Below are 40,631 nucleotides of genomic sequence, written 5' to 3' on the forward strand. Positions count from 1 at the left end.
TGTGGGCAATCTCGTGCTCATAGGGGTCGCGTTGGCGATCGTGATCGCGGGCGGCATCGCTTTCGCGTCCCTCGGGTGGGACCCGCGTGAGCCCCCGGCCGACGCAGGCCAGCCCAGGGGATCGGCGTCGTCGTCCGCTGGCGCCGCGACCGGTAGCCCGGGCTCTCCGCTGGCGCCCCCGCCCGGGGAACAAGAGCCGCCGGAGGGCGCGCCGTCGACCGCACCGCTGGGCGCCGTGCCGCCGGGAGGCGCGTCGTCGAACGGCGTGCCGCCGGAAGGCGCGTTGCCGGGCGCCGTGCCGCCGGCCCCACCGGTCGAGGAGCTTTGGCCCGCCACCATGGTGCTGACTGCTTCCCCCGCACCACCTCGAGCCCCCGGGACCGTTGCGTCCGCGAGCCCGACGGCGGCGCCCACGGCGAGCCCGACCGCGAGCCCGTCCGCGAGCCCGTCCGCGACGGCGGCGCCCACCGCGAGCCCGACGGCGACCTTCCCCTACACGCTCGCGGGGACGTTGTCCCGCGCGTCGGGACTCCCGAGCACAGACACGGTCCAGCTCAGGGCGAATCCTGCAAGGAAGCCGTCCCAGCCCACGGAAGCGGTCGTGACGCTCCGCTACAGTTCACTCGTCCAGCCCGCCTGGTCGACCCCGTGGACGTGCGCGCCAGTCCTTGACTCGGCCGTCCCGTCCACGACGCTCACCTGTACGACCCCGTTCGCCGGCGGACCGCAGATCCCGCCGCTGACCCTGGACTGGGGAACGGCGACCCCACCGAGCCTGAGCGGTGACGCCGTTCTCGAGCAGCTCCTGACCACCACGGTGGTCTCGAACGTCCAGGCGTTCTAGGGGCCGGGCAGGCTCATCTTCCGCATGATGAGACGATTTGATCGTCCCATGGAGTGGACTCCTAAGGTTAACGGGTTGTTCTGGCCGGTCGGGCTCATGGTCCCGCGGCTGCCACCACCCGAGCCTCAGGAAGATGATGCAGATCCTTCGCACCAAGCCCATCGAGCAGACGCTCGCCGATTCCAACGAGCCCGGCAGGCGGCTCAAGCGGTCCCTGAGCACGTGGGACCTCATGATCATGGGCATCGCGGTTGCTGTCGGCGCCGGCATCTTCTCGGTCGGGGCGAAGGCAGCAGCCAGCTTCGCCGGGCCGGCCGTGACGGTCTCCTTCGCGATCGCCGCCGTCGCGTGCGCGCTCGCGATCATGTGCTACGCCGAATTCGCGACCGCCATCCCCGTGGCCGGCTCCGCCTACGTCTTCACCTACGCCACGATGGGCGAGCTCCTCGCCTGGATCATCGGCTGGAACCTCATCCTCGAGCTCTTCACCGCAGGCGCCGTCGTGGCCAAATACTGGGGCCTCTACCTGAGCAAGGTGTTCGCACTCGTGGGCCTCGACGTCCCGGCGAGCATCCAGCTCGGCCCGGTCGAGCTCGTGTGGGGGCCGTTCCTCATCGTCGCCATCTTCACCGCCCTGCTCGTGCTCGGCACGAAGCTCTCCGCACGGGTGGCGAACTTCTTCACGATCGTGAAGATCGCCGTCGTCCTCTTCGTCATCGTCGTCGGTTTCATGTACGTCAAGGCGCAGAACTACACCCCCTTCGTCCCCGCGGCGGTGCCCTCGCACGCCTCCGGCAGTACCGCGGTCCTCCAGCAGTCCCTCTTCGCGTTCGCGACCGGCTCGGCCCCGGCCCAGTACGGCCTCTTCGGTGTGTTCGGGGGCGCGGCCCTCGTGTTCTTCGCGTTCATCGGGTTCGACGTGGTGGCGACGAGCGCCGAAGAGGTCAAGGATCCGCAGAAGACGCTGCCGCGGGGGATCTTCGCGGGCCTCGGTGCCGTGACGCTGCTGTACATCCTGGTCTCGCTCGCCCTGACGGGCATGGTCCCCTACACGACCCTCGCGGCCGCAGACCAGCCCACCCTCACGACGGCGTTCGAGGCGGTCGGCAACACCGCCGCCGCCAAGGTCATTGCGTTCGGCTCGCTCGTGGGTCTCACCACGGTCATCATGGTGCTGCTCATGGGCTTCGCCCGCGTTGTCCTCGCGATGAGCCGCGACGGCCTCCTGCCCCGCGCGCTCTCGGTCACCTCGGAGAAGCGGTCGACGCCGGCGCGCCTCCAGATCCTGTGCGGCGCCCTCGTCGCGCTGGTTGCGGGCCTCACCCAGGTCGACGTCCTGGAAGAGATGATCAACATCGGCACGCTCTCGGCGTTCGTCGTCGTGAGCCTCGGCATCATCGTCCTGCGCCGGCGCCGTCCCGACCTCAAGCCGTCGTTCCGGGTTCCGTTCGGCAAGGTCATCCCGATCGTCTCGGCCGTGCTGTGCCTCTACCTCATGACGAACCTCGCGGTGGAGACCTGGGTCTACTGGGCGGGCTGGCTCGTGGTGGGGCTCGTCATCTACTTCTCCTACGGCCAGCGCCATTCGCGGCTCAACGCACGGTTCGCGGCGGCGCGCGAGGCCGTGGTGCCTGCTGTCGCCGAACGTGTCCCGAGCCGGGAATCCTGAGAAGGCCGCTGTAGGATCGTCGGGAGGGGACACACAGTCGGCAGATCCGATCACACGTTTGTGACCGGTAGCAAGGAATGGTTTATGGCAAGACCGCCGCGTCCAGAGCGGAAGACGGAGCTGCTTGAGCAGATTCTCGAATTCCTGCTGGACAAGACGCTTGCGGACCTGACCTTCCGGAGTCTCGCGGACGGACTCGGCATCAGCAGCTACGTGCTCGTCTACCACTTCGGCAACCGCGAGCAGCTCGTCTCCGAGATCATCCGGGGCATCGAGTCCCGCTTCGACCGGCAGCACCCGGGAGCGGAGCACCTCGGCCTCACCGAGCTCGTCCTCTGGGCCCGGGCAACGTTCGCCGAATCGCTCGAGTACCGCGGGCGGCAGCTCCAGCGGCTGGAGTTCGAGGCCGCCGTCCAGGACGTGGTGGCCGAGCACGCTCGGGGGAACTCCGTTGCGGGATACAGGCGATGGTGCGACTTCCTCGCGTCCTGGCTCGAGGGTGAGGGCTTCTCGCCCGCGGAGGCCGCCGTTCGCGGGCGCACCTTCGTCGCCTCGGTCATGGGCATCCTGTACGACTACGTCATCTGCGGCGACCGCGAGGCGGTCAGCGCCTCGTTCGAGATGCTCGTCGACGCGTTCGTCCGTCAGCTCGAGGCCACGCGCCCGTCCCTCGAGGGACGCGCCTAACCCCCCCGCCTAACCCCCCCGCCTAACCCCCTCGCCTAACCCCCTTGCGCCGTCACCTCCGCACGGGCCAACGGGTTGCGCCGTCCCCTCCGCAGGGTCGGACCCTGCGGAGGTGACGGCGCAACGAGGGCTTGGCTACTTGCCGAGCTCCGCCCGGAGCTTCGCGCCGAGCTCTGCATCGACGTTCGTCCAGTACTGGATCGCGCGCTCCTTGATGTCGGCGCGCTTCACGCCGCCCACCGCGCCAGCGATCGTCTCGAGGAAGCGGGCGCGCTCAGCGTCGTTGAACACCTCGCGGTAGAGGATGCCCGGCTGTACGAAATCCCCGTCCTCGGCGTGGAGGGAATGCGCGGCGAGGGTCAGCTCGCCGTCGTTCTCCCACCCGCCGCCCGGGTTGGCGGGCTCGACGGCGGCGGGGCCACCGAGCGAGTTCGGCGCGTACACCGGGGTTTCGGGCGAGTTGTAGTAGTAGCGCGCGGCGCCGTCCGTGCTGTAGTTGCGCACCTCGCTCTTCGGCGCGTTGACCGGCAGCTGGGCGTGGTTGGTGCCCACGCGGTAGCGGTGCGCGTCCGCGTACGAGAAGATGCGCGCCTGCAGCATCTTGTCCGGCGAAGCCGCGATGCCCGGCACGAAGTTCGACGGCGCGAAGGCGGCCTGCTCGATCTGGGCGAAGTAGTTCTCCGGGTTGCGGTTCAGCGTCATCGTGCCCACCTTGACGAGGGGGTAGTCCTTCTTGGACCACGTCTTCGTCAGGTCGAACGGGTTGTACCGGTAGGTCTTGGCCTCCTCGTACGGCATGACCTGCACGAAGAGGTCCCAGCTCGGGAAGTTGCCCTCTTCGATGTTCTCGTAGAGGTCCTGGATGTAGTAGTCCGCGTTCTCGCCGGCAAGGCGCTCGGCCTCTTCCCCGGTGAGGCTCTCGACGCCCTGATGGGAGTGGAAGTGGTACTTGACCCAGAACCGCTCGCCCTCGGCGTTGATCCACTGGTACGTGTGCGAGCCGTAGCCCTGCATGTGGCGCCACGTCTTCGGGAGGCCGCGGTCGCCCATGAGCCAGGTGACCTGGTGGGCGGACTCGGGGGAGAGGGTCCAGAAGTCCCACTGCATGTCAGCGTCGCGGAGGTGGCTGCCCGGGAGGCGCTTCTGGGAGTGGATGAAGTCGGGGAACTTGATCCCGTCGCGGATGAAGAAGACGGGGGTGTTGTTGCCGACGAGGTCGTAGTTGCCCTCGCTCGTGTAGAACTTGACGGCGAAGCCGCGCGGGTCGCGCCACGTGTCGGGCGAGCCGCTCTCGCCGGCGACCGAGGAGAAGCGAATGAGCATCTCGGTCTCGACGCCCGGCTGGAAGAGCGCGGCCTTCGTGTACTGGGAGACGTCCTCCGTGGTCTTGAAGACGCCGAACGCGCCGCCGCCCTTCGCGTGGACGACGCGCTCCGGGACGCGCTCGCGGTTGAACTGGGCGAGCTTCTCGACCAGGTAGTGATCCGTGAGGATGATCGCGCCATCGGGGCCAAGCGACTGTGCATGGGCGTCCGAGGTGACCGGCGCGCCGGACTGGGTCGTCGAGTAGTTGACCGTCATGACTCTCCTTCTGTTTTCTGCGCTTGCGCGCAGCTTGGGTTTACGTGGAGGGGAGGGTTTGTGGGGGCCCGGACGGGACGTGCTGCTTCGCAGCGCAGTCCGAGCAGATGCCGACGTAGGTGACGTCGGCGATCATGATCGTCATTCCATGGGTGTCGCTCGGCGTGAGGCACGGCGCGTGGCCGACTGCGCACTCGACGTCCTCGACGCGTCCGCAGACGGAGCAGATGGCGTGGTGGTGGTTGTCGCCGACGCGGGTCTCGTAGAGCGCGGGGGAGTGCGGGGGCTCGAAGCGGCGCAGCATGCCGAGGTCCGTGAGGTCCCCGAGGACGACGTAGACGGACTGCGGCGTGAGCTCGGGAAGCTCCTCGCGGGCCATCGCGAGGATCGCGTCGGCCGACGAATGCGGGTGGCGCTCGACGGCGTCGAGCACCGCGAGGCGCTGACGCGTGACGCGCCGACCGTGCTGCCGGAGGGCCGACGACCAGGCTGGCGCAGAGGGTCGACGCCCCGTGCCACGCGTGCTTTCCATGGACCCATTGAACCACTTATTTTGAGGAAGTCACAATAAGGTGAGCCTCACCTGAGCTTGACAGGAGGCGGCCCGAGTGTGACAGCTTCTGCACAGGAGCCGTGGTTACGCTGGCGGCAATGGGACCTCGAGTTCCCTCCGTGGAAGGAGCATCCGTGGACACAGCGATGGGCACGACGGCGGCGCCCCGTGAAGCGCTCGCCGTCGCGGGCGGCGTCGTGCTCGACTGGGGCTACGCGCTCTGGCGGCAGGTCGCCTCCTTCGCCCAGGGGCGCGTCACGACGACGACCGTCCACCCGCCCGAGGGAACGCCCGGCGGCGCGTCTGCGCGGAAGGACAAGGCCGAGGTCGTCCTGATCCCCGGGATCTACGAGCCTGCGGGCTTCATGGACCCCCTCCGCCGCAGGCTTCAGGAACGCGGTCACCGCGTCGTCGTGCTTCCGGAGCTCGGTTACAACCGCCGGACCATTCCGGAGACTGCCGACGTCGCTGCTGCTCGGCTCCGGGAGCTCAGGGTGAAGGATGCCGTCGTGATCGCCCACAGCAAGGGCGGCCTCGTGGGGAAGCTGCTCATGACGGCCTATGCACAGGACGGCCTCGTGGTCAGGATGCTCGCCGTTGGCACGCCGTTCGAGGGGGCGCGCTATTCGAGGTATGCGCCGACCCGGCCTCTCCGCTCGTTCTACCCGGGCCACCCGGTGCTGGGCTCGCTCGCGAAGAACCTCGAGGTAAACGCCCGCATCGTCTCGGTCGGGGCGCGCGTAGACCCCCTCGTCGGCCGCTCGACGCGGCTGGAGGGCGGCAGCAACATCGTGCTACCGGTCACCGGCCACTTCCGGATCCTCGCGAGCCGCGAGCTCATGGCCGTGGTCGACGACTTTCTCCGGAACGAAGTTGGCGGTTCCGGGGAGCAAGCGGGCGGAGTCATTCGTTGAAGGTGCAGGAGGTTACTGTGCACAACCATCACAACGGGCTCAAGACTGCCGTCCTGTTCGGCGTCCTGTGGGCCGTGCTTCTCGGTATCGGGGGGCTCATCGGTGCAGGCACCCGCAGTGCCGCGCCGATTTGGCTGTTCGCGGCGATTGGCGTCGCCGCGACCGCATACAGCTACTGGAACAGCGACAAGATCGCGCTCCGCTCGATGCAGGCCTATCCGGTCAGCGAAGCCGAGGCTCCGGGGCTGTACCAGATTGTCCGCGAGCTCTCGCAGCGGGCCAGTCAGCCCATGCCGCGGATCTACATCTCACCCACGCCGGCGCCCAACGCCTTCGCGACCGGACGCAATCCCCAGCACGCGGCCGTCTGCTGCACGGAGGGCATCCTCCAGATGCTCGACGCGCGCGAGCTGCGCGGCGTGCTCGGCCACGAGCTCATGCACGTCTACAACCGAGACATCCTCACGTCGTCGGTGGCAGCCGCAGTGGCCGGCGTCATCACCTCGATCGCGCAGTTTGCGATGTTCTTCGGCGGCGGCGACAGCCGGAACCGCAACGCGAACCCGTTCGCCCTCCTCGCTCTGGCGCTCCTCGCGCCGTTCGCGGCCACGATGATCCAGCTTGCGATCTCGCGCACGCGCGAGTACGACGCCGACGAGGACGGCTCGCGCCTCACGGGCGATCCGCTCGGGCTCGCGTCCGCACTCAACAAGATCGAGGGCGGCGTGCGGCAGTACCCGCTTCCGCAGGACCAGTCCCTCGTCAACACGTCCCACCTCATGATCGCGAACCCGTTCAAGCGCAGCGGCGGCGTGGCCAACATGTTCTCGACCCACCCCCCGATGAAGGACCGCATCAACCGCCTCGAGGTCATGGCGGGCCGGCTCGAGCGCTGACTCCCGCTTGCGCCGTCAGCTCCGCAGGGTGCCCACCCTGCGGAGCTGACGGCGCAACGCTTTTGGGCGGTTAGGCTGTCCCGGTGGGAAGTCTGCTGGCCGATGTGACACCTCTGAGGGAGAGTCTCGACTTCCGCCGCATGTGGACCGGTCAGCTCCTGAGCATCCTCGGAAGCCAGCTGACCCTCACGGCGGTCAGCCTTCAGGTCTACGACCTCACGCGATCGAGTTTCGACGTCGGCGTGCTCGGGCTTGTCGCGCTCGTTCCGCTCATCGCCGCGGGACTCTACGGCGGCTCGATCGTGGACGCCCACGATCGGCGCATCGTTGCGATCGCCTCCTCCGCGCTCCTCTGGGGCACCAGTGCCCTCATTGCCCTGCAGGCATGGCTCCACGTCGGGAGCGTCGCACTCATCTACGTGCTCGTCGCGCTCCAGGCCCTCGGCTCCGGCATCAACATGCCCGCGAGGAGCAGCATCATCGCGCGGCTCATCCGGCCCGAGCTGCTCGTCGCGGCCAACTCCCTCAACATGATCACGTTCGGCCTCGGCGGGGCCATCGGGCCGCTCCTCGCCGGCGCGCTCGTCGCGAGCGTAGGGTACGGCTGGACCTACACGCTCGACGTGCTGAGCTTCACCGTGGCCATGTGGGCTCTGTTCAGACTCCCGTCGCTTCCGCCGGAGGGCGAGGTCCGACGGGCCGGTCTGAGGTCCGTGGCCGAGGGCTTCCAGTATCTCGGGACGCGGCCGAACATCCGCATGACCTTCGTGATCGACCTGTGCGCGATGGTCTTCGCGATGCCGCGCTCGCTCCTCCCCGCCGTAGCCGCCGTCTCCATCGGCGGCGGCGCGCCGACGGCCGGAGCCCTGCTCGGCGGCATCGCGGCAGGGACGTTCCTGGGCGGCCTGTTCTCCGGTCCCGTCGGGCGGCTGCGGTGGCAGGGGCGCGGCGTCCAGCTGGCCGTGGCCGGATGGGGAGCGAGCATCCTCGCTTTCGGCCTCGTGATTCTCGGTGCCGGACGCAGCTCGCCGGGCGGGCCCACCTGGTGGCTCGTGCCCGCGCTCCTGTGCATGGTGGCGGCCGGGGCCGCCGATTCGGTGAGCGCCTCCCTGCGATCGACCATCCTGCAGGCCGCCACTCCGGATTCCATGCGGGGGCGGCTCCAGGGCGTCTTCACCGTCGTCGTCGCCGGCGGCCCCCGCCTGGGCGACGTGTTCGCTGGCGGGATGGCGAGCTGGCTCGGGGAGGGGCTCGCCGTCGTCGTCGGGGCGCTCGTGTGCATCGCGCTCGTCGCGGGACTCCGCCTCGCCCAGCCGCGGTTCGCGCACTACGACGCCCTGGACCCGACGCCCTAGCCCGCCGGCAGCTGGGCTGTGAAGTCGACGACGGCGGCGGCGAGGACGTCGGGCGACGCGTCGTGAGTCTGGCCCTCGAGAGAGTCGAAGACCGAACCTGGAATTGCGTCTGCCGTCGCTCGCGCACCGTGCTGCAGCATATCGGGGCTCGCGCCGCCGGACAGGACGAGCGTCGGGACGCTGATCGACCCGAAGACGCCCGTAGGGATCGGGCCGCCGAGGGCGGCGTCGTCGTAGGCCAGCGTGGGAGCGAGACGCGCACCCTGGGGCCAGTAGGGAGATTGCCGCATTCCGGCGATTGCCTCGGCGGGCAGGCCGACCCGTTCCAGGAAGAGGGCGAACGCGCCGTCGTGGTCGTCCGCCTCGAGGCGCTCCCTGAGCGCGTCCGTGTAGGCCGCGGCTGCGGCGAGGCCCTGCTCGTCGGTCGGATAGGGCGGTTCCCACATGACGAGTGCGCGGACGGGCAGCTCCGCGGCGGCGCGCGCGGCGAGCGCCGCGCCCGACGAAAGGCCCAGGAGGATCGGGGCATGCTCGCCGACGTCGAGCAGCGCCGCGATGTCCTCGATTTCACGTTCGACGGCGAACGGCGGCGTGTCGGTGCTGTCGCCGCGGCCCCGGCGGTCGTAGTTGACGACGTCGAAGCGCTCGGCGAGCGCGTTGGCGAGGGCGGCGTCCGCCTGGCGGTCGCAGGACGCGCCCGCGACGAGGATGAGCGGTTCGCCGTCTCCGAGCCGATCGAAGGCGATGACAGTTCCGTCCTGCGAAGTCACGGTTTCCATGGGCTTCACGGTAGGACGCATCCCTGGGTTGAGGAAATGCTTGCGCGGGACGGTTCTCGATGAAAAGCTGCATCCGTTGTGTGGATTATTGCCGCTGGCAATGAACTTTGGGGGAACCATGCGGGTCAAGGGTGCTTCGTATTTGCTCGGTGTCGCTGCGGTGGGATTCGCGGTCGCGGTGACGGGGTGCGGTGGGACGGCGGCGTCGGGCGCCGGCGGAGTCACGTCACTCGACCCTTCGTCGGGCGTGACGTCGGCAGCGGCCTCGCCGAGCAGTTTCCCGTCCGTCGCCGTAACCGTCGCCGCGACGGTGACACCCACGACGCCGGAGGCTCCGCCGTCGTCCGCCCTGCCTTACGCCGGGGCCGCGCTGGGCGGGACCGAGGCGCCCGTAGGCGGGAGCGGCGGAATCCTCCCGGACCGCGCGGTGACTCCCGGCGGAACCAACCCCTCCGTCTCGCAGGGTGACATCGCCAGCACGATCTGCGTGACAGGCTGGACGACGACGGTGAGGCCGCCGTCGTCGTACACCTCTCAGCTCAAGCTGGACCAGCTGCGGGCGGGGTACGCGTACAACGGTGACCTCAATCCCGGCGACTACGAAGAAGACCACCTCATCCCGCTCGAACTCGGTGGCGCCCCCTCGGACGTGCACAACCTGTGGCCCGAGCCCTCGACGACGGCGACTGGCGGGTCGAAAGCCAAGGATGAGCTCGAGAACAGGCTGCACACGCTCGTCTGCTCGGGGCAGCTCGCGCTGGTCACCGCACAGCAGGCCATCGCGTCCAACTGGTGGGATGCCTACGAGACCTACATCGGCGCGCCGGCTCCGGCTCCCGTGGCGCCCGCTCCGGCTCCCGTCGCCCCCGCTCCGGCTCCCGTCGAACCGGCTCCCGTGGCTCCCGCGCCGGCTCCCGTCCCTCCAGCCGGGGCGACCGCCAAATGCAATGACGGCACCCTCTCGTACTCGGCCACCCACAGTGGGACCTGCTCGCATCACGGCGGCGTCGCGATCTGGTACAAATAGACCGCCCCGCCCCATGGACAGAACGGTCTGTCTACCTGTAGCGTCCCGTCCATGGTTGAGGTGCTGTCGGCTGACACCGTGCCCGGGCCGCTCCTCTCGGAAGCGGACAGGGAGACGCTGGGCGAGCAGGTGGTCGGAATCCTCCGGGACCTGCTGGAGGGTCCGGGGCTCTGCGAAGCCGCCAAGGCTCGGCTGCGGCGCCTTCTCGTGAAGCACCGAGGCCGGCCAGAGCGGGCACTCCTCGAACATCTGCGGGAGATGGGCGTCGAGCCGCCGGCTCTGTGAATCCTGATCGCCGGGCCTGCCCTGCTCCGACCAGGCCCGGCCGGCCGGACACTCCGGGGCAGCAACAACGCACGAGGCCCCGGACCGAAGTCCAGGGCCTCACCCATGCGAAGGGCAAATGCGGTGGTGCCCCCGGCACAGGGCCCCCGGTCCTGAGGCCCTCGCACCGTGCCGGGTGCACCACCTAGACGAGACACGGATTCCTGCGATCCGCGCACCTCAACAAGCTATCCAGCCAGACTGTGCTGGAGCTATGCCGCGGCAGTGAAGCGGCCCTCAGAATCGCCGCTGAACTGCTGCTCGAGTGGTCAGCGGAAGTTGACGAACTGCAGGTCCGCGTCCTCGAATCCCTTGAGAAGGGCGATCGTCGCCTGGAGGTCGTCGCGCGACTTGGACGAGACGCGCAGCTCGTCGCCCTGGATCTGCGCCTTGACGCTCTTCGGTGCCTCGTCGCGGATGAGCTTCGAGATCTTCTTCGCGTGCTCCTGTGAGATGCCCTCCTTGATGGAGGCCTCGATGCGGTATTCCTTGCCCGAAGCGAAGGGTTCGCCGGCGTCGAGGGACTTGAGGGAGATGCCGCGCTTGATGAGCTTCGACTCGAAGACGTCGAGGACTGCCTTGACACGCTCCTCCGAGTTCGCCTTCATGAGGATCTTCTCGCCGCTGTGGTCGATCTCCGCGCCGACGCCCTTGAAGTCGTACCGCTGCGCGATCTCCTTCTGCGACTGGTTGAGCGCGTTGGCGACCTCCTGCTTGTCGACCTTGCTCACGACGTCGAATGTCGAATCAGCCATTGCTGCCTCCTGCACGTGGCTCGCCGCCTTTCGGCGGTTGTGGGGTTGTCTGCGCCCAGCCTAGTTGCTCCCTGTGCGAGGGCGCTCGCCGTCACAGTTCACTCTTAGCCGAAGTCCAGCAGGAGCCGATGTTTTCACGAGAACGTTGAGTGGACGTAAGACCCGGAAGGGAGCAATCGTGGCACGCAAGTCCAATTCGGAGCCCGGGGCGAAGCGCTCGGCCGTCCGCGTCGTCGCGGACGGCGTGGCAGCCGCTGCAGGCGGCGTCGTCGTGGCAACGGTCGCGGCCGGGATCGTGATGTCGCCCGCTCAGGCGCCTCAGGCTCGGCTCGGCGGTATCCATGAGGATCTCCAGCGGGCCGTTGCACTTCATCAGATCACGCCCGAACAGGCGGCTCTCTTCGAGGTGAAGCTCCAGCGGGAGATCCTTGGCGGCACGTCCGACGACGATTCGACCGCGTAGCGCTCGGGCTCGACGGAGTCGATTCGACTGGCGCCCGGATGTTCTGTAAGGTTGTCTTGCTCGCTCAGCGGAACATGGCTTTGGCCAGTTCTGACGCGTGCTCGGCAGATTACCCGAGCGGCCAAAGGGGGCTGACTGTAAATCAGCTGGCATTGCCTACGGGGGTTCGAATCCCTCATCTGCCACCCACAGAAACCCCGGTCTAGGACCGGGGTTTCGTCGTATCCGGGACGGTCCCGAAGCGGTGTCCATAGACCCGCCGTCGGTGGCCTCAGTTCCGCCGGTTGGCCTGAAACCCGCCGCGCGCCACCCCCGCCCCTCCGGCTGACCCCCTTCCCGGATCCGCGCGGCGAGGTCCTGCGCATGCGGGTGTGCCCTGCGCGTCACGGTCCTTCGTGAACTCCGTCTCATCCCTTTGAATTCAGCCCTCCACCCCTTGAATTTAGGTTACCTAACTTTTAGGCTTCCTAACTATGGATGAAAACGAGCTCGCGGACCTCGCCGAACGCTTCCGCAGCATGCTGCGCCTCGCCGTCTTCGTGTCGCGCCGCCTCGACGGCGACCTCGAGCTCTCCACGACCCAGCTCAGCATCCTCACCATGTGCGGAGAAGGGGGCCTGCGGATGGGGGTCATTGCCGAGAACCTCGGTGTGCGCGTCCCCTCTGCAACGGAACAGGTCAGCCGCCTGGAGCGGGCGGGCCTTCTCGAAAGGCGCGCCGATCCAAAGGATGCCCGCGCCGTCGTCGTGAGCCGAACCCCTGCCGGGGACCAAGCCGCCGCCGAGGCCAACCGCCGCCGGACCGGCCGCATGGTCGACGTCCTCGAGACCCTGGAGCCGGCCGAACTCGAGGCCCTCCGCACCGCGCTGCCCGTCATGGACAGGATCAACGAGCGTCTGCACACCATCTCGAACCGCAAGGAGCGCATCGCATGACTGCCGAGTCAGCAGTCCACAGTTCAGAAGCACACCAGACCCTGCAGGCCGAAAAGGCCTCGTTCTTCCGCCAGCCGAAGGCTGTCTGGGCGACGGCCATCGCGGCCGTGTTCGCCTTCATGGGCATCGGCTTGGTCGACCCGATCCTGCCGTCCATCGCGGTCAACCTCAAGGCGACCCCGAGCGAGGTTTCGCTCCTGTTCACGAGCTACTTCCTCGTCACGGCCGTGGCAATGCTTGTGACTGGCTTCGTCTCTTCGCGGATCGGGGGCAAGAAGACGCTCCTCATCGGGCTCGCTCTCATCGTCGTCTTCGCCTCGCTCTCGGGGACGAGCGGCTCGGTGTGGCAGCTCGTCGGCTTCCGCGCCGGCTGGGGGCTCGGCAACGCACTGTTCGTCGCGACCGCGCTCGCGGTGATCGTCGGGGTCGCCACCGGCGGCACCTCGACGGCGATCATCCTGTATGAGGCCGCCCTCGGCCTCGGCATCTCGCTGGGCCCGCTCGTGGGCGCCCTCCTGGGCGGCTGGAAGTGGCGCGCACCGTTCTTCGGCACCGCGACGCTCATGGCCATCGCCTTCATCGCCCTCATGGTGATGCTGCCCAAGACTCCCGCCCCCGCGCAGAAGACGCGGCTCAGCGCCCCGATCCGCGCGCTCGGCCACGCGGGCCTGCGGACGACGGCGGGCAGCGCCTTCTTCTACAACTTCGGCTTCTTCACCGTGCTCGCCTTCGTCCCGTTCATCCTCGGCATGAACGCCTACGGAATCGGTGCCGTGTTCTTCGGCTGGGGCGTGGCCCTCGCGCTGTGCTCGGTGCTCGTCGCGCCGCAGCTCCAGACGCGCTTCGGCGACGTCAAGGTCCTCACCGGGACCCTCGCGTGCCTGGCCCTCGACCTCGTCGGGATCGGGCTTTCCGCGGCAGCGCACTCAGTTCCGGCCGTTGTGGTGTTCGTGATCATCGCGGGCGCCCTGCTCGGGGTCAACAACACCGTCTACACCGAGCTCGCGATGGGCGTCTCAGATTCCCCGCGTCCGGTCGCGAGCGCGGGCTACAACTTCGTCCGGTGGATGGGTGGGGCGCTTGCCCCCTATGTGGCGACGAAGCTCGGCGAAACGTTCGGTGCGCCAATCCCCTTCTTCGTGGCCGCGGTTGCCCTCGTGGTGGCCATCGGAATCGCCCTCGCCGGACGCGCCTACCTTTCCGAGCACGAGCCGGCGGCCGTTTGAGGCTCGGAGCTGCGGGAATGTTCCTCCGGAACAGGTCGTTGATGCACTAGACGACCGCAATCGTGAGGAGAGCGTCAATGGCCACCAAGAACATCACCGGCGAGGAATTCGCCGACACCATCGAGAAGAACGACATCGTGCTCGTGGACTTCTGGGCTTCGTGGTGCGGCCCCTGCCGTCAGTTCGCCCCGACGTACGAGGAGGCCTCCGAGAAGCATCAGGATGTCGTGTTCGCGAAGGTGGACACCGAAGCCGAGCAGGTTCTGGCCGCCCAGGCCAACATCACCTCGATTCCGACACTCATGGCCTTCCGCGAGAAGGTGCTTGTCTTCTCGCAGCCCGGTGCGCTTCCACCCGAGGCGCTCGAGCAGGTGATCACCGCGGTCAAGGGCCTCGACATGGAGGACGTGCACCGCAAGGTCGCCGAGGCTCAAGCAGCCCGGGGCGAGAACTGAATCAACCCGACGCCACGGCGCCGTTCCCTTCCGAGGGAGCGGCGCCGTCGTCGTTCTCGGGCCCAGCCATTCCCGCCCGGGCACGCGCTTGCTAGCCTGCTGGCAGCCGCAGCGGGCGGCTCACGCGATCGAGGAGGATCAGGAGCCATGCTGTCGTCCACCACGGGAGAGACCGACGTCCCGCTGCTCGAGGAGACCATCGGGGCGAACTTCGCCAGAATTGTCGAGCGCTTCGGGGACCGGGAGGCACTTGTCGAGGCGGCGCCCGACGGCGACGCTGCCGGGGCTCGCCGGTGGACCTTCCGGGAGCTGAACGACGACGTCGACCGGATGGCGCGCGGGCTCCTCGCCGTGGGCGTCGCGGTGGGCGACCGAATCGGGATCTGGAGCCCGAACTGCGCCGAATGGACGATCCTGCAGTACGCGACCGCCAAGATCGGCGCGATTCTCGTCAACGTGAATCCGGCTTATCGGACCCATGAGCTCGTCTTCGTCGTGAAGCAGAACGGCATGCGGATGCTCGTGGTGGCACCGTCCGACCGCACGAGCGACTACGTCGGGATGGCCCGCGAGGCGCTTGCCCAGTGCCCCGAGCTGCGGGAGCTCGTCTTCCTGCCGGCGCCCAGCAACGCTGGCGGCGCCACCTTTGCGGCGGGGAAGCCCGAGTCAGGCGACGAATCGACGTGGGAGGAACTTGCCTGGCGAGCGGAGGGAGTCCCATCATCGCTCGCCGAACGCGCCGCGACCCTCACGCCCGACGACCCCATCAACATCCAGTACACGTCGGGCACCACGGGCTTCCCCAAGGGCGCAACGCTCACCCACCGGAACATCCTCAACAATGGATTCTCCATCGGCGAGCTGCTGGGGTACTCCGAGGCGGACCGGGTCGTCGTCCCGGTTCCCTTCTACCACTGCTTCGGCATGGTCATCGGGAACCTCAACGCGTACTCGCACGGCTGTGCCACCATCCTGCCCGGACGCAGCTTCAACCCAGCGGCCACCCTCAAGTCCGTGCAGGATTTCGGTGGAACCTCGCTCTACGGCGTTCCCACGATGTTCATCGCCGAGCTCGCGCTGCCGGATTTCGAGGCGTACCGCCTGGACACCCTCCGGACCGGAGTCATGGCCGGCTCGACATGCCCTGTCGAAGTGATGAAGCGGGTCATCTCAGACATGCATATGGAGGACGTGGCCATCTGCTATGGCATGACGGAGACTTCGCCGGTCTCTACCATGACCCGGCTCGGGGACTCGATCGCGCACCGCACCGAGACCGTCGGCCGCACCATGCCTCACCTCGAGAGCAAGATCATCGGTCCCGACGGGGATGTCGTGGTGCGGGGGGAGATCGGGGAGCTCTGCACGAGAGGCTACGCCGTGATGGCCGGCTACTGGGACCAGCCGGACAAGACGGCAGAGGCCATTGATCCCGACGGTTGGATGCACACCGGGGACCTCGCGAGCATGGATGACGACGGCTACATCATGATTGAGGGCCGCATCAAGGATCTGGTGATCCGCGGCGGCGAGAACATCTATCCCCGCGAGATCGAGGAATTCCTCTACGAGCACCCCAGCATCCAGGACGTCCAGGTGATTGGGGTTCCCGACGAGAGGTACGGCGAGGAGCTCATGGCGTGCATCATCCTCAAGCCCGGGGCAGAGCCGCTCGACGTGGAGGCCGTCGCGGAGTTCTGCCGAGGCCGACTCGCGCACTACAAGATCCCCAAGTATGTTGAGCTCCGCGAGAGCTTCCCGATGACCGTTTCCGGCAAGGTGCGCAAGGTCGAGATGCGCGAGGAAGCCGTCGAGAGGCTCGGCCTCGCTCGCTGACCCGCTTCTTGCGGCGACGCGAACCCGTGGGTGTTGGCTCAGGGGTGTGGGCTGTGCGGCGGCGGGGGCGGGGGTGGTCCCGGCTGTGGTGGCCTCGGGTGCGAAGGTTCCGGGTGGGACGGTTCCGGGTGGGACGGTCGCGGGCGCGGGGGTGGCGCCGCAGGGTGCGCGAGCGGTTCCGGATGGTCTGCCGCCAGCGGAGACCCCTGCGGGGCGGCCTGCCCGGTCTGACCTGCCGTGAATTCGCCCGCGCCCTTGGCGGCGGGCTCGCTGCGCGAACCTGAGCCATCGCCCGAGCCGGTCGCGTCCGCCGACTCGAGCCCGTAGTGCGTGCGGACCTCGCGCGCCTGATCGGCGCTCAGGCCGCCTCGGTCGGAGGCGACGCGGGGCGCGGAACGGACGGCGTCGGCGTCGAACGCGACCGTGAGGGTGGACCCGGCCAGCGTCGCGCCGTCGAGGGGGACGAACCGCTGGGAGATCCCGAAGAAGCCTGCGCGGACGGCCACGAAGACCGGGACCGTCCCGGAGCCGTCCAGTACGAGCTGGTCCACGGAACCGAGCTGCGTGCCGTCGGCGGCCACTATCGTGCCCCCACTGACGAGGAGCCCTTCGAGCTCGTCCCGGCTGATCATGGGTCGATTCTCGCATCGACCGACCGCCGGCCTGTGGGCCGCCCCGACCGCCGCCCCGACCGCCGGTCCACGCGCCGGCACGCCTGCGGCCTATCCGAGCGAGGCGAGCAGGGCGGCGGGCACGATCATGACCGGGACGAGGACGAGCCCGGCAGCCGCGTAGCCCCACCACGAGATCCCGACGCCGAGCCGCCGCAGCTGCTCGTGCCAGATGAGGGTCGCGAGGGACGCCCACGGTGTGACGAGCGGCCCGGCGTTGACGCCGACCAGCAGCGCCGCGATCCTGGCCGGGCTCCCTGCCGCCTGCTCGAAGGCGAGGTACGCCGGTAGGTTGTCGACCAGATTGGCCCCCACCGCGCCCGCGGCCGACACCCGAACGAGGTCGAGGGGCCCGCTGCCGGAGCCGAGGAGCGCGGCCGCGAACTCCCGCGCGCCGACATGCTGCAGTGCCTCCATGACCACGAAGAGCCCCGCGGCGAAGAGGACGAGCTGCCACGGCACGAGCGCCCACCGGAGCGCCGCGCGATGCCGGACGGCGAATGCGACGACGAGAATCGCACCGGCCGCCGCGGCCGGGATCCACACCGCGATGCCGGAGACGAGGGCCGGAAGCAGGGCAGCAAGCACGGCGGCCCCGATGCCGAGCAGCACCGGATCGGGCGGGGCCCCGGCGTCGTCGTCGGTCCGGATGCGGGTGAGCCGCACGGTGTAGTAGCGGCCGCTGAGCTCCCTGCGGAAGAGGATCGCGACGGCGGCGACGGGCACGAGGGCGCACCACACGGCCGGCAGAGCCATGCGGGCGGCGAAGAACGCCGGCGGCACGTCGCCGAGCGTGTGGAGGGCGAGGAGGTTGGTGAGGTTCGAGACGGGCAGGAGGAGCGAGCCGGTGTTGGCCAGCCACACGGTGGTGAGGGCGAACGGCAGCGGCGGGAGCCCGCAGCGCCGCGCGAGGACGACGACGATCGGCGTGAGCAGCACGGCCGTCGTGTCCAATGAGAGGAACACGGTCGCCGCGAGCGAGAGGCAGGCGACGAGGATCCACAGGACCATGGCGCGGCCGCGACCCCAACGGCGGAAGCGCGACGCGATCCACTCGAACAGCCCCGACGCGTTGAGCAGCTCCGTCACGACCGTGATGGCGGTGACGAAGGCGAGGATCGGGAGGACGCGCTCCGCGAGCGCGCCCACGGCAGCCCACGGCAGGAGTCCGGTGGCCACTGCGGCGGCGCCGAGAACGAGCAGCACGGCTCCCGTGATGGCCAGAGGCATGGCGTCAGTCTAGGGTCCGGGGTCAGTGCATTCGGTGATCTTGGACAGTCATCCGTGGGCCGAAGCGCGGCGCGCGGACCCCAGCGACGCCGAGGAGCCGCACGACGCGCTGCCGGTGCCCGCGCCACGGCTCGAGCAGCCGGAGCATCCCGGCGTCGTCCGTGCGCTCGCCCGTGAGCGCGTAGCCGACGAATTTGGCGAGGTGGAAGTCGCCGACCGAAACCGAGTCCGGGTCGGCGTGCGTCCGCTGGGTCACCTCGGCCGCCGTCCACACCCCGATGCCGGGGATGGACTGCAGCCCGGCGGCGGCCTCGGCTGCGGTCTTCGCCGCGAGCCGTTCGAGGCCCGACGCCGAGCGCAGGGCCCGCATGACCGTCGCCGAGCGCTGAGGTCCCACCCCGGCCCGGTGCCATTCCCATGACGGCACCCGCAGCCACTCGGCGGCCGTGGGCGCGACCACGAGGCCGCTGGGGGCGATCCCGCCTGCCCCCGGGGCCGGGGAGCCGAACCGTCGCAGGAGGTAGCGGTACGCGCGCCGGGCCTCGAGCGTCGTGACCTTCTGCTCGAGGACCGTCGGCACGAGGGCGTCGACCACGCGCCCGGTGGCGGGAAGGCGCAGACCGCGGTTCCGCCGTCGTGCTTCACGCACGAGGCGCGGAAGGGAAGCCAGGAAGGGCTCGGCGTCGAACGCCGCCCAGGAGTCTGTCAGGCCGAGCAGGCCCGGGGCGGACTCGACGGCCGACGGCGCCCCCGCGCCCCACGCCCGCGCGCGGAGTTCGCCCCCGGCGTGCGTCAGCAGGACCGACGCCGGCCCTTCGGGGGTGCGGAAGGCCGTCCACAGTCCTCCGGGATGCGGGGCGAAGGTGGGGTCGCCGTCCCCGCGCTGCAGCGGGAAGCACGTGGTCGCAAGGGAGTAGCCCTCGGGTGCCTCCCAGACGCCCTCCGCATCGGCGGTGCCGGCGATTCGGGCGAGCGGGGGAGCGAGCGTCACCGGAGCATCATGTCACGGGCCACCGACAGCCGGACCCTCACCGCGCCGCTCCGACCGTTGACGCGGCGGGAATTGCGCCACGACAATCGCCGTGGGTGGCGAGAGTCACCCATAGGTGGGCTCTGGCGGGCTCAGGCGGAAGGCGGCACCATGTCCGGAAAAGTCGTGCACTTCGAGATCCCCACGGACGACGCCGCCCGTGCCAAATCGTTCTATACGGGGGCCTTCGGGTGGAATCTGGTCCCGGTCCCTGGCATGGACTACACGATGGTGGGAACGACGCCGTCGAACGAGATGGGCGCCCCCCTCGAGGCCGGCAGCATCAACGGCGGCATGTATATGCGCAACGAGCAGTTCCCGAAGTCGCCCGTCATCACCGTGGACGTGGAGGACATCGACACAGCCCTCGCCAAGGTCGAGTCGCTCGGCGGGCGGACGGTCGTCCCCAGGATGCCGGTCGGCGAGATGGGCTTCGCGGCCTACTTCGAGGACACCGAGGGCAACGTGCTCGGTCTCTGGCAGAATGCGCCGCAGGGCGCGGCCCAATAGGGAGTGCCGAGAGACCGGCCACGCGGGGAGGCCGAGTCACCGGCCCTGTCCAGTCGGGCGCCGGCCGTCAGCGGAAGTTCCGGGACGCCGTCTTGGCGGAGAGGCTGAGGGGCTCGAGACGGTCGGCGACGAGGTTGGTCACGCCCTCCTTCGACCGCTCGAGCATTCCGCGTACGACCATGGCCGTGGCCCCCTGAGCGACGCGCCGATACCTCGTCCACACTCCCCGGCTGCAGACCACGTTGAGGATCCCCGTCTCGTCCTCGAGATTCATGAACGTGATGCCCTGGGCCGTCCCCGGCCGCTGGCGGTGCGTCACGACGCCAGCCGCCTCGACGCGGCTCCCCGGCTCCGCGAGCCGGAGCTGGTCGATCTTCAGGACCCCCCGCGCGTCGAGCTCGGCGCGCGCGTGCCGCACCGGATGGTCGTCCGGGGCGACGCCGGTGGCCCAGAGGTCGTTCGCGACGGCCTCCTCCGCGCTGAGCTCGGGCAGGAGCGGCGGCTGCACGAAAGGCTGGCTGCCTGGCAGCTGCCCCGGCCGCTCGAGTGCCGCCGCGCCCGCACGCCACAGGGCCTCCCGCCGCGTGAGGCCGAGGACCTCGAACGCCCCGGCCGAAGCGAGGGCTTCGAGCTGCTCGGACGAGACGCCCACGCGGCGGGAGAGCTCGGCGAGGTCCGTGTACGGGCCGTTGGCCCCGCGCTCGGTGACGATCCGCTGGGCGAGCTCCTTCCCGATTCCGGTGACGCTCGAGAGGCCCATGCGCACGGCCCGGGCGGCGTCCCGGCGGTGCTCCGGGCTGCGGTCGGGCGCGGCGGGATCGAAAGGGCCGGGCTCAGGCTGGTTGAACTCAAGACACGAGTCCATGCCCCCTTGACGGGACGAGCCACTCCGCGGATCGGGCTCCCCGAGTGGCTCGAGGCAGGCTTCAGCCTCCGAGCGGAGGATGCACGGCCGCAGAACCGTCACCCCGTGCCGCCGCGCATCGGCGACGAGGGTCTGCGGGGAGTAGAAGCCCATGGGCTGGGCCCGCAGGAGTGCCGCGAGGAATGCACCCGGATAATGCAGTTTGAGCCATGAGCTCGCATAGACGAGCACCGCGAAGCTGATGGAGTGCGATTCGGCGAAGCCGAAGTCGGCGAACGCTGCGATCTGGGTGTAGATGGCCTTCGCCTCCTCGGGCGAGAGACCGTTGGCTGCCATGCCCGCAAACAGCTTGTCGTGGAGGCTGCCGATCCGTTCGACGCCGCGCTTGGAACCCATCGCGCGGCGCAGCAGGTCAGCATCCTCCGCTGTGCAGCCGCCGATCGCCATGGCCATCTGCATGAGCTGCTCCTGGAACAGGGGTACGCCGAGGGTCCGCTCGAGCACAGGCTCGAGCAGGGGGTGCGGGTACGTGACCTCTTCCTCGCCAGCCCGCCGTCGGATGTACGGGTGAACGGCGCCGCCTTGGATGGGACCGGGCCGGATGAGCGCGATCTCGACCACGAGGTCGTAGAAGCGCCGCGGCCGGAGCCGGGGAAGCGTGCTCATCTGGGCCCTCGACTCGACCTGGAACACGCCCACGGAGTCAGCGCGGCACAGCATGTCGTAGACCGCAGGCTCTTCCTTCGGGATGTCCTCGATCCTCCACCGCTCGCCGAAGTGCTCATCGACCAGGTCGAAGCAGTACTGCAGCGCGGCGAGCATCCCCAGCCCGAGCAGGTCGAACTTGACGAGGCCCATCCATTCGCAGTCGTCCTTGTCCCACTGCAGGACCGTCCGGCCCTCCATCCGGGCGTGCTCGATCGGGACGACTTCGCCCACGGGCCGCTCGGTGAGCACCATGCCGCCCGAGTGGATGCCCAAGTGGCGCGGGGCGCCCAGGAGCTGCTCGGCGAGGCTCAGGACGCGCGGTGGGATCCCGTCGTCGTCCGAACTGTGCTCGCCCCGCGCGCCGTCGGAGCGCTGAGCGGCAGAGAGCGCGTCCCAGCGCTCGAGGCGCTTGGACCAGGCATCCTGCTGCCCCTGGCTGTACCCGAGCGCCTTCGCGACGTCCCGGACAGCATTCTTGGGCCGATAGCTCACGACGTTCGCGACCTGCGCCGCGTTCGCCCGCCCGTACTTCTCGTAGGCGTGCTGGATCACCTCCTCGCGTCGGTCGGAATCGAAGTCGACGTCGATGTCCGGCTCCTCCTCGCGCAGGCTTGAGAGGAACCGCTCGAACGGGAGGCGGTAGCGGATGCTGTCGACCGCGGTGATGCCGAGCAGATAGCACACTGCCGAGTTGGCTGCCGAGCCCCGGCCTTGGCACAGGATGCCCCGGCTCCGCGCGAACTGGACGAGCTCGTGCACGATGAGGAAGTAGCCGGGGAAGTCCTTCCGCTCAATCACGTCGAGCTCCTGCTCGATGCGCCGCCGGACCTCCTCCACCGAGGCCGGGCCCCGCCAGTCGAGCCCCGGAGTGCCGTAGCGGTCGACGAGTCCGCGTTCCACGAGCACGCGCAGATAGGTCATGGGCGTGTGCCCTTCCGGGACCTCCTGCTTGGGGAGCCTCGGGCGGGCCGAGCGCAGCGGGAACGCGAGTTCGTCTGCGAACCGCACCGTGTTCGCAACGGCGCCGGGATAGCGGGCGAACCTCCGCGCCATCTCGGCTCCGCTCCGCAGGTGAGCGCCGTCGCTCGCTGGCAGCCAGCCGTCCGCCTCGTCGAGGCTGCGGCGCGCGCGGACGGCTGCGACGGCGGTCGCGAGGGGATGGCACGCGGGGTCGGCGTAGTGGACAGCGTTGGTTGCGACGAGCGGGAGCCCGAGCCGGGCCGCGATGGCCGCGAGGGCCTCGTTGTTCGCACAGTCGAGGGGACTGCCGTGGTCGAACAGCTCAACGGCGACCCCGTCCTCACCGAAGAGGCGCACAAGCCGCCGGGCTTCGCGTTCGGCGGCCAGCTCGCCGTCGTTCGCCAGCGCTCGCCGGACCGCCCCCTTGCGGCAGCCGGTCAAGACGAGAACGTGGCCGCGCAGGGCGTCGGCGACGCGGTCGAGGCGGTACACGGGCCGACCCTTCTCGGCTCCGTCCGCCAGCTGGGCTTCTGTGATGGCCCCGGCGATGCGGTGGTAGCCCTCCTCGCCGCGTGCAAGGACCAGCAGGTGTTCGCCCTCGGGGTCGGGAACCCCGTTCTGCGGCGCGGACAGCCCGAGCGAGAGCTCCGCGCCGAACACGGTCTTGAGCCCATACGCCTCGGCTGCCTCGGCGAGCCGGACCACGCCGTAGAAGCCGTCGTGGTCCGTGATGGCGAGGGCGTGCAGGCCCAGGCGGACAGCCTCCTCGACGAGTTCCTCCGGCGAGGAGGCGCCGTCGAGGAAGCTGTAGTGCGAGTGGGCGTGCAGCTCGGCGTAGGGGAGGGCATGAGTGTTCTCGAGTTGCGGAAGCGGAATGTACGGACCGCGCTTCCGCGTCCAGGCGGGGCTGTCGCCGCCGTCGTGCTGCTCGGGTGCTCGGCCGGCTACGGTCCGGCCGAGATGCACCTCCTTGCCGACGAGGATGTCGTGCAGGTCCTGCCAAGGGATGGCTGGATTGTTCCAGCCCATAGCCCCTCCTCCTCTCGGTTCTTGGCCTCTTTTTCTCGCTGGCCGTCCCTGAACGGCATAACCGTCGCTTCTGCGGGACGGTTATGCCTTCTTCCGACGGTCCTGCCTCTTACAGACGGTCACGTCTCCCACACGGTTGCAGGGCCTTGGCCGGCGGCCCTAGTCATAGCGGGCCTCGGCCCACCACTGGCCGTCGGCGCCGATGAGGAGCCAAGCCTCGCCGTCGCCGTCGACGATCTGGAAGCGCTCCACGCGCTGGCTTTCGGCGGGGTCCCACCATCGCTGTCGGAGGGGCCACGGCCCCGCCCAGCTCCGGATCGAGCGCCGCTCTGCCCCCGGTTTGGGTCGGAACCACACGGGAGGCGCCGCGGCGCCTCGCTCGTCCACGGTGAGGGGCTGTCCGTTCCCGTCGAGGAGCTCGACGGGAACGGGCTCGGCGAACACCGTTGCGGGAAGGGGCGCAGGGACCGCTCCGGGCCACGGGCGCTGGGCCACGGCGGAGGTTCCGGACGGAACGTCCTCGCCCCACGGAACCATGAGGCACCGTTCGGCGAGGAGGCGACCTCCTGCGCTCACTGGATGCACCACCGAGCCGTGGCCGAGCATGCTCTGCAGTCGCCTCAGGCCGTGATCGAGCCGCTCGTCGACGCCGCCGAACAACGCCTGACCACGCAGCCCCAGCTGGTCGGTCCGTTCGGGCAGCAGGCGGACCTCCACGACGGGAGCGGCGAGCGCCTCGCCCGTCGAGCGCCACGCGTTCCCGGGGTGGCCTGCCCTGGAGCCGTCGGCGTGAGGAGCCTCCCCGGACTGCAGCTGCCAGCGAACCCGGTCGAGGACGTCCGCGGCGCCGAACTGCCCCGGGTGTCCCCAGCAGCGCTCGGACCGCCGGCCGGCGTCGTCCGTGATCTGGATGCGCAGCTCGGTGCACGCGAGGCCCGCGCGCCGCAAGCCCTCCACAAAGTCCTCTCCGACGGGCCGCAGCGCGAAGGCGATTTGGTCGATGCGGTCGAGGCCCGGCTCGAAGTCCACCGTGCGCTCGAGCGCTGCGGGCGGGACGCGGGGCACGATGGGCTGGGGGTCGAGTCCGGCGGCACGTGCGTGGGCGAGGGCTCCCTCGGGCCCGAAGCGCGCACGGACCTCGGCCTCCGGCAGTGCGGCAAATGCCCCCAGCGTCCGGATGCCGAGCCGCACGAGGAGCGACGCCAGCTTCGGGTCGCCGAGAGCCGCGATCGGAAGGGGTTCGAGGAAGTCTCGCGAGCCTCCCGCAGGGACGACGAGGAGCGCCCTGAGCTCGCTCGCGCACCGGGCAGCCTGCTCCGCGGCGAAGACCGAGTCGGCCACGCCCACGCGCCCCTCGAGCCCCAGGCGGGCCACTGCTTCGAGCGCGGCGCCGCCGGCCTCCTCCTCGCTTCCGTAGAACCGGGTGGCGCCGCGGGCACGTACGGCGCACAGGCCCGGCCGCAGCACGTGGACGCCCGGGAGATCGCGTTCGACGGCGGCGAGGACGTCTTCGAATTCCCGTGCGTCGCGCGCGGAGTCGGCGGGAATCGCCGCGAGGTCAGGGCATCGCGACTGCGCTTCCCGAAGCCGCAGGCCACGGACGACGCCGGCGGCCCGAGCCTCGGAGGAGCACACGGCCACGAGGCCCTTCTCCATGACGGCGGCGGCCACCTGTTCGGGCAGCTCACCCCCGAGCTGTGCGGCGACGAGCGGCCAGTCGGGGAACCAGAGGACGAGCGCACGGGGCGGGGCGGAGGCTGGACTCACGGCCGTCCTCCCGCAAGCCGAGGCTCGCCCCAGAGCGTCGGGTCGGCGTGCAGCGCGGCGAGGTCGACGCTCGTCGTCCGCCGCGCCCCGCGCTGCGACCACACGAGGTCCACCGTATGGCTGCGCAGGTGTCCGTACCCGTCGCCGAGTCCCTCCCATCGCGAACCCTCGACGCTCAGGACCCCCTCTGCCTGCGCCCACCGTCCCAGGACGAGGAGGGTGCAACCTCGCTCCCGGAGCCTCGATGACAGCCGGGAGGCGTCGCCGGCGCTCGCGCTGGCGGGAATCCTGACGAGGAGCAAGGGGAGGACGTCGGCGAGGGCCGAGACCGTCACGATCCAGCGGTCGCCGGGCTCGGGGACGAGGACGGTCCGCTCGAGCGAGATGCCGAAGCCGGCGGCCGCCTCGGCTCCGAAGTCGGGGACGCCGGCGACGCCGCACCAGTGGCCCTGGGCGGAGGGACCCGCGAGGAGTGCCATGGCGACGGAGAGGGGTGCCTGGACGGAATAGACGGCTCCGGCGCGGAGGCCGTAGGGGAGCAGGTGCGAGAAGGCCGGGAGGAGGGGGTACGTCCCCTCCCGGTTCCGGCGCCCCTGCAGCAGATGGATCCGCTCCTGGAGCTCGCGCAGCTGCTCCGCCGCAGAGGCGGCGGACGTGGAGCTGAGCGGAAGGGACATACACTCCATTTTCGAAACTGTGTTCGATTAAGTCAATCGCGGGCGTGTCGCATTCGGAACTCGAGGTGGCCGCTCCCTCGCGTCAAGCGGGTACATGCAATCGCTGGGCTGTCGGGGCCAACGGCTAGAGTTGGGGGCGTGAAATACGCCAACTCCGTCGTCGAGCTCATCGGCCATACACCCCTGGTCAAGCTCCAGAAGGTCACCGAGGGGATCAAGGCAACCGTCCTGGTCAAGCTCGAGTACCTCAACCCGGGCGGCTCCATCAAGGACCGCATCGCCCTCAAGATGATCGAGGAGGCGGAGCGCAGCGGCAGGCTCCAGCCGGGCGGGACCATTGTCGAGCCGACGAGCGGCAACACAGGCGTCGGTCTGGCGCTCGTAGGGCAGCAGAAGGGCTACAAGTGCATCTTCGTGGTGCCGGACAAGGTCGGGCAGGAGAAGCGCTCGGTCCTCGAGGCCTATGGCGCCGAGGTCGTCGTGACGCCGACTGCCGTTCCGCCGGACTCCCCGCAGTCGTACTACGGGGTCTCCGACCGACTCGTCCGTGAGATCCCCGGGGCCTTCAAGCCGGACCAGTTCTCCAATCCCGGCGCTCCCGCGAGCCACTACGAGACCACAGGCCCAGAGATCTGGGCCGATACGGATGGCAAGGTCACCCACGTCGTCATCGGGGCCGGCACGGGCGGCACCATCTCGGGCACCGGCCGGTTCCTCAAGGACGTCTCGAAGGACCGCCCCGAGTCGGAGGGCGGCCAGGTCAGGGTGATCGGCGCGGATCCCGAAGGCTCCGTGTACTCGGGCGGCACCGGGCGCCCGTACTTCGTCGAGGGCGTGGGCGAGGACATGTGGCCCGCCAACTACGACAGGGCCGTCCCGGACGACGTGCTGGCCGTGAACGATGCGGAGTCGTTCGCCATGACCCGCCGGCTCGCGCGGGAAGAGGGCCTGCTCGTGGGAGGCTCGTCGGGCATGGCCGTCGTGGCCGCCCTGCGCGTGGCGCGGGACCTGCCCGAGTCGGCCGTCGTCGTCGTCATCCTTCCGGACAGCGGCCGCGGCTATCTCGCCAAGATCTTCAACGACGACTGGATGCGCTCCTTCGGCTTCCTCCCGGGAACGTCAGAAGCAACGGTGGGCGATGTGCTCAAGGGCAAGGACGGCAAGCTCCCGGACCTCGTCCACACACATCCGAACGAGACAGTCCGCGAGGTCATCGACATCATGACGGAGTACGGCGTGAGCCACCTCCCCGTCCTCTCGAACGAGCCGCCCGTGGTCATGGGCGAGGTGCTCGGCGCGGTCGACGAGCGCGCGCTCTCGGCGAAGCTGTTCAAGGGCGAGGCGAAGCTCACTGACAAGATCTCGGAGCACATGGGCGCGCGCCTGCCAGTGATCGGCTCGCTCGAGAGCCAGGCCACGGCGCGCGAGATGCTCACCGAGGCGGATGCACTCATGGTGACGTTCGTCGGAGCGCCGATCGGCATCGTCACGCGGCACGACCTGCTCTCGAACCTCAACAAGTAAGGAGACTCCTGTGAGCGAGACCAACCACGGCTTCAATACGCGTGCCGTCCACGCTGGCCAGGAATTCGAGCCGCGCACGGGCGCGGTCGTCCCGCCGCTGCATTTCAGCTCGACCTACGCCCAGGACGGCATCGGCGGCCTGCGTTCCGGCTACGAGTACGGCCGGGGCGGCAACCCGACGCGTGACGCGCTGCAGGAGCAGCTTGCCGCCCTCGAAGGCGGCAAGCACGCCTTCTCGTTCGGTTCCGGCCTCGCCGCAGAGGACGGCCTCATCCGTGCGCTGTGCACGCCGGGGGACCGGATCGTGCTCGGCAACGACGCCTACGGCGGGACCTACCGCCTCATCAGCCGCGTGCTCGGCGGCTGGGGCATCCGGAACCAGCCCGTCGACATGGCCTCGCTCGACGACGTGCGCGCGGCGGTCGCCGCGGGCGCGAGGCTCGTGTGGGTGGAGACGCCCTCGAACCCGCTCATGAAGGTCACCGACATCTCGGCCGTCGCCGAGATCGCGCACGACGGCGGTGCCCTCCTCGTCGTCGACAACACGTTCGCGTCGCCCTACCTCCAGAACCCGCTGGCCCTCGGCGCCGACATCGTGGTCCACTCGACGACCAAGTACATCGGCGGCCACTCGGACGTCGTCGGGGGCGCCGTCGTCGTGAACGACGCCGAGCTCGCCGAGAAGATCGGCTTCGTCCAGTTCGCGGTCGGCGCCGTCTCAGGACCGATGGACGCCTTCCTCACGACCCGCGGCCTCAAGACCCTCGGGGTGCGCATGGAGCGCCACTCGGAGAACGCGCAGAGGATCGCCGAGTGGCTCGTGGGCCGGCCCGGCGTCGAGAAGGTCCTCTACCCGGGGCTGCCGGAGCATCCCGGGCACGAGCTCGCGGCGCGGCAGATGCGGCGCTTCGGCGGCATGATCTCGGTCCAGTTCACGGGCGGCGAAGCGGCGGCACGCAAGGTCGCCGAGTCGACCCGGCTCTTCACGCTCGCCGAGTCGCTCGGCGGCATCGAGTCGCTCATGAACTACCCGTCCGAGATGACCCACGCCTCCGTCAAGGGCACCGAACTGGCCGTCCCCGAAAACCTCATCCGGCTCTCCGTCGGCATCGAGGACGCGGACGATCTCATCGCGGACCTCGACGAAGCGATGAGCCACCTCTGACCCGACTCACCTGATCGAGAGGACCACCCCACGATGCCGACGTCACCGTCGACCGCTCGCGCCTGGACCAAGGCGCCCTGGTTCAAGCCCACCGTGATCGCCGTCGGCGCGGTCGTCGTCTTGGGGATCATCGTCCTGCTCGCGAAGTGGCTCCGCAGCACGGAGGCCGTCTCGTCGTTCATCGCGACGTACCCGGGCTACGCGTCCCAGCCCGCAGGGACTCCCGTCGGGCTGCCAGTCTGGCTCAACTGGAGCCACTTCCTGAACATGTTCTTCATCGTCCTGATCGTGCGCTCCGGCCTCCAGGTCCGGTACACGACGCGGCCGCAGGGCTACTGGAAGCGGAACAACAAGGGCCTTGTCAAGACGAAGGGCCAACCCAAGAAGATCAGCCTCGACCTGTGGTTCCACCTGACACTCGACGCGCTGTGGGTGCTCAACGGTCTCATCTACTGGATCCTGCTCTTCTCCACGGGTCAGTGGAAGCGAGTCGTCCCGACGAGCTGGGACGTCTTCCCGCACGCCGTCTCGGTCGCGATCCAATACGCGTCGCTCAACTGGCCGCTCGAGAACGGGTGGACGAACTACAACGCCCTCCAGCTTCTCTTCTACTTCATCACGAGCTTCATCGCGGCGCCGCTCGCGATCCTCACGGGGTTGCGCATGTCCGGGGCGTGGCCTGCGAAGGCTCCCCGCCTCAACAGGGCGTATCCGATCGAGCTCGCCCGGCGCGTGCACTTCCCGGTGGCGATCTACTTCATCGCGTTCGTGATCGTGCACGTGACCCTTGTGCTCACCACCGGGGTCCTCCGGAACCTCAACCACATGTTCGCCTCGAACGACGGCGAGAGCTGGCTCGGATTCGGATTCTTCGCGGCCGCGGTGGTCGTCGTCGTCGCGGCGTGGTTCCTCGCGCGGCCGCTGTTCCTGCGGCCGATCGCCTCGCTCATGGGCTCCGTGACGCGCAACTGAGCGTGTCCAGTGCGGCATGTGACAGCATGGTCACATGCCGCAGCGCGTTCCCCTCTTGCCCGCCCGTGAGCATCGCCTCGGGCTGGCCGAGCTGGGAGTGCTGGACCGCACTCGGACGCTGTGGGGGCTCGCGCTAGCCGTCGCTCTGCCCATCGGCGTCGAGGCGGCGGTCGTCGCGGCCGGCTACCACAACATGGCGATGACCATGCTCCTGCAGCTCGCCGCCGCGGTCGCCGTCGCCGTCGTCGGGGGCCTCTGGCCGGCCGCCGTTGCCGCGGTCGCAGGGTCCCTCCTGCTCAACTGGTTCTCGGTCGCGCCGGTCGGGAGCTTCGCGATCGCGGATCCCCAGGTCGTGGGGGAGCTCCTCATCTTCCTGGCCATCGCGTGTGCCGTGGGACTTGCGGTGGGTGCTGCGACGAGGCGATTCGAGCAGGCCGCCCGGGCACAGGCCGATGCCCGCGCGATGGCCGAACTCGCGCGCGGGATCCTCGGCTCGGGCGGCCGGGTCCGCGACTTCCTCGAACGGGTCCGGGCCGCGCTCGGGCTGAGGGCCGTGACGCTCTTGGAGCGGCGCGAGCCCGGGACGCCGCGCGCTGTGCGGCCCGGGTGGGAGGTCGTGGCGAGCGCGGGCGAGACGCCTCCCGTGACCCCTGCGGCCGCGGACGACCTCGTCGTCGCCGACGAGCACTACACGCTCCTTGCGGGTGGGCGAGCGCTCGAGCCGGCCGAACGGCGCATGATGGAGGCCTTCGGCGCGTATCTCGTCGCCATCCGGCAGGGGCGACAGCTGGCGTCGAGCCGTGAGGCCAATCGGCGCCTCGAGGAGGGCAACACGATCCGGACCTCGATCCTGCGCGCCGTCTCGCACGATCTCCGGACGCCGCTCTCAGGGATCAAGCTGAGCGTGAGCAGCCTCCGGCAGCCGGGGGTCGACTTCACCCGCGAGGAGCAGGCGGAGCTGCTCGAGACGATCGAGGACTACACGGACAGGCTCTCTGTGCTCGTGGGGAACCTCCTCGACATGTCTCGCATCTCGGCCGACAGCGTGACCCCGCTCCTGCGTCCCGTCAGTTGGCGCGAGGTGCTTCCCCCTTGGCCGAAGGACGCCGTCGTCGAGGACCGCGTCTCACCCGGTTGCCCGCCCGTCGAGGCGGACCCGGTGCTGCTCGAGCGCGTCGTGGCGAACCTCGTCGAGAACGCCCTCAAGTACGCCCCCGGCCTGCCGCTCGAGCTCGAAGCCGGCCCGGGGGAGGCCGATCCCTCGGGGCGGGCGATGGGGGAGCTGCGCGTCGTCGACCACGGCGGGGGAATTCCGCCTGAGCAGCTCATGGCCGTGTTCAACCCGTTCCAGCGCGTGGGCGACGCAAGCCGGCACGGAGCCGGGATCGGTCTCGGGCTCGCCGTGGCCAAGGGCTTCGTCGAGTCCATGGGCGGCCGGATCTCGGCCGGGCAGACGCCGGGCGGCGGCCTCACGATGCGGATCGTCCTTCCGCTGGCCGCGGGGGGCACGGAGTGACGCGCGTCCTCGTCGTCGAGGACGAGCCGCAGATCGCGCGCGCCCTCCAGATCAACCTCCGGGTCCACGGCTACGAGGCCGTCACGGCTCAGTCGGGCGAGGCCGCCCTCGAGGCCGCGGCATCGACACCGGTGGATATCGTGGTCCTCGACCTGGGCCTTCCCGGCATGGACGGTGTCGACGTCATCCGCCGGCTGCGGGAGTGGACGAGTGTGCCGATCATCGTGCTCTCGGCCCGGCACGCGGCCGAGGACAAGGTCGAGGCGCTCGACGCCGGAGCGGACGACTACGTCACGAAGCCGTTCGGCCTCGAAGAGCTCCTCGCCCGGCTCCGAGCCGCCGCGCGGCGGGGCTCCGTCCGGCCGGAGGTGCCGCGGGTCCAGACCGCCGACTTCAGCGTCGATCTCGCCGCCCGCCGTGTGGTCCGCGAGGGGCAGGACGTCCGGCTCACTCCCACGGAGTGGAGCATCCTCGCGCTGCTCGTGCGGCAGCCGGGCACGCTCGTGACGCAGCGCGAGCTCCTCACCCAGGTCTGGGGCCCCGCGTACGCGAAGGAAGCGCAGTACCTGCGGGTCTACATGGCGCAGCTCCGCCGCAAGCTCGAGCGGGATCCCTCGAACCCGCGTCACCTCAAGACGGAGGCCGGGATCGGATACCGCTTCGATCCATGACGACTCGGCTCCGCGGCGGCTCATCTCGGCTACGCTGTGGGCCATGAAGTCCGCGCGCCTCGTTGCCGTCTGCCGCGTCCAGCAGCTCCTGCCCGATTCGGGCCCCGTCGGCGTGACCGCGATCGACAAGCGTCCAGTCGAGGGGCCGGTGCGCATCCGGCGGCTCGGGCTCCACGGGGACGTCCAGGCCGACCGGGCGAACCACGGCGGCGAGAACAAGGCCGTCTACGCATACTCCGAGGACGACGCCGGGCTGTGGGCCAGTGTTCTCGGCCGCGAGATCCCGCCGGGCTACTTCGGCGAGAACTTCCGCGTGGACGGACTCACGGCGAGCAACGCCGTCATCGGGGAGCGCTGGCGCTTTCCGGGCGGGACGGTTCTCGAGGTCACGATGCCGCGTGTGCCGTGCGCGACGTTCGCGCGGCGGATCGGCGAGGACGGCTGGGTCAAGCGATTCACGGCGTCCGGCCTCTCGGGGGCGTACCTCAGAGTCATCACGCCTGGCGACGTCGAGGCGGGCGAACAGTTCGGCGTCGAACACGTACCGGATCACGGAGTGCGGGTGGGGGAGTGGCTCGCCGACCCCACGCGGGAGCGAGCCGAGGCACTTCTCGACGCCGAGGCCGAGGGAACGATCCGCCTCGCCGCCGAGCTCCGGCCCTACATCGAGCGAGCGCTGGACCTCGAGGCCTAGGGACTCGTTCGGCCCGACCGTCCCTGGAGGACACAACCGTTCGTCAACGGCACAACCGTTCCTTAGAGGCATAACCGTCCCGCACGCGGGACGGTTGTGCCGTCTAGCGACGGCCGCGCCCCGTGAACCGCCGGGAAGGGCGGCGTCGAGGTGCCAGGATACGCGCGCGGCGGCGCCTTGTGGGAAAGCTCACGGGGGATGACGCACGACGACGGCGGGTCCGGCGTCGTGCGTCCTGTAGGATAGATGTATCCCCCACTGCGCCGGTATTCCCTCTTCCTGCCCAATTCTTGAGGCAGGAGTAGTGCGTGTTGGGGCCCGCTGGGCGGGCAGTTTCATAGGGGAGCCGGCTGAAGAAAACGCTGTTGGTGCGCGTGTGGCGCCGAGTGCAGCGAGAAGTCCTGCCACGGGATTGAGACAGCGCCGGGCTTCGGCATTGACCGATGAGCCAACATTCAGGCTCCCCAAACCGGAGGATTCCTCTATGTCTGAAACCTTGGACGCCCCTTTCGCCACTGACGAAGAGGCTCCCGAGACCACTACTTCCCAAGAGTCCGCTGCTGCAGCTGAGACCTCTACCGCGGCCGCCGAGCCGCAAGACGGCGAGGAGCGCGGAGTGCTCTTCACCGATCTCGGCATCGACGACCGCATCCTCGCGGCGCTGACCGAAGTCGGCTACGAGAAGCCGTCGCCCATCCAGGCCGCGACCATCCCGCTCCTGCTCGAGGGGCGCGACGTCGTCGGCCTCGCCCAGACGGGAACGGGCAAGACCGCGGCCTTCGCGGTTCCCGCGCTCTCGCGCCTCGCGGAACTCCACGACCAGAACGGCCCCTCCCGCGCAACCCAGGCCCTCGTCCTCGCGCCGACCCGCGAGCTTGCGCTTCAGGTCGCAGAGGCGTTCACGTCCTACGCGAAGCACCTCGACGACTTCACGGTCCTCCCGGTCTACGGCGGCTCTGCCTATGGGCCCCAGCTCGCGGGCCTGCGCCGTGGCGCCCAGGTCGTCGTCGGCACTCCCGGGCGCGTGATCGACCACCTCGAGAAGGGCTCGCTCGACCTTTCCGAGCTCCAGTACCTCGTGCTCGACGAGGCTGACGAGATGCTCCGCATGGGCTTCGCGGACGACGTCGAGCGCATTTTCCAGGAGACGCCCGACGGCCGGCAGGTCGCTCTGTTCTCCGCGACCATGCCGTCGCAGATCCGGCGCATGTCGAAGCAGTACCTCAGCAATCCCGAAGAGGTCACGGTCAAGTCGAAGACCACGACCGGGCAGAACATCCGCCAGCGGTACGTGCAGGTCGTCGGCTCGCACAAGCTGGATGCGCTCACCCGCATCCTCGAGGTCGAGGACTTCGACGGCGTCATCGCGTTCGTCCGCACCAAGATGGCCACCGAGGATCTCGCCGACAAGCTCAAGGCGCGCGGCTTCCAGGCCGCCGCGATCAACGGCGACATCGCCCAGGCCCAGCGGGAGCGCACGGTCGAGGCGCTGCGCGAGGGCAAGATCGACATCCTTGTGGCGACCGACGTCGCGGCGCGCGGCCTCGACGTCGAGCGCATCAGTCACGTCGTCAACTACGACATCCCGCACGACACCGAGAGCTACGTGCACCGCATCGGCCGTACGGGCCGCGCCGGCCGCAAGGGTGACGCGATCCTGTTCATGACGCCGCGCGAGAAGTTCCTGCTTCGGGCGATCGAGAAGGCGACCCACCAGGCCGTCGAGCAGATGTCGCTTCCGACGGCGGAGACGGTCAACTCGCTGCGCATGAGCAAGTTCGCCGACCAGATCACCGAGACCCTCGAGTCCGAGGACGTCTCGCTGTTCCGCGACCTCATCTCCTCTTACGAGAACGAGCACAACGTGCCGGCAGCCGAAATCGCTGCTGCGCTCGCCGTGATGGTCCAGGGCGACGCTCCGTTCTTCGTCGAGGAGCTCCCGAGCGTCCCGGACTTTGCCAAGCGGGGACGCGATCGGGACGCGCGCGACGGCGGCCGCGGCCAGGGGCGTGCCCCACGCGGCTCGTCCGAGGGCAGCGCGACGTACCGCATCGCGGTGGGACGCCGGCAGCGTGTTCAGCCGGGTTCGATCGTGGGGGCACTCGCGAACGAGGGCGGGTTCCACTCGAGCCAGATCGGCGGGATCGACATCCGCTCGGACTTCTCCCTCGTCGAGCTCCCCTCGGAGCTCTCGAGCGAGCAGTGGAAGGCCCTCTCGAAGACCCGGATCGGCGGCGAGCTCATCAAGCTCGAGCTCGACTCGGGGCGGCGTCCCGCGCGTGACGGCGACGACTGGAGCTCCCGTGGCGGCCGCGGCGGCGGGCGCGACCGCGATCGTGGCCCGCGCGACGGCGACTGGGGCTCGCGTGGGGGCCGCGGCGGCTTCGCGCGCGAGCGGCGCGACGACTGGGGCGATCGTCGTGACCGCGGCGACCGTGGTGACCGCGGCGGCCGGGAAGGGTTCGCCGGACGTGGCGGCTTCGGCGGCCGAAGCGGCGCTTCGTCCGGGGGCGCTCGGCGTTTCGGCGGGAGCCGCGGCTAAGGACTGGTTCCTAACTCTCACTTAGTTAACAAAGCTGTCAACCCCTAGTGACAAGACGGGTAGAGTCGTGTCAAGATAGTCAGGGGTGGGCAGCGGAAGCGCGGAGACCGCGCAACCGCGATCGAGGTCCGGCTGCAGCCTGCTGGGGGGTGCAGCCGGACCTCGTCGTTTCCCCTCGGAACCCTCTGCGAAGGCCCTCTTCAGGCGCGTTCAATTCTTCCGCCGAGGCATTCCTTGAGGGTCGGGTTTCGATTTGTCCGAGGGTCTGGGCTCCGGTAAAGTATCTGTCTGTTGCCCCCCTAGCTCAGTGGTAGAGCGCCATCTTGGTAAGATGGAGGTCACGGGATCGATTCCCGTGGGGGGCTCTCTGGCGGTGTAGCTCAGTTGGTTAGAGCGCACGACTCATAATCGTGAGGTCGGGAGATCGAGCCTCCCCACCGCTACGGCTCAAGGCCCCGGGAGACCGGGGCCTTTGTCGTGTTCGACGGGCAGGGGATGCATGGCGAAGCAGACCGGCAGATACCGACGCGGGAGGCTGGCAGGGTGGGCGGCCGCCGCCGCACTCGTCGGCATCGTGATCGTGGCCGCCGTCCGGGCTCTGCCCGCCGATACGGGTCCCGCATGGCCTTCCACGGAACCGAAAGCGGTCCGGTTCGCCGCCGTCGGCGACTCGATCACCCAGGGAAACAGCCCGGACTTCAGCGTGGGCCTCACCGGGAGCCTTTCATGGGTGACCTACGCGCGATCGCCTCTTGACCTGTTCGCGGGCGGGTGGGCGGCCGGCGGGGCCACCACGGCACGCATGGCGGCGAATGTCGCGCCCGTCAAGGCGGATGTCCTGGTCGTCATCGCCGGCACGAACGATCTGGCGCAGGGTGTGCCGTTCTCGGTGACGGCATCCAACATCGAGAGCATTGTCGCGACGGTCGGGGCGCCGCGCGTCGTCGTCTCTGCCATCCCCCCGCGCGACTCGGCGCAGGCCGCCACGGCCGCATTCAACGCCTCGCTCAAGGAGTTCGTTCTGGCGCACCGGTGGGAGTGGGTCGATGCGCCGGCCGGGGTGCGACAGGGCGAGCAGTATGCGGCGGGGATGTCGCTCGACGGGATTCACCCGAGCCAAGCCGGCGCGGAGGCGTTGGGGCGAGCGCTCGACGCGGCGATCTCCCGCTGAAGCACGAGCCCGCGCTTCCCGCTAGACTGGCCTTGATGACCGTTACTCAAACGTTACCTGTCCAGTCCCCAGCGGAACCTGCACGCATCCCCCGCCTCGGTTACGTTCCGGCCCTCGACGGGCTGCGCGCTCTGGCCATCGCGTTGGTTGCGGTCTACCACGCCGTCATGCCCGCCCACTTCGGTGGGGCCGGCGGCGTCGACGTCTTCTTTGTGCTGTCGGGGTTCCTCATCACGACGCTCCTTGTCCAAGAGCGCGATGCCACGGGAAGTGTCTCGTTCCGCCGCTTCTACACGCGCCGCGTCGTGCGGCTGTACCCGCCCCTCCTGCTCATGCTCGCCGTCGTCTTCGTGCCCGTCGCGGTGACGATGGGGGTGAAGACCGCGCTCAGCGGCTCCGGGCTCTCGCTGTTCTACCTCATGCCGGTCGGTGCCGAGTCCGGCTCGACCATGCTCTCGCCCTACGAGCACACGTGGTCGCTCGGTGTCGAGGAGTGGTTCTACTTCCTCTGGCCCCCGGCGCTCGTCCTGCTCCTGCGCGGACGACGGCGTGGGGCGGTCATCGCCGCGGCCGTCGCCACCGCGGGCCTCGCCGTCGCTGCATTCGTCGCGGAGGCGGAGTCTGCCGAGGTCTCGTTCATCCTTCGAGCCTGCGGGCTCATGGCAGGCTGCGTTCTCGCGCTCGTGCTTCACGGCACGTCGTTCTCCGTCGGCCGCTGGGCCGGCCTCGCGGGTCTGGGCTTGCTCGCGCTCAGCGTGCTGCGCTCTTCCCTCGCCCCGTTCTCCACCGTCGACGTGCTCACGGCTGACGTCGGGGCGCTGCTGCTCGTCCTGGGCATCATGCGGGGTCCGCAGGGGCTCCTCCACCGGGCGCTGTCCGCGCGGCCGTTGGCTTCGGTCGGCCGCATCAGCTACGAGATCTATCTGTGGCACTACCCGGTGCTCTGTATCCTCGGGGTGCTGAACCACTCCGACTGGCTCGAAGTCGGCTGGATCGCGCTGCCGATCTCCGTCGTGCTCGCCGTCGTCGCCCACCGGGTGACCCAGCCGGTCATCGCGCGGCTCCGCGCGAGGATCTAGCGGCCCCTAGCCGGGGTCGGGCAGCGTGATCTCGAGCGACCAGTCGGCCACGTAGTCGAGCGCCCGCCGGACAGCGCCGAGGGCCACGGCCTCGCCGCCGAGGCCCGAGACCTCGATCTCGGCTGGCGTCTCGGTCAGCTCGGGGAGCGCGGCTCGGATCCCGGGCAGCAGCCGCGCCGCTGCGGGGGCGATGGCGCCGCCGAGAACGACGAGTTCCGGGTTGAGGAGCGTGCTGAGAACTGCGATGACGCGCGCCATCCGGTCCTCGAGCCGCAGGAGGACCCCCGCCGCGGCGGGGTCGCCGTCGTCGGCCGCTGCGAAGACCGCTTCTGCCGTGACGTCGGCGGGACCCAGCCCGGCGAGGCCCTTCGGCTGGGATGCAGCCTCGGCGCCCCATTCGCGCGCAAGCTGCGCGATGCCGTGGGGTCCCACCGCGCCGTCGACCAGCCGCAGGAACGCGAGCTCGCCCGCCGCGCCGTTCCGGCCGCGCAGGAGGCGGCCGGACTCGATGATCCCCGCGCCGAGACGCTCGCCCGCGAGGAGGACGGCCACGTCGTCGAGTCCCTGAGCCGCGCCGCGCCACTGTTCGGCGAGGGCGGCGAGGTTCGCGTCGTTCTCGAGGAGCACGTGCCACCCGTGCCGATCGAAGAGGGCGGCCGCGAGCCCGACGTCGAACATCTCCCAGAAGTCAGAGCCCTCGGCGACGTGCCCGTCCCGGTCCACTGGCGCGGCAACGCCGGCGCCGACGGCGAGGACCTGCCGAGGATCGCGGCCTGCGTTCTCGAGCGACGCGAGGGCCACGCCGCTCACGACGTCGAGGCGCGCCCCGGCGGTCCTCGCGCCGCGGGGGAGGCCCCCCGATGCCGTTGCGAGGATCTCGCCGCCCAGATCCGCCACGAGCGCTGTGGCTTTGTGCGCGCCGATGTCGAGGCCGACGACGACGCCCGCGTCCGCCCGGAAGCCGAAGGACCTCGGCGGCCGGCCGCGCTGGGGACCGGCCCGCTCGGGGATCTGCTCCTCGGCCCATCCGCGCCGCACGAGGTCCTCGCAGACGGCGATCACGGTCGCGCGTGTGAGGCTCGTCTGCTCGACGAGCTCGGTCACCGTGAACGGGCCCCCTCCGCGCAGGGCGGCCAGGACCGTGCGTGCCGTGGCGAAGCGCACGACGTGCGGGCCGACCGGTCGTTCAACCCGCTCGCGCTCGGGGCGCCCTCCGGCTCGTTCGTGCACCGTCTTGACCTCCTCCTGCCACGCCACAATAATGGTGACGCGAGCTATATTTAGATTCTAAATTATCTCTGGACGGCCCTGAAGGCCATCGGCCCTGCCAGTCATCCCACAGCCTCTTTCTCTTCCCCATGACAAGGAGACCCCGTGTCCACCCCTGCCGACTCCGCATTGGACACCACCGCCCAAGCCGACGCCCACTGGTGGCGGCAGGCGGCCGTCTACCAGATCTATCCCCGCAGCTTCTCCGACTCCAACGGGGACGGGCTCGGCGACCTCAACGGGATCACGTCGAAGGTCCAGTACCTCAAGGACCTCGGGGTCGACGCCGTCTGGCTCAGCCCGTTCTACCCCTCGGCCCTTGCCGACGGCGGCTACGACGTCGATGACTACCGCAACGTCGATCCGCGTCTCGGAACGCTCGAGGATTTCGACGCGATGGCGGCAGCCCTGCACGAGGCCGGGATCAAGGTGATCGTCGACATCGTCCCGAACCACACGTCCGACCGCCACGCGTGGTTCCAGGAAGCGCTCGCCTCGCCCAAGGGTTCCGCGGCCCGCCGCCGCTACATCTTCCGCGACGGTCTCGGCGAGAACGGCGAGCTCCCCCCGAACGAGTGGACGTCGATCTTCGGCGGCCCCGCGTGGGAGCGCGTCACCGAGCCCGACGGCACCCCGGGCCAGTGGTACTTCCACCTGTTCGCCAAGGAGCAGCCTGACCTCGATTGGGACAACCCCGAGGTCCACGAGGACTTCCTCAAGACGCTCCGCTTCTGGTCGGACCGCGGCGCAGACGGGTTCCGGGTCGACGTCGCGCATGCCCTCAAGAAGGACATGGACGCCGAGCTCCCGAGCCTCGAACTGCTCCACCGCGCGGACCTGTTCCACAACGGTGAGCACCCGCTCTGGGACCGGGACGAGGTGCACACGATCTACGCCGAATGGCGCAAGGTCTTCAATGAGTACAACCCGCCTCGGACGGCCGTCGCGGAGGCGTGGGTCCATGCAGACCGCCGCGCGCGCTATGCGTCGCCGGAGGGCCTCGGGCAGGCATTCAACTTCGACCTCCTCAAGGCCGATTTCGATGCCGCCCAGTTCCGCACGATCATCAGCAAGAACCTCGCCGAGGCCGCGGCGACCGGAGCCTCCTCGACCTGGGTGTTCTCGAACCACGACGTCGTCCGCCACGCGACCCGCTACGGTCTGCCCAAGGGCAGCGGCCGCGAGGAAGGCGCCGGCGCGGACGGCAAGGACTGGCTGCTCGAGGGCGGCGACCCGTCGCAGGTCGACGCCGAGCGCGGACTGCGCCGCGCGAAGGCCGCGACCCTGCTCATGCTCGCGCTCCCGGGCTCGGCCTATCTGTACCAGGGCGAGGAGCTCGGCCTGCAGGAAGTCGGCCAGATCGCGGACGAGGACCGCCAGGACCCGACCTTCTTCCGGAACAAGGGCGTCGAGGTCGGCCGTGACGGCTGCCGCGTGCCGCTGCCCTGGGAGCCCCAGGGCACGTCGTTCGGCTTCGGCTCGAACGGCTCCCACCTTCCGCAGCCGGCCTGGTTCGCCGACTACGCGGCGAGCGTCCAGGCTGCCGACGCAGGCTCGACCCTCTCCTTCTACCGCCGCGCCCTCAAGCTCCGGCACGAGCTGCGGGCGGCTGAGGCGCTCGGCTGGCAGGATTCCGCGGACGACGACGTGCTGCACTTCGTGCGGCCCGGCGGCTGGCACGTCGTGGCCAACTTCGGGACTGCGCCCGTGGTCCTGCCCGAGGGCGAGGTGCTCCTCGCTAGCGCCGAGGTCGACGGAGGCAAGCTCCCCGGCGAGGCGACGGCCTGGGTGCGCGTGGCGGGCTGACCGCGGCGTCGCGGGTTCGCCGCGGTTCCGCCGGTTGGCTGCGGTTCCGCCGGTGGGCCGCGGTTCCGCCGCTGGTGACCCCCGCTTTTGCGGCCACGCCCCTTCGGTAACGGGGGTCAGCCGGTTCGCCGCGGTTCCGCCGGTTCGCCGCGGTTCCGCCGGTTGGCTGCGGTTCCGCCGCTGGTGATCCCCGCTTTTTGCGGCCACACCCCTTCGTGAATGGGGATCAGCCGGTTGGCTGCGGTTCCGCCGGGGGGCTGCGGTTCCGCCGCTGGTGACCCCCGCTTTTGCGGCTATGCCCCTTCGTGAATGGGGATCAGCCGGTTCGCCGCGGTTCCGCCGGTTGGCTGCGGTTCCGCCGGTTGGCTGCGGTTCCGCCGGTTGGCTGCGGTTCCGCCGCTGGTGATCCCCGCTTTTGCGGCTATGCCCCTTCGTGAATGGGGATCAGCCGGTTCGCTGCGGTTCCGCCGGTTGGC

General features: G+C 69.7%; 34 protein-coding genes, 3 tRNA genes and 1 pseudogene. 27 read left to right on the top strand and 11 right to left on the bottom strand.

Annotated features, from left to right (window positions below):
* From V7053_RS04210 to V7053_RS04220, 3 genes and pseudogenes are all read left to right on the top strand, one after another.
* Nucleotides 1-844 (top strand): annotated as a pseudogene (locus V7053_RS04210) (hypothetical protein); the annotation flags it as partial.
* A gap of 136 nt (nt 845-980) precedes the next feature.
* Nucleotides 981-2,513: an APC family permease gene (locus tag V7053_RS04215; RefSeq protein WP_334171053.1), complete on the top strand. Its 1,533-nt coding sequence runs from the start codon at nt 981-983 to the stop codon at nt 2,511-2,513.
* Between the two features lie 84 nt (nt 2,514-2,597).
* Complete coding sequence (locus tag V7053_RS04220; protein WP_334171019.1) at nt 2,598-3,200, top strand: TetR/AcrR family transcriptional regulator; 603 nt, start codon at nt 2,598-2,600, stop codon at nt 3,198-3,200.
* 135 nt (nt 3,201-3,335) lie between these two features.
* Here the strand turns inward: V7053_RS04220 and V7053_RS04225 are convergent, their stop codons facing one another.
* Both V7053_RS04225 and V7053_RS04230 read right to left on the bottom strand, forming a co-directional pair.
* Nucleotides 3,336-4,781 carry a catalase gene (locus V7053_RS04225; protein WP_334171020.1) on the bottom strand — a complete coding sequence of 482 codons (1,446 nt, stop codon included), beginning with the start codon at nt 4,779-4,781 and terminating at the stop codon, nt 3,336-3,338.
* A 40-nt stretch (nt 4,782-4,821) separates the two neighbouring features.
* Nucleotides 4,822-5,313, bottom strand: coding sequence for a Fur family transcriptional regulator (locus V7053_RS04230; RefSeq protein WP_334171021.1), 492 nt, complete (start codon nt 5,311-5,313; stop codon nt 4,822-4,824).
* A 155-nt stretch (nt 5,314-5,468) separates the two neighbouring features.
* Between V7053_RS04230 and V7053_RS04235 the strand changes: the two genes are divergently transcribed.
* From V7053_RS04235 to V7053_RS04245, 3 genes are all read left to right on the top strand, one after another.
* A complete protein-coding gene (locus tag V7053_RS04235) occupies nt 5,469-6,248 on the top strand; it encodes an esterase/lipase family protein (RefSeq protein ID WP_334171022.1) in 780 nt (259 codons plus the stop codon).
* A 17-nt stretch (nt 6,249-6,265) separates the two neighbouring features.
* A complete protein-coding gene (htpX, locus tag V7053_RS04240; RefSeq protein ID WP_334171023.1) occupies nt 6,266-7,144 on the top strand; it encodes a zinc metalloprotease HtpX in 879 nt (292 codons plus the stop codon).
* 83 nt (nt 7,145-7,227) lie between these two features.
* Nucleotides 7,228-8,499, top strand: coding sequence for an MFS transporter (locus tag V7053_RS04245; protein WP_334171024.1), 1,272 nt, complete (start codon nt 7,228-7,230; stop codon nt 8,497-8,499).
* On the opposite strand, the gene V7053_RS04250 is transcribed toward V7053_RS04245, so the two are convergent.
* Entirely contained in the window at nt 8,496-9,278 is a 783-nt protein-coding gene (locus tag V7053_RS04250; RefSeq protein WP_334171025.1) for an alpha/beta fold hydrolase, read from the bottom strand. The genes V7053_RS04245 and V7053_RS04250 overlap by 4 nt on opposite strands.
* 100 nt (nt 9,279-9,378) lie before the next feature.
* Here V7053_RS04250 and V7053_RS04255 point away from each other — a divergent pair, with 100 nt between their 5' ends.
* Together V7053_RS04255 and V7053_RS04260 are read left to right on the top strand one after the other, a co-directional pair.
* Nucleotides 9,379-10,305, top strand: coding sequence for a DUF3761 domain-containing protein (locus V7053_RS04255; protein WP_334171026.1), 927 nt, complete (start codon nt 9,379-9,381; stop codon nt 10,303-10,305).
* A 51-nt stretch (nt 10,306-10,356) separates the two neighbouring features.
* On the top strand, nt 10,357-10,590 hold the full coding sequence (locus V7053_RS04260) for a hypothetical protein (protein WP_334171027.1): 234 nt from the start codon (nt 10,357-10,359) through the stop codon (nt 10,588-10,590).
* 308 nt (nt 10,591-10,898) lie between these two features.
* Here the strand turns inward: V7053_RS04260 and V7053_RS04265 are convergent, their stop codons facing one another.
* Nucleotides 10,899-11,384, bottom strand: a complete 486-nt coding sequence (locus V7053_RS04265; protein ID WP_334171028.1) for a YajQ family cyclic di-GMP-binding protein — start codon at nt 11,382-11,384, stop codon at nt 10,899-10,901.
* Between the two features lie 178 nt (nt 11,385-11,562).
* Here V7053_RS04265 and V7053_RS04270 point away from each other — a divergent pair, with 178 nt between their 5' ends.
* The 6 genes from V7053_RS04270 (at nt 11,563) to V7053_RS04295 (ending at nt 16,299) form a co-directional block, all read left to right on the top strand.
* Nucleotides 11,563-11,847, top strand: a complete 285-nt coding sequence (locus V7053_RS04270; protein WP_334171029.1) for a hypothetical protein — start codon at nt 11,563-11,565, stop codon at nt 11,845-11,847.
* A gap of 103 nt (nt 11,848-11,950) precedes the next feature.
* Nucleotides 11,951-12,032 (top strand) — tRNA-Tyr (locus V7053_RS04275).
* Nucleotides 12,033-12,320: 288 nt separating this feature from the next.
* Nucleotides 12,321-12,782: a MarR family winged helix-turn-helix transcriptional regulator gene (locus tag V7053_RS04280; RefSeq protein ID WP_334171030.1), complete on the top strand. Its 462-nt coding sequence runs from the start codon at nt 12,321-12,323 to the stop codon at nt 12,780-12,782.
* Nucleotides 12,779-14,008 (top strand): MFS transporter, encoded by a 1,230-nt coding sequence (locus V7053_RS04285; protein ID WP_334171031.1) that lies wholly within the window; start codon nt 12,779-12,781, stop codon nt 14,006-14,008. Before V7053_RS04280 ends, V7053_RS04285 begins: the two co-directional genes overlap by 4 nt.
* 77 nt (nt 14,009-14,085) lie before the next feature.
* Nucleotides 14,086-14,463, top strand: a complete 378-nt coding sequence (gene trxA, locus V7053_RS04290; RefSeq protein ID WP_334171032.1) for a thioredoxin — start codon at nt 14,086-14,088, stop codon at nt 14,461-14,463.
* A 147-nt stretch (nt 14,464-14,610) separates the two neighbouring features.
* Nucleotides 14,611-16,299, top strand: a complete 1,689-nt coding sequence (locus V7053_RS04295; RefSeq protein WP_334171033.1) for an AMP-binding protein — start codon at nt 14,611-14,613, stop codon at nt 16,297-16,299.
* 38 nt (nt 16,300-16,337) lie between these two features.
* Here V7053_RS04295 and V7053_RS04300 read toward each other — a convergent pair whose 3' ends face one another.
* From V7053_RS04300 to V7053_RS04310, 3 genes are all read right to left on the bottom strand, one after another.
* Nucleotides 16,338-16,931 carry a hypothetical protein gene (locus tag V7053_RS04300; protein ID WP_334171034.1) on the bottom strand — a complete coding sequence of 198 codons (594 nt, stop codon included), beginning with the start codon at nt 16,929-16,931 and terminating at the stop codon, nt 16,338-16,340.
* Between the two features lie 90 nt (nt 16,932-17,021).
* Nucleotides 17,022-18,200 (bottom strand): SLC13 family permease, encoded by a 1,179-nt coding sequence (locus V7053_RS04305; RefSeq protein WP_334171035.1) that lies wholly within the window; start codon nt 18,198-18,200, stop codon nt 17,022-17,024.
* 22 nt (nt 18,201-18,222) lie between these two features.
* Entirely contained in the window at nt 18,223-19,191 is a 969-nt protein-coding gene (locus V7053_RS04310) for a DNA-3-methyladenine glycosylase family protein (RefSeq protein ID WP_334171036.1), read from the bottom strand.
* A 150-nt stretch (nt 19,192-19,341) separates the two neighbouring features.
* Between V7053_RS04310 and V7053_RS04315 the strand changes: the two genes are divergently transcribed.
* Nucleotides 19,342-19,740 (top strand): VOC family protein, encoded by a 399-nt coding sequence (locus V7053_RS04315; protein WP_334171037.1) that lies wholly within the window; start codon nt 19,342-19,344, stop codon nt 19,738-19,740.
* A gap of 67 nt (nt 19,741-19,807) precedes the next feature.
* Here the strand turns inward: V7053_RS04315 and V7053_RS04320 are convergent, their stop codons facing one another.
* From V7053_RS04320 to V7053_RS04330, 3 genes are all read right to left on the bottom strand, one after another.
* Nucleotides 19,808-23,302 (bottom strand): error-prone DNA polymerase, encoded by a 3,495-nt coding sequence (locus V7053_RS04320; RefSeq protein WP_334171038.1) that lies wholly within the window; start codon nt 23,300-23,302, stop codon nt 19,808-19,810.
* A gap of 159 nt (nt 23,303-23,461) precedes the next feature.
* The gene (locus V7053_RS04325) at nt 23,462-25,069 is read right to left on the bottom strand and encodes a DNA polymerase Y family protein (protein WP_334171039.1); all 1,608 of its coding nucleotides are present in this window, start codon (nt 25,067-25,069) and stop codon (nt 23,462-23,464) included.
* Nucleotides 25,066-25,746, bottom strand: a complete 681-nt coding sequence (locus tag V7053_RS04330) for a hypothetical protein (RefSeq protein ID WP_334171040.1) — start codon at nt 25,744-25,746, stop codon at nt 25,066-25,068. Before V7053_RS04330 ends, V7053_RS04325 begins: the two co-directional genes overlap by 4 nt.
* A 138-nt stretch (nt 25,747-25,884) precedes the next feature.
* Between V7053_RS04330 and V7053_RS04335 the strand changes: the two genes are divergently transcribed.
* From V7053_RS04335 to V7053_RS04385, 11 genes are all read left to right on the top strand, one after another.
* Nucleotides 25,885-27,270, top strand: a complete 1,386-nt coding sequence (locus tag V7053_RS04335; protein WP_334171041.1) for a cystathionine beta-synthase — start codon at nt 25,885-25,887, stop codon at nt 27,268-27,270.
* 10 nt (nt 27,271-27,280) lie between these two features.
* Complete coding sequence (locus V7053_RS04340) at nt 27,281-28,435, top strand: cystathionine gamma-synthase (protein ID WP_334171042.1); 1,155 nt, start codon at nt 27,281-27,283, stop codon at nt 28,433-28,435.
* A 33-nt stretch (nt 28,436-28,468) separates the two neighbouring features.
* Nucleotides 28,469-29,407, top strand: a complete 939-nt coding sequence (locus tag V7053_RS04345) for a cytochrome b/b6 domain-containing protein (RefSeq protein WP_334171043.1) — start codon at nt 28,469-28,471, stop codon at nt 29,405-29,407.
* Nucleotides 29,408-29,441: 34 nt separating this feature from the next.
* The gene (locus V7053_RS04350; RefSeq protein WP_334171044.1) at nt 29,442-30,923 is read left to right on the top strand and encodes a sensor histidine kinase; all 1,482 of its coding nucleotides are present in this window, start codon (nt 29,442-29,444) and stop codon (nt 30,921-30,923) included.
* Nucleotides 30,920-31,594 carry a response regulator gene (locus V7053_RS04355; protein ID WP_334171045.1) on the top strand — a complete coding sequence of 225 codons (675 nt, stop codon included), beginning with the start codon at nt 30,920-30,922 and terminating at the stop codon, nt 31,592-31,594. The genes V7053_RS04350 and V7053_RS04355 overlap by 4 nt, the downstream gene beginning before the upstream one ends.
* Before the next feature lie 43 nt (nt 31,595-31,637).
* Nucleotides 31,638-32,288 carry an MOSC domain-containing protein gene (locus tag V7053_RS04360; RefSeq protein ID WP_334171046.1) on the top strand — a complete coding sequence of 217 codons (651 nt, stop codon included), beginning with the start codon at nt 31,638-31,640 and terminating at the stop codon, nt 32,286-32,288.
* A gap of 484 nt (nt 32,289-32,772) precedes the next feature.
* Complete coding sequence (locus V7053_RS04365; RefSeq protein WP_334171047.1) at nt 32,773-34,830, top strand: DEAD/DEAH box helicase; 2,058 nt, start codon at nt 32,773-32,775, stop codon at nt 34,828-34,830.
* A 293-nt stretch (nt 34,831-35,123) separates the two neighbouring features.
* A tRNA-Thr gene (locus V7053_RS04370) sits at nt 35,124-35,195 on the top strand.
* A 4-nt stretch (nt 35,196-35,199) separates the two neighbouring features.
* Nucleotides 35,200-35,273 (top strand) — tRNA-Met (locus V7053_RS04375).
* Nucleotides 35,274-35,329: 56 nt separating this feature from the next.
* On the top strand, nt 35,330-36,001 hold the full coding sequence (locus tag V7053_RS04380; RefSeq protein WP_334171048.1) for an SGNH/GDSL hydrolase family protein: 672 nt from the start codon (nt 35,330-35,332) through the stop codon (nt 35,999-36,001).
* Nucleotides 36,002-36,036: 35 nt separating this feature from the next.
* A complete protein-coding gene (locus V7053_RS04385) occupies nt 36,037-37,080 on the top strand; it encodes an acyltransferase family protein (protein ID WP_334171049.1) in 1,044 nt (347 codons plus the stop codon).
* A 6-nt stretch (nt 37,081-37,086) separates the two neighbouring features.
* Here the strand turns inward: V7053_RS04385 and V7053_RS04390 are convergent, their stop codons facing one another.
* Nucleotides 37,087-38,337: an ROK family transcriptional regulator gene (locus V7053_RS04390; protein ID WP_334171050.1), complete on the bottom strand. Its 1,251-nt coding sequence runs from the start codon at nt 38,335-38,337 to the stop codon at nt 37,087-37,089.
* Between the two features lie 117 nt (nt 38,338-38,454).
* Between V7053_RS04390 and V7053_RS04395 the strand changes: the two genes are divergently transcribed.
* Nucleotides 38,455-40,155 carry a glycoside hydrolase family 13 protein gene (locus V7053_RS04395; protein ID WP_334171051.1) on the top strand — a complete coding sequence of 567 codons (1,701 nt, stop codon included), beginning with the start codon at nt 38,455-38,457 and terminating at the stop codon, nt 40,153-40,155.
* Nucleotides 40,156-40,631: the final 476 nt, after the last annotated feature.

The sequence above is a fragment of the Sinomonas sp. genome (assembly GCF_036848755.1).
Taxonomy (GTDB): Bacteria; Actinomycetota; Actinomycetes; order Actinomycetales; family Micrococcaceae; genus Sinomonas.

Excerpts from the sequence above, each read along its gene's own strand:
- V7053_RS04215 (WP_334171053.1), top strand. The coding sequence starts at position 981 with ATGCAGATCCTTCGCACCAAGCCCATCGAGCAGACGCTCGCCGATTCC.
- V7053_RS04305 (WP_334171035.1), bottom strand. The coding sequence starts at position 18,200 with ATGCCTCTGGCCATCACGGGAGCCGTGCTGCTCGTTCTCGGCGCCGCC.
- V7053_RS04260 (WP_334171027.1), top strand. The coding sequence starts at position 10,357 with ATGGTTGAGGTGCTGTCGGCTGACACCGTGCCCGGGCCGCTCCTCTCG.
- V7053_RS04300 (WP_334171034.1), bottom strand. The coding sequence starts at position 16,931 with ATGATCAGCCGGGACGAGCTCGAAGGGCTCCTCGTCAGTGGGGGCACG.
- V7053_RS04295 (WP_334171033.1), top strand. The coding sequence starts at position 14,611 with ATGCTGTCGTCCACCACGGGAGAGACCGACGTCCCGCTGCTCGAGGAG.
- V7053_RS04220 (WP_334171019.1), top strand. The coding sequence starts at position 2,598 with ATGGCAAGACCGCCGCGTCCAGAGCGGAAGACGGAGCTGCTTGAGCAG.
- V7053_RS04350 (WP_334171044.1), top strand. The coding sequence starts at position 29,442 with ATGCCGCAGCGCGTTCCCCTCTTGCCCGCCCGTGAGCATCGCCTCGGG.
- V7053_RS04315 (WP_334171037.1), top strand. The coding sequence starts at position 19,342 with ATGTCCGGAAAAGTCGTGCACTTCGAGATCCCCACGGACGACGCCGCC.
- V7053_RS04345 (WP_334171043.1), top strand. The coding sequence starts at position 28,469 with ATGCCGACGTCACCGTCGACCGCTCGCGCCTGGACCAAGGCGCCCTGG.
- V7053_RS04320 (WP_334171038.1), bottom strand. The coding sequence starts at position 23,302 with ATGGGCTGGAACAATCCAGCCATCCCTTGGCAGGACCTGCACGACATC.
- V7053_RS04250 (WP_334171025.1), bottom strand. The coding sequence starts at position 9,278 with ATGGAAACCGTGACTTCGCAGGACGGAACTGTCATCGCCTTCGATCGG.
- V7053_RS04330 (WP_334171040.1), bottom strand. The coding sequence starts at position 25,746 with ATGTCCCTTCCGCTCAGCTCCACGTCCGCCGCCTCTGCGGCGGAGCAG.
- trxA (WP_334171032.1), top strand. The coding sequence starts at position 14,086 with ATGGCCACCAAGAACATCACCGGCGAGGAATTCGCCGACACCATCGAG.
- V7053_RS04285 (WP_334171031.1), top strand. The coding sequence starts at position 12,779 with ATGACTGCCGAGTCAGCAGTCCACAGTTCAGAAGCACACCAGACCCTG.
- V7053_RS04230 (WP_334171021.1), bottom strand. The coding sequence starts at position 5,313 with ATGGAAAGCACGCGTGGCACGGGGCGTCGACCCTCTGCGCCAGCCTGG.
- V7053_RS04365 (WP_334171047.1), top strand. The coding sequence starts at position 32,773 with ATGTCTGAAACCTTGGACGCCCCTTTCGCCACTGACGAAGAGGCTCCC.
- V7053_RS04265 (WP_334171028.1), bottom strand. The coding sequence starts at position 11,384 with ATGGCTGATTCGACATTCGACGTCGTGAGCAAGGTCGACAAGCAGGAG.
- V7053_RS04385 (WP_334171049.1), top strand. The coding sequence starts at position 36,037 with ATGACCGTTACTCAAACGTTACCTGTCCAGTCCCCAGCGGAACCTGCA.
- V7053_RS04225 (WP_334171020.1), bottom strand. The coding sequence starts at position 4,781 with ATGACGGTCAACTACTCGACGACCCAGTCCGGCGCGCCGGTCACCTCG.
- V7053_RS04360 (WP_334171046.1), top strand. The coding sequence starts at position 31,638 with ATGAAGTCCGCGCGCCTCGTTGCCGTCTGCCGCGTCCAGCAGCTCCTG.
- V7053_RS04280 (WP_334171030.1), top strand. The coding sequence starts at position 12,321 with ATGGATGAAAACGAGCTCGCGGACCTCGCCGAACGCTTCCGCAGCATG.
- V7053_RS04255 (WP_334171026.1), top strand. The coding sequence starts at position 9,379 with ATGAACTTTGGGGGAACCATGCGGGTCAAGGGTGCTTCGTATTTGCTC.
- V7053_RS04380 (WP_334171048.1), top strand. The coding sequence starts at position 35,330 with ATGGCGAAGCAGACCGGCAGATACCGACGCGGGAGGCTGGCAGGGTGG.